Raw genomic sequence first — 57,671 nt, 5'->3', positions numbered from 1 at the left:
GCGACATCGCCGTCATCGGCGGCATCATGGAGCACATCGAGGAGGCGGGCATCCATTCCGGCGACTCGGCCTGCTCGCTGCCGCCGTACTCCATCTCCCAGGAGATCGTCGAGGAGATCAGGCGCCAGACCAAGGTGATGGCGCTGGAGCTGAACGTGAAGGGGTTGATGAACGTCCAGTACGCCGTCAGGGACAACCAGATCTACATCATCGAGGTGAACCCGCGTGCTTCCCGTACCTCGCCCTTCGTCTCCAAGGCGACGGGGAGGCCGCTGGCGAAGATCGCTGCCCGCGTCATGGCCGGCAAGACCCTCACCGAGCTCGGTGTCACCGAGGAGATCATTCCCGAGCACATCTCGGTCAAGGAATCCGTCTTCCCCTTCGCCAAGTTCCCCGGCGTCGACACCATCCTCGGACCGGAGATGAAGTCGACCGGCGAGGTTATGGGCATCGGCGACACCTTCGCCAAGGCCTACGCCAAGGCCCAGATGGGTGCCAACGTGAAGCTGCCGACCACCGGTAAAGTCTTCATATCAGTGAAAGACTTGGACAAAAAACATATTGTCAGCGCAGCAAAAAGACTGTATGATCAGGGCTTCGAATTGGTCGCCACGCGCGGTACGGCGAGCTACCTGCAGGAAAAGGGGATTCCGGTCCAGGTGGTAAACAAGGTGCTCGAAGGGCGCCCCCACATCGTGGACGCGATCAAGAACAACGAGATCTGCATGGTGATCAACACCACCCACGGTGCCCAGGCCGTCGCGGACTCCTACTCGATCCGCAGGAACACCCTGATCCACAACGTCGCCTACTACACGACGGCGTCGGGGGCGCGGGCCGCGGTCGACGGCATCATCGCCACGGCGCAGTCCAAGCTGGAAGTGAAGTCCATCCAGGAATACCTGAAGTAACCGACCGGGGAGCGCCGTACAAGGCGCTCCCTTTCCAAATCCAGCACATGCAGCACAGCGGGGGGCCTCCAGGCCCCCCTATAAGTTCATCAAGGAGCAAAATACGATGTCTCAGACAGTTCCATTGACCAAGGAGAGTTACGAGGCCCTCCAAGAGGACCTCAAACGCCTGATTAAGGAAGAACGCCCCAAGGTAATCCAGGATATCGCAGAAGCCAGGGCACACGGCGATCTCTCTGAAAATGCGGAGTACGATGCGGCCAAGAACCGTCAGGGTTTCATCGAAGGGCGCATATTGGAGCTGCAGGACAAACTGGCGCGGGCCTACGTGGTCGACCTCTCCAACCTGAAGCCGGACAAGGTGGTCTTCGGCGCCACGGTCACCGTGTACGACACCGCGACCGAGGAAGAGATCACCTACAAGATCGTCGGCGAGGACGAGGCAGACATCAAGCTGGGCAAGATCTCCTGCACCTCGCCGGTGGGCAAGGCGCTGATCGGTCACAAGCTGGACGACACCGTCCGCGTCAGTGTTCCTTCGGGGATGAAGGAATACGAGATCATCGAGATCCGCTACGAATAGAAACAGCACTCACCCCGTATCGCACCAACAACCAACATGCGCGCCAGCGCGTGACCAGGAGGATTTACATGGCTCAGGTAACCAAGGACATGACTTTTGCCGCAGTGATGAGGATGCACCCGGACGTCGTCAAGGTGCTCGCTAAATACAACCTCGGCTGCATCGGCTGCATGGGCGCTCAGAACGAGTCCCTGGAGCAGGGCTGCTCCGCCCACGGGATCAGCGTGGACGACATCCTCGCCGACCTCAACAAGATCTTCGAATAACCACGACCGGCGCCCGGAGCCTGCTCCGGGCGCCTTTCTTTTTCTCCCATGCCAATCATAACGCTCGCGCCAGACGGGTCGCTCAAGCTTCCGGAACAGCTCATGGATTCCCTGAAGCTCGCTCCTGGCGATCAGGTCAGCGTCGAGATCGTCGACGGCGCCCTCCAGGTTGCCAGGTACGTCCCGGCCGAGACCGCCAAACCCGTTAAGCCCGCCAAGTCCGTACCAGCCACCGTAGTTTTAGTCCCCGAAGAACTGAAAATCCCGATGACCGCCATCAAGGGGGTGGGGCCCAAGCTCGCCGATATCCTGGCGAAAAAGGGGATCACTACGGTCGAGGACGCCCTGTACCTGCTGCCCAACCGCTACGAGGACCGGCGCCAGTTGAAGCGGATCGCGGAACTGCGCCCTGGCAACTCCGAGGCCTTCTTCGCCACCGTGGTCTCCGCCGAGGCGCAGGTCACCAAGGGGGGGAGGCGCTACTTCGAGGCGATCGTCAAGGACGAGACCGGCAGCCTGCCGCTCAAGTGGTTCAACTTTCATCCCCAGTTCCTGAAGAAGCAGTTCACCCCCGGCAGGCGCGGCATCTTCATCGGGGACGTGGCCCAGTTCGGTTTCCAGCGCGAGATGCACCACCCCGAGGTGGAGTGGGCCGGCGAGGGAGAGGACATCGAGCAGGTCATGGCGCGCGATCCCGAGAACTTTGGCAGGATCCTCCCGGTGTACCCGCTTACCGAGGGGGTGAGCCAGAAGGTGATGCGCCGTATCATGCGCGACACCGCTCTTCGCTACAGCCGCTACGTAAAGGAGGCTCTCCCGGAGGAGCTTTTGCGCCGGCACCGCCTCCTGAGCCTCCCGGTGGCACTCAGGGAAGCGCACCAGCCCGATCCCGCCGGCTCGCTGGCAGATCTCAACAACGGACGCTCAGAGGCGCACCGCTCGCTTGCCTTCGACGAGCTGTTCTTCCTGCAGCTTGGGCTCGCCATGAAGAAGCGCGGCATCGCGCTCGAGGACGGCATCAGCTTCCAGGTCAGCCACCGCTACACCAAGGAACTTCTCAAGCTGCTCCCCTTCAGCCTGACCGGCGCGCAGAAGCGGGTCCTCTCCGAGATCAAGGAGGACATGATCGCGCCGCACCCGATGCACCGACTGGTGCAGGGGGACGTCGGCTGCGGCAAGACGCTCGTTGCCCTCATGGCCGCACTCATCTGCGTGGAGAACGACTACCAGGTCGCCATCATGGCCCCGACGGAGCTTTTGGCCGAGCAGCACTACCTCAACATCCACGGCTACTGCGAAAAGCTCGGCATCTCGGTCGCGCTTCTGACTGCCAGCATCAAGGGGAAAAGCGACACCCTGGAGAAAATAGCGTCCGGAGAGACCCTCATCGTGGTGGGGACCCACGCAGTTATTCAGGAGAAGGTCGAGTTCCACCGGTTGGGGCTGGGCATCATCGACGAGCAGCACCGCTTCGGCGTGGTGCAGCGCGCCCTCCTGAAGAAGAAGGGAGCCAACCCCGATATCCTGGTGATGACCGCGACACCGATCCCTCGCACCCTTTCCATGACCGTTTTCGGCGACCTATCCCTCTCCGTGATCGACGAGTTGCCGCCGGGGCGGACGCCCATCGAGACCCGCATGATGCGCGAGTCACGCCGCCGCGAGGTCTACTCCCTGGTGCGCGAGGAGGCGGGGAAGGGGAGGCAGGCTTACGTGATCTATCCCCTCGTCGAGGAGTCCGAGAAGATCGACCTGAAGGCGGCCGTGCAGATGGCCGAGCATCTCGCCCAGGACGTGTTCCCGGACCTGCGGGTAGGGGTGCTGCACGGCAGGATGAGCGCCGCGGAGAAGGAAGCGGTGATGAAGGGATTCAAGGCGGGCAACACCGACATCCTCGTATCCACCACCGTCATCGAGGTGGGCATCGACGTTCCCAACGCGACGGTCATGGTGATCGAGCACGCCGAGCGCTTCGGGCTCTCGCAGCTGCACCAGCTGCGCGGCAGGGTGGGGCGGGGCAGCGAACGCTCGCGCTGCATCCTCCTGGCGGGGGACAGGCTCTCCGAGGATGGCCAGAAGCGGCTGGAAGTGATGGTGAAAAGCTCGGACGGCTTCGTCATCGCCGAAGCGGACCTGCAGATCCGCGGCCCGGGCGACTTCCTCGGCACACGGCAGGCGGGGCTGCCGGACTTGCGCGTGGCCGACATACTTCGAGACGGCGGGGTCCTGGAACAGGCCAGAAAAGATGCCTTCGCGCTGGTCGAGCGTGACCCGGAGCTGGTAAAGCCCGGCAACGAGGGACTGCGCGGGGAGTTGATGCTGCGCTGGGGCAAACGTCTCGAGCTGGCGTCCATTGGTTAGAGGTCTTTCCTGTCGGACCGGCAATTAAAGAAAAAGCCACGGCATGTAGCGCCGTGGCTTTCTTGTTAGCACTTGCGCCTCCCATTCCCTTGACGGGCCTGCGCGCCGTGGCGTTCCAGTCCTCGAAGGCGGGAGGTGGGGCGGGGCAGTTTGACGGGATTTGAGAGACGTTTCCGTTAGCTACTCGTAGCGCATTGTCGGGGCGGCAGCCGCCGTGCCTTTGGCTGGCTGGCGCGGGGTACCGCTGAAGGTGTGCGACCTGATGTAGTAGTTGTCGATGGACTTGCCGGTGTTGGGCATGTACTTCTCGGCGGTGTACGAGGCGTCGTGGCACTTGTGGCAGGCATCCCGCGCCACCTTCCTCAGCCTCCCTTTTCCGGCGTGCGGTGCGTGACAGGTGATGCAGGAGAGCATGCCGCTTTTGTAGTGGTTCGACTGCAGAAAGCCCTGGTACTCTGCGTGGTACATCGCCTCCTCGTAAATGCCGTTCGCTTTGGCAAAGTCGTCGTTGTTGAAGAGCCCCTTTAGGTCTCCGCCGTACTCCTTGTTGAAAGGCTGGTCGGGCTGCACACCAGGGATTACGACCTTGTCGGGGTACCAGTTGGTCCAGTCGTCGCTGGCGGTGAAGTTGTCGCCTAAGTTGGGTGCGGGGAGGTCCTCCCGGTTGGTGCCCTGGGACGTCTTGTAGAGCTGGTTTTCCAACCTCACATGACAGTAGCCGCAGACCCTCGATTGCTCTTTCACGGTGAAGTTCGCCGGATTGAAGATGGTACTCTTCTTGTCCCGTTTTACCGCCTTCAGGTGCTTCATGCCGGGACCATGGCACGATTCACAGCCGACGCCCAACTCGATGAACTCCGACTTCAGGGTCTTGCCGGTGGCTTCGTCCACGTCGAGGATGCGGTACCCGGTAGTGTGACAGGTGACGCAGTTAGTGTCCCAGTCGTTCTTGTTGCCGTAATTCTCCCACTGTCCCGTGAGCCTGTTGAACTGTTTGTTCAGGAACTGGAGATTCCCGGTCTGCTCGTTTTTTACCAGGAAGCGCTGCTTCCAGCGCGACCCGACCACGTACTGCACGTCATCCATTTTGGCAGGGTTTCCGGTTGCATTGCTGACGCTGGGGCCCGCATTCTTGCCGTCCGTGCGCCATTTGGCCACCGCGTCTTTCAGGATTCCGGCACGCTTGGTCTGCACGATTTTGCTGTGGAAGGTTTCCTTCCAGCTGTTGTATTCTTCGGTGTGGCACTTTTTGCAGGCTTCAGAGCCAGCAAATTCGTGCTTGCTGTCCAGCGCCATGGCCGGTGCCGCTGACAGCACTATGCCACAGGCTAACCAACCGGCGAAGAACTTCACTTTCAGCATGGAACCTCCGTGTGCCCTGCGCGAGTGATGTGAAGCACTAATTGTATCGGCACCGAGCCTGATTACATTAGCAGCGGCACCGTCCGACTGTCACAGTACCCAGGCCTGCATAAGGAGTAATCCTGTTGGATACGTCTAAGTCAGAAATAGTCCGCTTGGAAAGAGTTTCTTTCTCCGGGCGAAACGCCCAAGGGGGGAGTGTTCTGCTGCTGGCCGACGTGTCCCTTTCGGCGAAGTCGGGAGAGCTCAGCGCCATCATAGGGCCGTCCGGCGGCGGCAAGAGCACGCTGATCCGCCTGATCAACCGGCTTGCCGACCCGAGCGAAGGACGGATCGAGGTCGGTGGTACCGACATCGCCGCCATGGACCCGCTTCAGTTGCGCCGCCTTGTGGCCCTTGTGCCGCAGAAACCGTTCATGTTCGAGGGAACGGTCCTCGACAACCTGCAGATGCCCTTTCGTTACCGACACGAGGCTCCGCCTGCGGCGCAAAGCGCAGAGATCGCCGAGGTGTTCGCGCTGGCGCGGCTTGATCGTGAACTGCTTGAACGGGACGCGCGATCTCTGTCGCTGGGACAGCAGCAGCGTGTGGGAGTGGCCCGGGCCCTGATCACCAAGCCCCAGGTGCTCCTGTTAGACGAACCCACGAGCGCGCTGGATCGCAGGACTTCCGACGCGCTTGCCGCCACCTTGCGGGAGATCTGTCGCGGCAGAAGCCTCGCCATGATCATGGTGACTCATGACCTGCGTCTGACTGAAAAAGTGGCGGATTATTGTTTCTACCTGGAAGCCGGCAGGATCATCGAGCAGGGAAGGGCTGTCGAGTTGCTGGCACACCCGGCGAGCATGGAGCTGAAGAGGTTCCTGTCGGAGCCTTCGGATCAGGGAGGGGTAGATGGATAATCAAGGCTTAGTTAATCTGGGAATCCTCGACCTCGTTGTCGCCTACAGCCTGGTGCTGCTCGCGATCGGGCTCGCGAAACTGAAGCGGATCGGCCAGGAAGGGCAGATGCTCTGGGCTTCGCTGCGGATGGTGTTCCAACTGCTTGCGGTGGGCTACTTGCTTCATTTCATCTTCGCCGTGCAGCACCCGTTGCCGGTACTGGCTATCCTGCTCGTCATGGGCGGTTTCTCGATGCAGGTGATCGGCGCGCGTATCAAGCGGAAGATGCCGCGTTTCTACCAGGTGGTGGGGACGGCACTCTTGATCGGCTGCGGGGGCGTCACCTTCGTCTTCTGCTCCCTGGTGGTGCACTATTCCCCCTGGTACGACCCGCGTTACCTGATCCCGCTGGCGGGGATGATCATCGGCAATTCCATGAACGGCGCGAGCCTCGCTGCCGAGCGCCTGGGGGCGGAGATGCGGGAGCGACGCGAGGAGATAGAGACCGCGCTCTGACTGGGGGCGAGCGCGCGACAGGCTGCGAGACCTGCGCTACGAAACGCCTTCCGCGCCGCCATCATGCCGACGGCCAACACCATGGCCGCCATGGGGATCGTCTCCCTGCCGGGGATGATGACCGGCCAGATCCTCTCGGGGACCGAGCCGATGGTCGCTGTTCGTTACCAGGTCGCGATCATGTGTGCCATCACGGGTGCCGTTGCCATAACCGCGTATCTTATCGTGTTGCAGGGGTACCGGAGCTATTTCACCAAGGCTCAGCAGTTGGAGATGCAGTAGGGAAAAACGAAAAACAGTATCAGGAATTTTCTGATGCAATAAAGAAAGGGACGCCGAACCAGCTCGGCGTCCCTTTCTGTTTGCACGTGGTAAAGCACCTTCCAACCAAATTTACGTAGAGATGGTCCCGCGCTGGTCCCCTCTCCCTCCGGGAGAGGGTGCCCGAAGGGCGGGTGAGGGAGGTTTAGAGTGGCAATCCCCTCACCCTAGCCCTCTCCCAGAGGGAGAGGGGAGTGTAGACGCCTGTGGTGGAAGATCAGGGCTGATCAGCTGGTCCGATAGGCTAAACGCACGCCTTGATGTCGGCCACCAAGTTGGCGACCTCGTCCACCTTGGTGTCCCAGGAGCACATGAAACGTGCGCCGCCGGAGCCTATGAAGGTGTAAAAGTGCCAGCCGCGGGCACGAAGGGCTTCCAGCGCTTCCGGCGCCATCTCAAGGAACACGGAGTTGGCCTGGCTCTCGAACATGATGCGAACCTGCGGGATCTTCTTGATTTCGTTGGCGAGCAACCGTGCGCAGTTGTTGGCGTGCGCCGCGTTTCGCAGCCAGGCGCCGCTCTCCAGCATGCCGATCCAAGGGGCGGTGAGGAAACGCATCTTCGAGGCGAGCTGGCCGGCCTGCTTGCAACGGTAGTCGAACTCGTAGGCGAGTTCTTTGTTGAAGAACACGACCGCCTCTCCGATGGCGAAACCGTTCTTGGTCCCTCCGAAGGTGAGGACGTCGACCCCCGCCTGCCAGCTGATCTCCTTGGGGGACACGTTCAGGGAAGCCACCGCGTTGGCGAATCGGGCTCCATCCATGTGCACCCGCAGGTCGAACCGCTTCGCCAGCTCCCCGATCGCCTGCAGCTCGTTGACGGAATACACCGTGCCCAGTTCCGTTGCCTGGGTGATGCTCAGTGCCCGCGCCTTGGGGTAGTGGATGTCGCTGCGCTTGGTGATGGTGTGCTCGACGGCGTCGAGGTTTATCTTGCCGTTTTCTCCCGGCACCAGAAGCACCTTGGTGCCGTTGGAGAAAAACTCCGAGGCGCCGCACTCATCGGTCTCGATGTGGGCCATCTCGTGGCAGACGATGGAATGGTAGGACTGGCAAAGCGATGCCAGAGCCAGCGAGTTCGCCGCGGTGCCGTTGAAGACGAAGAACACCTCGCAATCCTTCTCGAAGAGCTCCCTGATCTTCTCGCAGGCCTGCGCGGTCCAGCGGTCGTCACCGTAGGAGCTGGCCAGCCCGCTGTTGGCTTCCGCCATCGCCTGCCACGCCTCGCCGCAGATCCCTGCGTAGTTGTCGCTGGCGAAATGGTGCTTGAGCTCGCTGTGGTCTCCCGTGTTAATCATCGCTTCCCCTTTTAGCGAGGCCGGTGCCCCGCTTGTGCATGTATGACCGGTATGGCCAGACCGAAAAAATTATTATAAGCAGAAACCGGTGTCAACCGATAACTTAACGGCGGTCATACTTCGGCGGCGACGGTTACGCTGTCCGCGCTCTCCGCTCCATCGGGGAGCAGTTCAGAAACGATCATCCCCGCGAGGATCAGTGCGGCACCCAGGAATCCGAGGAGACCGAGCCTCTCGCCGGCGGCGTAGTAGGCATAGCCGGCAGCGAAGACAGGCTCGGTGCAGAAGATGAGCGCGGTATGGGCCGGGCTGATCCATTTCTGCATGGTAGTCTGTACCAGGAACGCGAAGATGGTGGCTATCAGCACGCAGACCACCAGGGTCCAGAGGAGTTCCGGGTGCCAGACGAAGACCTGCTGGCCCCGCAGCAACGCCGAGGCGAGGCTCAGCACGCCGACGACGGAGAGCTGCAACGTGGTGAGAAGGTAAACATCGCTGTCGGCGTGACGGGCGAAGTGGCTGGTGTAGAGGAGGTGCAGGGCGACGCAGGCCCCGCAGATGGCGCCGAGCACGTCACCTACGTTGAAACTGAGGCTGCCATCGGTGCAAAGCAGGAACAAACCCGGGGTGGCGAGCCCAACACCCCACCTGATGCCGGGACCGACGGCATGTCGGAAAATGGCGGCACCGAAAAGCGGCACCAAAAGGACACTCAGGCCGGTCAAAAAGCCGGTGTTCGAGGCGCTCGTGTACTTCAGTGCTACGGTCTGGAAGGCGTAGGATGCAAATAAGAGAACTCCAAGGATGGACCCGTGTGTGAGTAGCTTAATTTTTACTCTATTAGTGCGCGCTAAAGCAAACGGAAGCATGATTGCAGCGGCGATTAAAAATCTTTGTGACAGGAAAACGAAAACGTCCACCTTGCTGATTGCGTCCTTCACAACAGTGAAAGTTACGCCCCAGAAGAACGTTGTTATCAAAAGAAGTATACCCGCACGAAATTTTTTGACAGATCCCAAAGTAATTTTGACCTCATAAAACCTTGAATTCACTTAATTGTGGTAAGACAAGTTAACATGAGCTTAAAACGAGCGCAACGCCAAATTAATAAGTGGTTGACAAGAGGGGTGGAATAGCTTTAAAAGTATGCGGCGGTAAGCTAAATGGTGTATGCCGTTTAATATTAAAGAGAATTTATGGAGGAAGCATGAAAGCACTTCGTATGATGACTGCAGTTTTGGCTTTGGGACTCTGTTTTGTGTCTGCAGCTTTCGCCGCACCGAAGGCGATCACCGTTGCGTCCGACGCAACCTGGCCGCCGATGGAGTTCGTTGACGCCAACAAGAAAATCGTGGGCTTCGACATCGATTTCATGACTGCCGTCGCCAAAGAAGCCGGCCTGCAGGTCACCTTCAAGAACACCGCTTGGGACGGCATCTTCGCCGGCGTTGAGGCGGGTCAGTACGATGCCATCATCTCCTCGGTCACCATCACCCCGGAGCGCCAGGCCAAGTACGACTTCACCACCCCCTATGTCCAGATCGGCCAGATCCTGGTCGTGCCCAAGGCTGAGAAGGGGACCAAGATCGCGGACCTGAAAGGCAAGAAGATCGGCGCACAGATCGGCACCACCGGTGCCATGGAAGTCAAGAAGGTTGCCGGCGTCGAACTGAAGACCTATGACGAAGTCGGCCTCGCCTTCGAGGACATGGCTGCCGGCCGTATCGCCGGCGTCGTCTGCGACGAGCCGACCGCCATCACCTACGCTCTCCAGAAGAAGGAGTACAGCTCCAAGTTCAAGATCGTCGGCAAGTCCTTCACCAAGGAGGCTTACGGCATCGTGGTCAAGAAGGGGAACAAGGAGCTGGTGGCCCAGCTGAACAAGGGTATCGCAGCGGTTCAGAAAAAGAAGATCGACCTTCAGCTGAAGAAGAAGTGGCAGCTTAAGTAAACACCCTCAAAGCTCCTGCAGAACGGATCACTACCCGACAGTAGTAACCGCCTCTGCAGGAGCTTTCTTTAAAGAGAACGGCACCACGGTAGCGCATCAACACCGCCGGCAAACACCGGCCCAGGACGGTCACAAGAAAGCATGGGTACTGAAGCAAAAAAGCAGATTATCGACGTAGGGGACGGCGCAGCCATCCCCCGTAAAAGCGACCGCGGCCTGTTCACCGCCTGGCGCATAGCGTTCTTTGGCGCCATCGGCACCATTGGCTACCTGGTCTGGAGCAAACCGGACCCGTACCTCAACATTATCAAGTTCGTTCCCGACGGCATCGCGGTGACCTTCCAGGTGACCCTCGGGGCGATACTGCTGGCCATCGTCATCGGCCTCGTAACCGGGTTGGGCCGGATTTCCAAGAACCGCTTCTTCAACGGCGTCGCATCCCTTTACGTGGAAGTCATCCGCGGCATCCCGCTGCTGGTGCAGATCTTCTACATCTACTACGCCCTCGGCACCATCGTGAAGGTCCCCGCCATCCTTTCCGCCATCATCGCCATGGCCGTCTGCTACGGAGCCTACATGGGCGAGGTGGTGCGCGCCGGGATCGAGTCGATCGCCAAGGGGCAGCGCGAGGCGGCCCTCTCGCTGGGTATGAACGGCCGTCAGACCATGATCCACGTCATCCTCCCCCAGGCGGTCAAGGTGATCCTCCCGCCGGTGGGCAACGAGTTCATCGCCCTTTTGAAGGATTCCTCGCTGGTCTCCATCATCGCCGTAGCCGACCTTTTGCGCCGCGGCCGCGAGTACGCCTCCGAGTCCTTCACCTATTTTGAGACCTACACGGTCATCGCCCTGATCTACCTGATCATCACCTTGTTCTTCTCGAAGATCATCGGCGTAATGGAGGAGCGTGTCAGTGTCAACAAATAGCCGCAGGAAAATGGTAGAGGCGAAAGAGATCATCAAGGTCTACGGCTCCTTCCGCGCCCTGGACCGGGTTTCCCTGGATATCTACGACGGCGAGAAGGTGGTCATCATCGGTCCTTCCGGTTCCGGAAAGTCGACGCTGCTCCGCTCCATCAACCGTCTCGAGGAGATCGACCGCGGCACCATCGTCGTGGACGGCATGGACCTCTACGATCCGAAGACCGATATCACCAAGGTGCGCGAGGAGGTGGGGATGGTGTTCCAGTCCTTCAACCTGTTCCCGCACAAGACCGTGCTGGAAAACCTCACGCTCGCCCAGACCGTGGTGCGCAAACGCTCGAAGCAGGAGGCCGAGGAGAAGGCCATGATGCTTCTTGAGCGCGTCGGGCTCGCCGCCAAGGCGAAGTCGTATCCCGGCAAGCTCTCCGGCGGCCAGCAGCAGCGCGTGGCCATCGCCCGCTCGCTCGCCATGGACCCGAAGCTCATGCTGTTCGACGAGCCGACCTCCGCCCTCGATCCGGAGATGATCGGGGAGGTGCTCGACGTCATGAAGGATCTCGCCAAGGAAGGGATGACCATGGCCGTAGTCACGCACGAGATGGGTTTCGCGCGCGAGGTGGCCGACCGCGTCATTTTCATGGACGCGGGGCGCATCGTGGAGGAGGGCACTCCAGAGCACTTCTTCACCGCGCCCACGCACGAGCGCGCCAAGTTGTTTTTGAGCCAGATATTGTAATTTATCGCTGGCCCCTGCGTCAGCAGGGGCCAGTTCTGTATCTGCGTTTTTTTCATTCAGTACCACGAAAGGGGGGATACGGTTCTTCTCAGTTTAACCGGGCAACACAGTCTCAAAAACGCTGTAATGCAATTACTACACACGAGGAGGAAGTACATGAAAAAAAGCAACAAGAAGCTGTTAGTAGTAGCCATCGCAACCGCACTGACCGCAGCATCCGCAGGCTCCGCTCTCGCTCTCGAGAACCAGTTCAATGGCGCATTCACCGCATTCTTCGACAACGGCAACTTCGCGGGTACCAACATCATCGCGAAGGATGCTCCGACCGCAAACTACTTCGTGCAGCGTCTCCGCCTCGGCTACACCGCCAAGGCTGACGACCATGTCAAACTGGTCACCAAGTTCGAGTTCGACTACAACTTCTGGGGCAACAGCTCCTACGAGAATGCCCGTGGGGGCGGCGGTGCTCTCGGCGCCGACACCGTCAACATGGAGACCAAGCACATCTATCTCGACCTGAACTACCCGCAGGTCAACGCCAAGATCGGTATGCAGCCGTACAACGACTCCTTCAAAGGGATCCTGTTCGACGCCGACATGGCCGGTGTGCTTCTCTCCCACGACTACTCCAACGCCAGCATTGCAGCCGGTTACTTCCGTTTCCATGACTCCGCCGATGGCGGCAAGGCAGGCCAGGACGTGCTCGGCAAGAACACCTTCGACATGTACTCCCTCGACGGTAAGTACAACATCAGCAAGGATCTCTCCGTTGGTGCTGCCTACTACTTCATTCGCGACCAGCACACCCCCGGTCTGTACACCGTGTTCCCTGACGCGAAGGTTCACACCTTCGGCGTGAACGCTGCCGGCAACTTCGGTCCGGTGTCCGTGAACGCCTTCGTCGCCAAGCAGGCAGGCGAGATCACCACCGATGTAGATGCCAAAGGTTACGCTTTTAACGTCGGCGCCAAGATGCCGCTGGCAGGCGGCACCGCCCGTACCGAGTTCATCTACGTTTCCGGCGGCAAGAACGCCTGGTACGTACCCGCCTCCGACAGGGGCTTCACCGAAGGCGGCCAGTTCTACGATTCCGAGATGATCATGCTGGGCCGCGACAAGTACGCGACCACCATCGACAACGCCATCATCTATGACGTTAACAACAACAACGAAGGCGTCATCATGGGCACCTTGGGTTACGACTACACCTTCAACGACAAGGTATCCGCCAGCGCCAACGCAGGCTTCGCTGCCGTTGCCAAGGACCTCCAGGCTCGCAGCGCCAACGGCGACAGCAAGTACCTCGGCACCGAGATCAACGCCGAAGCTTACTACAAGCTGACCGCAAACGTGACCCTCGGCGCCCGCGCCGGCTACCTCTTCCTCGGCGACCACTTCAAAGGCATCAGCGCTGGCGAAGATGCTGACAACCTTTGGGATGCAAAGCTCATTGCCAAGTACAACTTCTAAGACAGATACATTTTCCTCTCCGGCTTGAACTGAGCCGGAGAGGGGAATTTCAGTGCCACTGTCTTGACAATCGAGTAGTGACAATTAGAATCTGTTGACGTGTAGAAGCTGGACCTAACAATGTGATCAATCAAACCCAAGGAGGTAGTCTGCATGAGCTTTAAGAAGATCAGCGCATTGCTGCTCGTAGCGATGCTCGCAGTCGGTGCATTCGGCTGCAAGAAGAAAGAAGAGGCCAAAGAGGGCGCTGCTCCGGCCGCCGCTCCGGCCGGCAACACCATCAAGATCGGCTTCCTCGGCGCCCTCACCGGCGACGTCGCCATGTTCGGCAAGCCGACCCTGGAAGGCATGAAGATGGCTGCCGACGAGATCAACGCTGCCGGCGGCATCCAGGGCAAGAAGATCGAGATCGTCGAAGCCGATAACCGTGGCGACAAGCAGGAAGGCGCTTCTGTCACCCAGAAGTTCATCTCCCGCGACAACGTCACCGCCATCGTTGGCGACCCGACCACCGGCATCACCAAGGTTGCCGCTCCGATCGCGCAGAAAGCAGGCGTCGTGCTCCTCTCCGCAGGCGCAACCGGCCCGGGCGTCGTCGAAGTGGGCGACTTCATCTTCCGCGACACCCTGCTCGACTCCATCGCCATTCCGGCGTGCATCGAGTACTTCGCGAAAGACCTCGGCTTCAAGAAGGTAGCTATCGTCACCTCCGACAACAACGACTACTCCGTCGGTCTGTCCCAGACCTTCCGCGACGCAGCCGCCAAGGTTCCGTCCATCAAGATCGTTGCCGACGAGAAGGTTAAAGACGGCGACAAGGACTTCTCCGCCCAGATCACCAACATCAAGGGCAAGAAGCCGGACGTCATCCTGTTCTCCGGTTACTACACCGAAGGCGCCCTCATCATGAAAGAGGCCCGCAAGCAGGGTCTGAAGGCTCCGATGTTCGGCGGCGACGGCCTGTTCTCCCCGAAATTCATCGAGCTGGGTGGCCCGGCTGTCGAAGGCTCCATGTCCGCTCTCGGCTTCTCCACCGAGCAGGCAGCTCCGGCTACCGCCAAGTTCATCGAGGTGTTCAAAGGCAAGCACAACGGCGAGCTCCCGGGCCTGTTCGACGCCCAGGGCTACGACGCTGTAATGCTGCTGGCCGACGCCATGAAGCGCGCGAACAGCGTTGACCCGAAAGTCTTCAAGGGCGCCCTGGCTCAGACCAAGAAGTTCGAAGGCGTTTCCGGCACCATCAGCATGCAGGCTAACCGCGAGCCGATCAAGAGCCCGCTGTCCCTCCTGTATGTCAAGGACGGCAAGTTCGTCCTCAAGGCAAAAGTACCCGTCAAGATGGACTAATGCCTGACTCTGCAGCACCGACGGCCCCTGTTTCGACAGGGGCCGTTTTTTTTTTAGCCAAGAGGCTTCAACGCAAAGGCGCAAAGCCGCCAAGACGCAAAGCCAGAATCGGGTTACAATCAAAAGCCTTTTTCTTTGCGTCTTTGCGGCGCCGCGTCTTTGCGTTGAGTCTTGTGCCTTTGCCTTGGGCGTTCTGGGTTTGCGATTGCCCTTGACAACTGGCATAGGAAAAATTATATTTCGAGTCGTTAAAGGGGAGTAGTTATCGGCCGGAGAAAAGGCCGACCCGGACTTCGTCAATACGGTCGCAAGACCCGGAGTCGGGGCAGTTAAACTGTCAACAAGACCTTTATCCTGGTAACTACGCCGAGGGTAAAGGTCTTTTTATTTACCTTCGGCCGAACCAAGTCCTTCGGGACATAACACTCGTAGAGGTAAATGTTATGCAAAGACTGAAAACGACATTTCTGCTAGCTCTTCTCACCGTGCTCATGGTGACCATGGGACAGGCTCTCGGGGGCAGGTCCGGCATGATGATGGCCTTCGTCCTCGCCCTCGGGATGAACTTCTTCTCCTACTGGTTCTCGGACAAGATCGTGCTGAGCATGTACGGCGCGCAGGAGATCGGCGAGCACGATCACCCCATGTTTTACAACCTGGTGCGTAACCTCGCCATGCGCGCAGGGCTTCCCATGCCCAAGGTCTACATCATTCCGTCCGACAGCCCCAACGCCTTCGCCACCGGGCGTAACCCGGACCACGCAGCGGTTGCCGCGACGGAAGGGATCCTGCGCATCCTCTCCCCCGAGGAACTGGAAGGGGTCATGGCGCACGAACTGGCGCACGTGCAGAACCGCGACATCCTGGTGGGCACCATCGCTGCCACCTTCGCTGGCGCCATCTCGATGATCGGCAACATGCTGCAGTGGGGCGCCATGTTCGGGGGGGGGCGCGACGACGAGGAAGGGGGCGGCATCGGCGGTCTGGTCGGTTCGCTGGCCATGGCCATCATCGCACCCATCGCCGCGATGCTGATCCAGATGGCGGTTTCCCGCTCCCGCGAGTACCTGGCCGACGCCACCGGCGCCGAGATCTGCGGCCGCCCGCTGGCGCTCGCCTCGGCGCTCAGGAAGCTGCACATGGCCTCGCAGGCGCTCCCCATGCAGGAGGCGCGCCCTGCTACGGCGCACATGTTCATCGTGAACCCGCTTACCGGCGGGGGGCTGATGGAACTCTTCTCCACCCATCCGCCGATGGAAGAGCGCATCGCACGGCTGGAGCAGATGGCGGTACGGCGGTAACATTGGCCACTCTCCCTCGCCCAGGGGGCGAGGGTATCTGTAGGGGCAAATAATCATTTGCCCAGCCGCCGGTGCCCTGACCGGTACCGTGGCGAGAGAGGTCATGACCCGATAAAGGGGGGCGAATGATTATTCGCCCCTACAGTTTCCCCGTGTGACGGGCACCTACCATAGGAGACACAATGGATTGGCTTACCGACCCGCAGGTCTGGATGGCCCTGGTTACCCTGAGCGCGCTGGAGATCGTGCTCGGCATCGACAACATCATCTTCATCTCCATCCAGGCCAGCAAGCTCCCCGCGGCCCAGCAGGAGAGGGCGAGGCTCACTGGCCTCGTTCTCGCGATGTTCATCCGCGTGGCGCTCCTCTTCTCCCTTAGCTGGCTCATGGGGCTCACCACCCCGCTTTTCAGCCTCTTCGGCAACGAGATCTCCGGTCGCGACCTGATCCTCCTCTCGGGCGGTCTCTTCCTGATCTGGAAGAGCACCATGGAGATCCACGAGAAGCTGGAAGGGGAAGAGGTGGTGCACGCGGCGAAGGTCGGCGCCACCTTCGGCGCCGTCATCGTGCAGATCCTGCTCCTCGACATCGTCTTCTCGCTCGACTCCATCATCACCGCGATCGGCATGGCCAGCCAGCTCTTCATCATGGTTGCCGCCGTGGTCATCTCCGTCGGCTTCATGATGCTCTTCTCCGGCAAGATCAGCGCCTTCGTGGAAAGACACCCGACCATCAAAATGCTGGCCCTGAGCTTTTTGCTTTTGATCGGCGTCTCCCTGATCGGAGAGGGCTTCGGGATGCACATCCCCAAGGGGTACATCTACTTCGCCATGGCTTTCTCGGTCATGGTGGAGATGCTGAACCTGAGGATGAGGCGCGGCAAGCCGGTCAAGCTGCATGAGCCGCACCTTGACACTGAGACCAGGGGCGAATAGTATTCGCCCCCTTTTATCTTGACACTTTCCGTACTCATTCGTTATCTTCGCCGGTGCATGCGAAAGTTCTTCCCCGTCAAATTTTTCTCCTCTCTGCTTCTCGCGGTGGTCTTCTGCACCAGTCTGAGTGGCGCCTGTGACACTGCGCACGCCCTGGAGCGCTGCGGGACGGTCGCCGACTGCGTGCAGGCCGATTCCCATGTTGCCGGGGACTGCGACACCCCCGACTGCCCCTTGCAGGGGGAGGCCGGCCATGACGACTGCGACTTCTGCTGTGACTGCGCCTGCCATGTCTCTTTGAGCGTTTCTCCTTTTTCTCTCGACTACAATCCCGTTTTCGCCGCACTCCAGAGTTTCGACCGCTTCACCTTCATACCCGAAGTTTTCCTTTCCAAGTTCGTTCCCCCGCAGTTGCGCGCCTAACACCCCTTTCACGGCCGTAGTACGTCCTTTGCCGGAGACCATTCTCCAGGCGTAGTCGTGCCGTGGTCTGCCCTGCTTTTCACCTTTCCCAAATAGCATTCAGGAGGTTTTTCTTGGCAACAGACGCCTTCAGGGGCACGCGCCTAGTCGTGGCCGTCGCCTTGTCTCTATTGGCAGCCGTACCCGTACTTGCGGAGCCGCACCCCCTTTCGCTGCACCAGGCAGTGGAAGCGGCGCTTAACAATAACCCCGATCTCGTCTCCCTGCGCAAAGAGGCCGGTATCCTTGACGCCGCTTCTGTGCGTGCGGGGGTGCTTCCCAACCCCACGCTGGAAGTGGAAGCCGCCACCGGTGCGCTGACCGGCAGCAGCGACGACAGCAACCTCTCCCTCGGCATCTCGCAAGAGTTCCTGTTGGGGGACAAGCGCCCCAAGCGCCGCGCCGTTGTGGAGCGTGACCTTGCCGCCTACCGCTGGCAGGTAGCCGACCGCGAGCGCGCTCTCAAGGAGCAGGTGCAGGGGGCTTTCTGCGACGTGCTGCTCGCCCAGGAGCGCCTGGGGCTGGCGCGGCGTTCCATCGACCTGAACAGGCAGTTGCTCCAGGTGGCCGAGGACCGTCTGGCGGCAGGGGACATCCCGGAACTGGAGATGTACCTGGTGAAGGTCGAGCTGACCCGCAGCGAGGGGAGCCTGATCGAACTGCAGCGCGGTCTCCTCGACAGCAAGTCGAAGCTCTTCTCTTTCCTCGCACTCGGCCCCGGTCTGTCTCCCGCCTTGAGCGGGACGCTGGACGGCAAGGAGGTGCAGGCGAGGGGGGTGGCCGAGCTGAAGCAGTTCGCCCTGCAGAGCCGGCCAGACCTGAAGGCGCTGCAGGCGGCGCTGGGCAAAACCGATGCGGAGATCGCGCTCGCCGAGGCGGAGGGGATCCCCAACCTCACCGCCGGGATCGCTGTCAGCCGCGACACCTCGTCTATGGAGATCGGCGGGGTCGAGGGGAAGGAAACCTCCTACACCATCGGCGTCAAGCTCTCGATGCCGATACCGCTCTTCGACCGGAACCAGGCCGGGCGGCAGGAGGCTCGGGCCAGGCGCAGCAGCGCCGAGATCCGGCTCCAGGGTGCCGCCGCAAGCGCGGAGCGCGAGGTGGAGAGCGCCCACGCGAGCCTGGTCAACGCCGAAAAAGTGCTCTCTTTGTACCGCTCCGACATCCTGCGCCAGCTCGATGAAAACCTGAAGCTGACGCAGGAAGCCTACCGGCTCGGGGAGGTCGGCATCCTGGCGGTGATCGAGGAGCAGAAGAAATACTTCGAGGTGAGCGACAGCTATCTGGCCGCCTTGCATGCCAGGCAGGTAGCTCTCAACAGACTGGAATCGGCGGTTGCCGCTGACATCAACGGAGGTACGCAGTGAACAAGAAGGGAATCATCATCGGACTCATCCTTACCACCGCCCTCTGCGGCGGTGTCGCCTACCGGCTCGTCAACTCCGCCGCGACGGGCGAGCACGCCGAACACGCGGAACACGCCGACGAGAAGCACGGCGAAGAAAAGGGGGGACACGGGGCAGGGAAGGAGGAACAGGGGCACGAAGGTCACGACGACCACGGAGCCAAGCTGGTCAAGATGACAGCCGAGGTGCAAAAGCAAAGCGGGGTGGTCGTGGCTGCCGCGAAGAAGCTGCAGATCGCCGGCGTGATCAGCGCGACCGGCAAGGTCGAGGCCAACGCCGACCGCATCGCCCATGTCTCGCCGCGCATCTCCGGCAAGATCGTCGCCGTCCGTGCGTCCCTTGGAGACAGCGTGGGGAGCGGGCAGGTGCTGGCGACACTTGACAGCGTGGAACTCGGTGAGGCCCTGAGCCGCTACCACCAGTCCAAGACGAGGCTCTCCCTGGCCCAGTCCAACATGGAGCGCGTGAAGACTCTGGTGGACAAGAAGATCGCTGCGCGCAAAGAGATCCTCCAGGCCGAGACCGACTACAAGACGGCCCAGACCGAGCTGCACACCGACCAGGAGCGCCTCTCCCTGTACGGCGTCTCCGCCGGGGATCTGAAGGCGGACAGAAAGCCCCTTTTGCCGGTGCGCTCTCCCATCGCCGGCGTCATCACCGAAAAACATGCCATCGTCGGAGAGCTTGCCGATCCCGCCAAGAGCCTTTACACGGTTGCCGACCTCTCCTCGGTCTGGGTGCTGGTGGACATACACGAAAAGGACCTGGCCAAGGTGCATCGCGGCCAGGCGGCGACGGTCGTGGTCAACGCCTTTCCGGAAGCCAAGTTCCGCGGCCGGATCACCTACCTTGCCGACGTCGTCGACGGGACGACCCGCACCATCAAGGCCCGGGTGGAGGTGGCGAACCCCGGGCGGAAACTCAAACCCGAGATGTTCGCCACGGTCGAGCTCGCCACAGCGGCAGACGCCCCGGCGGTGGTGGCCGTCCCTGAGGAGGCGGTCCAGGAACTGGAAGGGCAGAAGCTCGTCTTCGTCTCTGAAGGTGAGGGCGTTTTCGAGCCGCGCCGGGTCGAGCTGGGCCGGGCTTCCGGCGGCATGGTAGAGGTACTTGCCGGCGTGAAGGAAGGAGAGCGGCTGGCGGTCAAGGGAGGGTTCGTCCTCAAGTCGGAGTTGCAGAAGGGCGAAATCGAGGGGCACGACCACTAAGGAGACCGGCACCGATGCTTGAAAAAACAGTCGCATTCATGCTGAAGCAGAAGGGTATGGTCATCTTCCTCGCGCTGGTGATCGTCGTCTTCGGCTTCTATTCCTATTTGAAACTCCCCATCGACGCCTTCCCGGACGTCACCAACATCCAGGTGGAGGTGGTGAGCCATGCCGACGGGCTCTCCGCAGTCGAGATCGAGCGCAACGTCACCTATCCCATCGAGATGGCGATGCGCGGACTTCCCGACATCGAGCAGCTCCGCTCGGTCACCAAGTTCGGCCTCTCCATCGTCACCGTGGTCTTCAAGGACAACGTGGACATCTACTTCGCCCGACAGCTCGTCTTCGAGCGGCTGGCCGAGGCGCGGGAGAAGGTCCCCAAGGGGGTCGAGGTCACCATGGGGCCGATTGGCACCGCCATGGGGGAGATCTACCAGTACACCCTCGAGGGGAAGACGCCCCAAAACCCGGAGGAGCAGCGCGCCTACCTTACCAACCTGCGCACCCTCCAGGAATGGGTCATCACCCCGCAGTTGAAGAGCGTGGCCGGCGTCAACGAGATCAACTCGTTCGGCGGCTACTTCAAGCAGTACCAGGTGGTGGTCTCTCCCGAGAAGCTGCTGAAGTACAGCGTGACCGTGGACGACGTCTACGGCGCCATCGGCAACAACAACAGCAACGTCGGCGGCAACGTGCTCGAGCGCGGCACCGACCAGTACATCGTGCGCGGCGTAGGGCTCATCCAGACCACCGGCGACATCGAGAACATCGTCCTGAAATCCCAGGGGGGGACGCCTGTCTACCTGCGCGACGTGGCCCAGGTGAGGGTAGGCGAGGCCGTGCGCATGGGCGCCGCGGTTAAGGACGCGAAGGGAGAGGCGGTGGGGGGCATCGTGATGATGCTCCGGGGCGAGAACAGCCGCGATGTCGTGGCGCGGGTCGCCGCGAAGGTGAAGGAGATCAACGAGAGCAACATGCTTCCCGACGGCATCAAGATGGCGCCGTACTACGACCGCAGCGACATCGTAAAGGCGAGCGTCGGCACGGTGAACAAGGCTCTCGTCGAGGGGGCCATACTGGTTCTCGTGATCCTGTATCTCCTGTTAAACAGCATCCGCGGCAGCATCGTGGTGCTCCTGGCGCTTCCCCTGTCGCTTCTGGCCACCTTCATCGTCATGAAGCTGACCGGGATCACCGCGAACCTGATGTCCCTGGGCGGGCTAGCCATCTCAATCGGCATGATCATCGACACCACCATCATCCAGGTCGAAAACGTTCAGCGCCACCTGAGCGAGGAGGGGGAGCGGCAGCCCAAGCTGCAGACCGTCCTCAAGGCGGTGATGGAGGTCCGAAAGCCCAGTATCTTCGGGGAGTTGATCATCGCGCTCACCTTCATTCCCATCCTCACCCTGGAGGGGATCGAAGGGAAGATGTTCGGCCCGCTGGCCATCACGGTCGCCATAGCGCTGCTGTCCTCGCTGCTCCTCTCGATCTTCATCATCCCGGTGCTCTGCGGCGTCTTTTTGAAGCCGCAACCGGAAAAGGAGAGCCGGATCATGGTCTGCGCCAAGGAGCAGTACCTGCCGCTTCTGGAGTACGCGATGAACCGCAAAAAGGTTGTGCTTGGCGTCGCGGGGGGGCTGCTGGTCTTCTCACTCTTCCTGGTGACGAAGCTTGGGACCGAGTTCATGCCCATCATGGATGAGGGCTCCTTCGACATGGACATCGCCATGCTCCCCGGCGTTTCGCTTGGAAAGGCGCTCGAGGTGAACCAGCAGGCCACCGCGAAACTGAAGAAGTTCGACGAGCTCGACGTGGTGGTGGGGCGGATCGGGCAGACCGGCGTCGCCCTCGATACACGCGGCCCCGACAAGACCGGCTACGTCGGCGTGTTCAAGCCCAAGGAGCAGTGGAAGCGCGACATCTCGAAGGAGGAGCTGACCAACGAGATGAGAAAGGCCCTCGAAACGATCCCCGGCATAAGCTTCGGCTTCAGCCAACCCATCCAGTGCCGCATCGACGAGCTGGTGGCGGGGACCAGGGCGCAGCTCATCGTGAAGCTTTTCGGCGACGACCTGGACGTGCTGCGTGACAAGTCCGCAGAAATCGCCAAGGTGCTCTCCACCGTGAGAGGAGGGGCCGACCTGAACACCGAAAAGGTTTCCGGGCAGCCTTACCTCACCGTCACCATCGACCGCACCAAGATCGCCCGTTACGGGCTCAACATAAGCGACGTGCAGCAGGTCATCGAGATCGCCGTGGCAGGCAAGTCGGCCTCCACCTTCTACGAGTCCAACCGCAGCTTCGACATCACGGTCCGGCTCCCCGAGGAGAAAAGGAACTCGCTCGAGGCGATCCGCAACCTCCTCATCTCCACCGAGTCCGGGATGAACATTCCGCTCGAGCAGCTTGCCGAGGTGAAGATGGTGGAGGGGCCGGTGCAGATCAGCCGACAAGACGGGGTGAGGCGGATCGGCATCGAGATGAACGTAAGCGGCAGGGATATCGGGAGCTTCGTTGCCGAGGCAAAGCAGAAGATCAGAAACCAGGTCACGCTCCCTCCGGGGTACTACCTCACCTGGGGCGGACAGTTCGAGAACCAGCAGCGGGCCATGAACAAGCTGATGATCATCGGCCCGGTGGCCGTCGCGCTGATACTGCTGTTGCTCTACGTCACCTTCCGGTCGATACGCCTGGCCTTGCTGGTGATCTCGAACCTCCCCTTTGCCCTTATCGGCGGGATCTTCTCGCTGTTCCTGTCGGGACAGTACCTTTCCGTCCCCGCATCGGTCGGCTTCATCGTCCTCTTCGGCGTGGCCGTGCTGAACGGCCTGGTGCTTGTGTCGAGGATCGCGCAGTTGCGGGAAGAGGGGCTTTCGGTAGAGGAGGCGGTGCGCAAGGGGGCCATGGACCGGTTGCGGCCGGTTTTGATGACCGCGTCCATAGCGGTCTTCAGTCTGATGCCGATGCTCTTTGCCGGCGGCACGGGCGCCGAGATCCAGAAACCGCTGGCCACGGTCGTGGTGGGGGGCTTGATTACCTCGACGCTCCTCACCCTGCTGGTAATCCCGGCCGTGTACGGCTGGTTCGAGAAGAGGGCGGCGGAACCGGATATTTAGCCGGCACCGGAGATAAGTTGGAGGAATTCAGGAGTATGTTATGTTATTGTGCCGTGGCCGCTTCCTCCTCCGGCCACGGTACCTTTTTTCGTTTTCCCGAAAAAACGGCAACGGGCGGACGCGTGATCGATGTCTCGCCGTAAACGCTGTCGAGGCCGTGGATTCAGCCACTGTTTTAAAATTCGAAGCGGTATATATATGAGAACGGCCCCGCGCATTGCGGGGCCGTTTTTTGTAGTAATCAAAAGTTTAACGTTGCGAAACAGATCAAGCTGTTGTAAAGTGTCGCGCGGTCGAGGGTCAGGCCACTCATTAGAGGGCCTGTTGTTGTTTTATTTTCCACTTCGGCTCCGTCTTACGACTAGTATCGCGTTTACCAATAGCTTGCTTATTTCCAAACGCTTATGGTATACATCGGTAGCTATTCCCTTGTTCTATTTTGAGAAAGTTTTAACTTTGAGCCCTGTCCCGGAAACGGATGCGGGCTTTTGGTCAGACAAATCCAGTCGGAAGGAAGTCGACATGTTCTTACAACAGTTAGTAAACGGCGTGGCCCTGGGGAGCGTCTACGCGCTCATCGCCCTCGGCTACACCATGGTGTACGGGATCATCACCCTGATCAACTTCGCCCACGGCGAGATCTTCATGGTCGGCGCCTTCATCGGACTGCTGCTGGTCTCCTACTTCAAGGTCAACGTCTTCGTCGCCATCATCGGTGCCATGATCTTCTGCATGATCATGGGTGTCCTCATCGAACTGATCGCGTACCGCGCCCTGAGGAAGTCGTCCCGCCTTTCAGCACTGATCTCCGCGATTGGCGTTTCCATCTTCCTCTCGTCGCTGGCGCTGATGGTATTCGGTGCAGACGCCAAGGGCTTCCCGGACGGCGCCTTCCCGGTGCGGCAGATCCATGTCGGGAGCGCCGACATCTCCACCCTGCAGATCCTCATTATCGGCGTTTCGGCGGTCCTCATGATGGGCCTCGAGTTCATCGTCCAGAAGACCAAGATCGGCAAGGCGATGCGTGCGACCTCCGAGGACTACAACACCTCGGCGCTGATGGGGATCAACGTGAACCGCGTCATCTCCTTCACCTTCGCCCTCGGCTCTGCGCTCGCCGCCGCCGGCGGCGTGCTGGTCGGGGTCCTCTTCAACGCGGTCTCCTTCAACATGGGGCTCATGGCCGGCCTGAAGGCCTTCGCCGCCGCGGTCCTTGGCGGGATCGGGTCCATTCCGGGCGCGATGCTGGGCGGCCTGCTGCTCGGCGTCTCCGAGGTCTTCGGCGTCGCCATCGGCTACTCGTCTTACCGTGACGCCATCGCCTTCACCATCCTGGTGCTGGTCCTCCTCGTCAAGCCGACCGGCCTCCTCGGCCAAAAAATTACAAAGAAGGTATAGATTCGATGGCAGACTTCCTGAACAGCTTGGTCGGCTCAGTCGACCCGTACATGTTGCAGATCCTCGTCAACGTCGGCATAGCTATCGTGCTGGCGCTGGGGCTTAACGTCATCACCGGTCTCACCGGGCAGCTCTCCCTGGGGCACGCCGCGTTCATGAGCATCGGCGCCTTTACCAGCGCCATGGTGACCATCAAGACCGGTCTTCCCTTCGCGGCCAACCTGGCCGTTACCGGTGTGGTGACCGCCATCGTGGCAGCGGCGATCGGCTTCCCGATCCTGAGGCTTACCGGCGACTACCTGGCCATCTGCACCCTGGGCTTTGCCGAGATCGTCAAGGTCTTCTTCCTGAACTTCGAACCGACCAACAAGGCACTCGGCCTCACCGTTCCGCCGGCCAAGACCTCCATCCCGATGCCGATTTACGTCTGGGTGGTCGCCATCCTGGCCATCATCCTGGTCACCTTCGTGCAGAACTCCCGTTTCGGGCGCGCGCTGAAGGCGATCCGCGAGGACGAGATTGCGGCCGACGCCATGGGGATCAACACCGCTCGCTACAAGATTCAGGCCTTTGCGCTGGGCTCCTTCATGGCCGGCATCGGTGGCGGTCTCTACGCCCACTTCCTGAGCTACATCAACCCCTCCGACTTCGGCTTCCTGAAATCTGTCGATATCCTGGCCATGGTGGTTCTGGGCGGCCTGGGCAGTGTCCCGGGTGCGGTCATCGGTTCCTCCGTACTCGCCTCGGCGCCGGAGTTCCTGCGCTTCATGTCGCAGTACCGCATGCTGGTTTACGGTGCGCTGCTGGTGTTCCTGATGGTGTTCCGTCCCAACGGGCTCCTCGGCGGCGTCAACGTCACCGAACTGCTGCTGCGCGCGGTGGGCAGGAAACCGGCCGGGAAGTAATTTACGAAAATAACTCACGAAACGAGAGTAACGCATGGCTATTCTTAAACTCGATAACGTCACCATCCGCTTCGGCGGCCTGGTCGCCGTAGACAAGGTAAATCTCGAGGTCGAGAAGGGGAACATCATGGCCCTGATCGGGCCCAACGGCGCCGGCAAGAGCACCATGTTCAACCTGATCACCGGCATCTACACCCCGACCGAGGGTCAGATCTCCTTCATGGGCGAGAGCATCTCCGGCAAGCCCGCCTTCAAGATCGCCGCGTCCGGCATCGGCAGGACCTTCCAGAACATCAGGCTCTTCACCCAGCTGACCGTCCTCGAAAACGTCCTGATCGGCGCCCACACCCAGGGGAGCTTCGACCTGACCGGCGCAGCGCTGAAGTTCCTCCCTTGGGTACGCCGCGAGGAGAACGAGCTCAAGGAATTGGCCATGTCCTGCCTGAAGCAGGTGGACCTGACCCACAAGGCGTACGAGCTGGCGGGGAACCTCCCGTACGGCGAGCAGCGCCGCCTCGAAATCGCTCGCGCCCTGGCCATCAAGCCGCAGATCATCCTCCTGGACGAGCCGGCCGCCGGCATGAACCCGCAGGAAAAGCAGGTCCTGGCCGAGATGGTGAAAGCCATCAGCAATACCGGCGTCACGGTCTTCCTGGTCGAGCACGACATGAAGTTCGTCATGGGCATCTCGCACCGCATCGCCGTTCTCGACTACGGGGTCAAGATCGCCGAGGGCACTCCCGAGGAGATCAGGAAGAACCCGAAGGTCATCGAGGCGTATCTCGGCAAAGGAGCAGCGGATGCTTAAGGTAGAGAATATCAGCGTGAATTACGGCGCCATCAAGGCGCTGCAAAACGTTTCCTTCCAGATCAACCAGGGTGAGATCGTGGCGCTCATCGGCGCCAACGGCGCGGGCAAGACCACCATCCTGAACACCATCTCCAACATCGTCCCGTCGGTTGCCGGCAAGATCACCTACCTCGACAAGGAGATCACCAAGCTTCCTCCGCACGAGATCGTCAAGCTGGGCATCTCCCAGGTCCCCGAGGGGCGCCGCGTCTTCGCCAAGATGAGCGTGCTCGAGAACCTCGAGATGGGTGCCTTCACGAGAAGCGACAACGAGATCGCCTCCGACATGGAGAAGATCTTCCAGCGCTTCCCGCGCCTGAACGAGCGCAAGAAGCAGCCGGCCAAGACCCTTTCCGGCGGCGAGCAGCAGATGCTGGCCATGGGTCGGGCCCTCATGTCCCGCCCGAAACTCCTCCTCCTGGACGAGCCCTCCATGGGCCTTGCCCCGATGCTGGTCGAGCAGATCTTCCAGATCATCCAGGAGATCAACGCCAGCGGCACCACCATCCTCCTGGTCGAGCAGAATGCCAACATGGCGCTCTCCATCGCCCACCGTGCCTACGTCCTCGAGACCGGCGAGGTGGTGCTGCAGGGCGACGCCAAGGAACTCGCCTCCAACCCCGAAGTGAGAAAGGCATACCTGGGAGAGTAGGGTGTCTGACACCACAAGCAAACCTTGGATCAACCCCTACCTGGCCATCCTGGTAGGGGTTTTTGCTGTCTCCTTCTCCTCCATACTGGTGAGGGTCTGCACGGCTCCCCCCCTGGTGATAGCTGCCTACCGGCTCATCTTCACCTTCTGCTTCCTGGCGCCCTTCACCCTCTGGGGCGGCGCCCCGGCCCTGCGCGGCATGACCGCGCGCCAGGTCGGCCTCTCAGCCGCCAGCGGCGTTTTCCTAGCGTTGCACTTCGTCACCTGGTTCATCTCCCTCAAGTACACCTCCATCGCCAGTTCCGTGGTGCTCGTCACCACCCAGCCGCTCTTCGTCGTGCTGGGCTCCTGGATCTTCTTCAAGGAGCGCGTGCCGCGCAAGGCGCTCTATGGATGTTTCCTTGCCTTTGTGGGGAGTGTCGTTATCGGCGCGACCGACTTCCAGGTCGGACGGCAGGCCTTCATCGGCGACCTGCTGGCGCTCTTCGCCGCGGTCATGGTGTCCGGGTACCTGTTGATCGGCAGGAGGCTGCGCCACGGGGTGCCGCTGACCGGTTACACCTTCGTGACCTACGGCGCGAGCTCACTGACCCTGACCGCCGCGGCAGCTATAGGCGGCGTCCCCTTTTATCCCTATCCGGCGCAGGACTGGCTTATCTTCGTGGCGCTGGCGCTGGTCTGCACCATCCTGGGGCACACCGTGTTCAACTGGGTGCTGCGCTACGTGCAGGCTTCCGTCGTTTCGGTGAGCATTCTGGGTGAGCCGCTGGGGGCGATCCTGTGGGCCGCCGTGTTCCTCGGCGAGAACCCGACCCCGCGCCAGGCTCTGGGAGGAGCGATCATCTTTGCCGGGCTGTTTCTCTTCACGAGGGTGACGGCCAAAAGCGACAAACCTGCCGAGTCATCCCCTCGCCCTTCGGGAGAGGGGCAGGGGTGAGGGCGTAGCAACCAAGCGGCAGTGGTGTCCCGAGCACCGCCCTCACCTCATCCCTCACCCAGAGGGAGAAGGGGGGATTGGAACTGGGAACGTTCAATCAACTGACAGCACGGGAGGAACGAACGCATGGATAGTAACTTGAGCGCAAGCGCGAAACGGGTACAGGATGCACTGAACGGCTTCGGCATCGACTGCCGGGTCAAGGAATTCGGCGAGAGCACCCGCACCGCCCTGGATGCGGCCAACGCCGTGGGGTGTGAAGTGGGGCAGATCGTCAAGTCGCTGGTGTTCCGCGGTAAGGAGAGCGGCAAGGCCGTCTTCGTGGTGGCAAGCGGCGCCAACATGGTGAACGAGAAGGCGCTGGCAGCCCTGGTGGGGGAGAAGATCGAGCGGGCGACGCCCGACTTCGTTAGGGAGCAGACCGGCTACGCCATCGGCGGGGTTTCGCCGGTCGGCCACCCCGCTTCGCTCACCACCTTCATCGACGAAGACCTCCTCGGTTACCAGGAGCTGTGGGCCGCCGCCGGGACCCCCAACGCCGTTTTCGCGCTGACCCCGGAGCAGCTCTGCCACATCACGGCGGGGCAGGTCGCCGCCATCAAAAAATAGGCGTCGCCCGCGTTGCAGCGGATCCACTGTAGGGGCGAATTATCATTCGCCCCCCCCCAATCGCGCACGGTTGTCTCACTTGCCGTCTGCACGAATGGGGCACCATCGCTGGGCAAATGATTATTTGCCCCTACAGAAGAATCTCATTCGGTCCCTCTCTGGGGGCGATGAAGAGATGGTAGGAGATGGTTTCGTTGTAGGGGCGAATAATTATTCGCCCAGGCGGCATTGCCGCCGTCACAGAGAAAGCAGTCGCGGCAATGCTGCCGCTAATATACCCAGAAGCAGAGCAAAGGACACAGGCACCAACATGCAAAACGTAACAGTAACCAAGGCACGGGACAGTTTCACCACGGGTTTAGGAGTCATCGCCGCAACGCTTGGTTCGGCGGTAGGGTTGGGCAACATCTGGAAATTTCCCGCGTTGACCGGCCTGAACGGCGGGGCCGCCTTCATCATCGTCTACCTGCTCTCGACGCTGATGGCGGGCCTCGTGGTCATGGTCGCCGAGCTCATGCTGGGGCGCCGTTCCAAGTCCGACGCTCTCACCACCTTCAAGGTGCTGCACCCCAAGAACGCATCCTGGGCGCTCATCGGCGCGGCCGGCGTACTCTCGGCCTTCCTGATCCTCGCCTTCTACACCGAGGTCGCAGGCTGGGTCTTCGCCTACATCTTCAAGGCAGCCTCCGGCGCGGTGCTCTCCTCCGATCCCAAGGTCACCTCGGCCGGCTTTGAAAAGCTGATCACCGACCCGGTGCAGTCCGTGTTCTGGCAGTGCCTGGTGCTGGTTTTCGTCGGCGCCATCATAGTCGCCGGCGTCTCCAAGGGGATCGAGAAGACCACCAAGCGCTTGATGCCGGTGCTGTTTCTGATCCTGGTCATGATCGGGGTCAGGAGCCTCACGCTCCCCGGTGCCGCTGCCGGCCTCGAGTTCCTGTTCCGCCCCGACTTCTCCAAGGTGACCGGCGGCGTGGTGCTGACGGCCATGGGCCTGGCCTTCTTCAAGCTCTCGGTGGGGATGGGGACCATGATCACCTACGGTAGTTACTTCCGCGACGACCAGAACATCCCCATGACCGCGCTGCGCGTCATGCTTGCCGACCTGACCGTTTCCATCCTGGCGGGCATCGCCATATTCCCGGCCGTGTTCACCTACGGCTTCAAGCCCGAGGCAGGGCCGTCGCTGCTGTTCATCACCATCCCGGCGGTGTTCTCCCAGATGCCGTTCGGAAACGTCTTCGTGGTGCTCTTCTTCGTGCTCGGTGCGATCGCCGCCACCGGCGCGATGCTCTCCATCCTCGAGGTCCCGGTGGCCTACCTGCACCAGCGCTTCGGCATGTCCCGCTTCAAATCCACCGCGCTGACCGTGATCCTCCTGGCCCTGATCGGCTCGACCGCCGCGCTTTCCAACAGCCTCCTGGCGAACTTCAAGCTGTTCGGCATGACCATGTTCGACTTCTACGACTTCCTGACCTCCAACCTGCTGATGCCGGTGGGCGGCCTGTTCATCTGCCTGTTCGTGGGCTGGGTATGGGGCGAGGAGAAGGTGAGGGCGGCTCTCTCCAATGACGGCCAGTTGAAAAACGGCGCCATCATCAGCATCTTCCTGTTCCTCGTGAAGTACGTGGCACCCCTCACCATCACCGTCATCCTGCTGCGCGGACTTAAGATCATCTAGTCCTGGTCCCCCTCCCCCTGGAGGGGAGGGGCCCGGGTGCGGGAAGGGGATCGCTTTTTCGCCTAAGGCGTTCCCCCCTCCCGACCTCTCCCCTCCCGGGGACGAGAAATGGGCCTGTCAAATGAGCAATACCACTGATAATACCGAGCTCACCGCTGCACAAAAAAGCCGCCAGGGCGTAATCTACGGCCTGGCGGCTTACCTTTGCTGGGGCTTTTTCCCGGTCTACTTCAAGTCGGTGAAGATCGTCCCCCCCCTGGAGATGGTCTCGCACCGGGTCGTCTGGTCCCTCGCCTTTTTACTCCTGCTGATCACCTGGAAGGGCGCCTGGCCCGGGACGATCGCGGTCCTGAAGCGCCCCAAGTCGCTGGCCATCCTGTTTGTCACCACGATCCTGATCGCCACCAACTGGCTGGTTTTCATTTATGCCATCAGCGTGGGCGAGGTATTGCAGTCGAGCCTTGGCTACTTCATCAACCCGCTGGTGAACGTGCTCCTCGGCTTCTTGTTCCTGCGGGAGCGGCTTGAGCGTCCGCAATGGATCAGTTTGGCTCTGGCCGCCACCGGTGTGCTGTACCTTGCCATCCAGTACGGCAGCGTGCCGTGGATCTCGCTGCTCCTCGCGCTCTCCTTCGGGCTCTACGGGTTGATCCGGAAGGTGCTGCACGTCGAGCCGCTGGTCGGGCTTACCGTGGAGACCCTGCTCCTGATGCCGTTTGCGCTCTTCTACCTGGTGCAACTGAACCAGAAGGGAACCGGCATATTCCTCACCCACGGCCTCACCCTCGATGTGCTGATACCGATGTCCGGCATCATTACCGCGATTCCTCTGCTGCTCTTTGCCGCGGCCGGGAAGAAGCTTCGTCTGGCCACCATCGGCTTTTTGCAGTACATCACCCCCACCATGCACTTCCTGCTCGCCATAACGATCTTCGGAGAGACCTTCACCCACACCCACCTGATCAGTTTCCTGTTCATCTGGGCCGGCCTGGTACTCTACTCCCTGCACGCCTACCGCAGTGTCAGGGGCTGATTCAGTCATCTGATATTCCCTGTTGCATATCTAATGCGTTTATGCATAATGGTTGCCGGCGCAACTTTTGCCGGAGGTTTGTATGACTGAAGCACTCACTGGATCGATCTTGGGACACGACCTGGAGGAGATGGCGCGGCAGATGCGCGCTTTCCAGGATCTGACGCGGGAGCTCGATGCCATTATCGACTCGTCTTCCGACGGGCTCTGGATCTGCGACGCCAATGCCGTCGTCATCCGCATCAACCCGGCCTCTGAGCGGATCAACAACATCACGGCTCCCGAGGTGGTGGGGAAGAACATGCACGAGCTCCTGGACCAGGGGTTCATCGACCGTTCGGCTGCGCTCGAGGCGCTTACCACAGGGAAGGTGGTCAGCCAGTTGCAAAACCGCCAGGGGCGCAAGCTGATCTCCACCGGCACCCCGGTCCTGGACGCCAACGGCGAGGTGATCCGGGTCGTGGTGAGCGAGCGGGACGTCACCGAGATCGATAACCTGCAGCGAGAACTGGAGGAACAGGAGGCGCTCAGAGACCAGTTCAGAAGCCACATGCTCGAGATGCAGCAGGCCGACCTCGCCTCCCGCAGCGTCATCGCCCGCAGCCCCCTCATGGTCAATGCCCTGAAACAGGCCCAGAAGGTGAGCGCGGTGAACTCGACAGTGCTGATTTTGGGCGAGTCGGGTGTCGGCAAGGGGCTCATCGCGGAGCTGATTCACAAGAACTCCAGCCGCGCGGACAAGCCGCTTATCGAGATCAACTGCGGCGCCATTCCCGAGTCCCTCATCGAATCCGAACTGTTCGGCTATGAGAAAGGCGCCTTCACCGGTGCCCAGGTGAGCGGAAAGCCGGGATACCTTGAGCTGGCCGACGGCGGGATCCTCTTCCTCGACGAGATAGCGGAACTACCGCAGGCGGCCCAGGTCAAACTGCTCCGCTTCCTGGAAAACGGCCGCGTGGTCCGCCTGGGAGGGACCAAGGCGCGGACGCTGGATGTCAGGATCCTGGCCGCAACCCATCGCAATCTCGAGCAGATGGTAAAGGACGGCACCTTCCGGCTCGATCTTTATTACCGTCTGAACGTGATCCCGATCCACGTGCCGGCGCTTCGGGAGCGCAGGGACTGCATCCTGCCGCTGGTCCGGCACTACGTCGATTTCTTCGGCGCGCGTGACTCGATCCGCAAGCGGCTGACCCGGGCCGCCTCCGACGCCCTGCTGGCCTACGACTACCCCGGCAACGTGAGGCAGTTGATGAACATCTGCGAGAGGCTCGTCGTCATGACGGAAACCGACCTTATCGATGTCAAGGATTTGCCGGCCGAGATCGCTTCCGGCGGCGTAGCGCCGACCGGGGCAGGGGGCGTGTGGCACGACGAGGTGACCCTGCAGGAGACCCTGGACAAGGTGGAGAAGGCGGTTCTGGAGAAGGCCCTTGCCACGCACGGCAACCAGGTGCGCATGGCCGAGGCGCTGGGGGTGAACCAGTCGACCATCGCCAGGAAGTTGAAGAAGCACGGGATCGCGTAGGGCGACCGGGCAACCTTTTGCTACGGGTGGCATGATCCTGTAGGGGCGAATAATTATTCGCCCAGCGCTGGTGCCGCTACGATTGCCCATGCCATGGGCGGCGCTGGTGCGGCACGGGGGGCGAATGATTATTCGCCCCTACAGTGGACCTGGCAATCCCAGTGACTGAATGGCTATGCAATGCTGCATATTCTGATCGGCCTCCTGCTTCTATTCCCTCCATTGTGAATTGTCTCTCCCCGTATTCCGTTCTCTATAATTCCTCCGCCTCGGATTACCTTTTCCTCCAGCAATGCTATAATACTTCCGGCCGTTTAGCTGGATGAAACGTCTTTTCCCGACTGCTCTTTCATCCCGCTTACCCCCTCCGTGTCTCCACCAGGAACGAAATCGTATACTGATGGCACAGCTTGTGCTCTGGCTTTACACGTTTATGATTTCCTCTTGGAACAACCTGTAATAAAGGAGCCTTTGGATGAACAACACCGAACTGAACAACAGAGTCATTGCACGGGGCAAGGAGTTCTTCTCCACCATCTCCGGCGAGAAGCCGTCCCTCTTCAACAAGGGCGCCTGGATGGGCAAGGTGATGGACTGGAGCATGAAGAACGAAACCTTCAAGATCCAGATGTTCCGCTTTGTCGACGTCTTCCCGTCCCTCACCACCGGTAAGCTCCTCACCGACCACATCCGCGAGTACTTCGGCGAGGAGAAGGACATGCCGCCGGTCCTTTCCACCGGCGCCAAGGTGGCGGGCATGCTCGGCTCCTTCGGCGGGGCCGTGCTGAACAAGTTCCTCACCACCAACATCCAGGAGATGGCCCGCCAGTTCATCGTGGGCGAGAACACCAAGGAAGCCATCAAGAACATGGAGCGTCTGAGAAAGGACGGCTTCGCGTTCGTGGTGGACGTGCTGGGTGAGGCGACGCTTTCCGAGAAGGAAGCGGACATCTACATGAACACCTACTTAGAGCTCCTCGACTCGCTCAAGAAGGAATACAAGGAGTGGAAGCCGCTGCCGGGCAAGGGGGGGGACGCCAACCTCGACTGGGGACATGCGCCGAAGGTCAACGTGGCCGTCAAGCCGACCGCGCTCTTCTGCCTCGCCAACCCGCAGGACTTCGAGGGGTCGGTGGTCGCCATCCTGGACCGCGTCCGCAAGATCGCCAAGAAGGTCATGGAACTGGACGGCTTCCTCTGCATCGACATGGAGTCCTACCGCCACAAGGACATCATCATCGAGGTGTACAAGCGCCTTAAGCTGGAGTTCCCCAACTACGACCAGTTCGGCATCGTGCTCCAGGCTTACCTCGTGGATACCGACAAGGACCTTCCGGAGCTGCTGACCTGGGCACGCCAGAACAAGGTCAAGATCTCCGTCCGCCTGGTGAAGGGCGCCTACTGGGACATGGAGACCGTCAAGGCCAAGCAGAACGACTGGGCGATTCCGGTCTGGACCATCAAGGCGGAGTCCGACGCTGCCTACGAGCGCCAGGCCAAGATGATCCTGGAGAACTCGGACATCTGCCACTTCGCCTGTGCCTCCCACAACATCAGGACCATTTCCGCCGTGATGGAGATGGCGAAGGACCTGAACGTTCCCGAAGAACGCTACGAGTTCCAGGTGCTCTACGGCATGGCCGAGCCGGTCAGAAGGGGCATCCTGAAGGTTGCCGGCCGCATCCGTCTCTACTGCCCGTACGGCGACATGGTGCCGGGCATGGGGTACCTGGTGCGCCGCCTGCTGGAGAACACGGCGAACGAGTCCTTCCTGCGCCAGAGCTTCGCGGAGGATGCACAGATCGAGCGCCTGCTCGAGGACCCGGAGGTCACGGCCCAGCGCGAGCGCGCGGCACGCGCCGCCAACAAGAAGCCGGAAGCCAAGGGGCCCGCAGGCCTGAAGCCGTTCTACAACGAGGCCATGGTCGACTTCACCCGCGCCGATCACCGCGCCGCGTTCCCGAAGGAGATCGCCGAAGTTCGTAAGCAGCTCGGCAGGACCTACCCGCTCTTTATAAACGGCAAGGAAGTGAAGACCGCCGACACCATCCCGTCGGTGAACCCGAACAAGCCGTCCGAGACCATCGGCGTGATCTGCCAGGCCGGGACCAAGGAAGTGGGCGACGCCATCACCGCCGCCAAGAAGGCCTTCCCGGCTTGGCGCGACACCGATCCCAAGGACCGTGCCCAGTACCTGATCAAGGCCGCCGCCGTGGCGCGCCGCCGCATCTTCGAGCTCTCCGCGTGGCAGGTGCTGGAAGTCGGCAAGCAGTGGGACCAGGCCTACGCCGACGTCTGCGAGGCGATCGACTTCCTGGAGTACTACGCCCGCGAGATGATCACCCTTGGTACCCCCAAGCGCGTGGGGAACGCGCCGGGCGAGCTGAACCACTACTTCTACGAGCCCAAAGGGGTCGCCGCGGTGATCGCGCCGTGGAACTTCCCGCTCGCCATCAGCCTCGGCATGACCAGCGCCGCCATCGTGGCCGGTAACTGCGTGGTGTTCAAGCCCTCCGGCCTCACCTCGGTGATCGGCTACCACATCGTGGAACTGTTCCGCGAGGCGGGGCTCCCGGAAGGGGTATTCAACTACACCCCGGGACGCGGCTCGGTCATGGGCGACTACCTGGTGGACAGCCCGGACGTCTCCCTGATCGCCTTCACCGGTTCCATGGAGGTCGGCCTCAGGATCATCGAGCGCGCCGCCAAGGTCCACCCGGGGCAGGAGAACGTCAAGAAGATCGTCTGCGAGATGGGGGGCAAGAACGCCATCATCATCGACGACGACGCCGACCTGGACGAGGCGGTGCCGCATGTGCTCTACTCCGCCTTCGGTTTCCAGGGGCAGAAGTGCTCGGCCTGCTCCCGCGTCATCGTGCTCGACGCGGTGTACGACAAGTTCGTCGAGCGTCTGGTCTCCATGGCCCATGCGACCCTGGTCGGCCCCTCCGAGGACCCGGCCAACTACATGGGCGCTGTCGCCGATGACAAGGCGATGAAGACCATCAAGGAATACGCCGAGATCGGCAAGAAGGAAGGGCATGTGCTCTACGAGAGCAAGGTCCCCAGCGACGGCGGCTACTATGTGCCGATGACCATCGTCGGCGGCATCAAGCCGGAGCACAGGATCGCCCAGGAGGAGATCTTCGGACCGGTCCTCGCCGTGATGCGCGCGAAGGACTTCGACCAGGCCATCGAGTGGGCCAACTCCACCAAGTTCGCCCTGACCGGCGGCGTCTTCTCCAGGAGCCCCGAGCACCTGGCCCAGGCCCGCCGCCAGTTCCGGGTCGGCAACCTCTACCTGAACCGCAACAACACCGGCGCCCTGGTCGGCCGCCAACCCTTCGGCGGCTCCAAGATGTCTGGCGTCGGCACCAAGGCGGGCGGTCACGACTACCTGCTGCACTTCATGGATCCGAGGGTGGTCACCGAGAACACCATGCGCCGCGGTTTCGCACCGGTCGAGGAGGACGACGACTGGGTCGCGTAGTGGAAATGCGGGCGAATGATTATTCGCCCCTACAGAAGCAACCGTGGTAACGAAGGCGCCTGCACTTTTCACAGTGCAGGCGCTTTTTCTATGACATTGTAACCTGCTGTTGCCACACTCCCCCCCGACGGGAGAGGGCGGGGTGAGGGCGCCGCTGACGGCGCCGAAGCACCCCCTTCGGCGTCTCCCTCGCCCGCCCTGCGGGCACCCTCTCCCGGAGGGAGAGGGGATGGGGGAACTCCTAACCTATTGCTCTCACAATATGGCCAATTTTGTTTACCAAATCCGTTGCCGCAGGGCGCCTCTTTACGCCCTTTTTTGCTTGCTTTGTGGCCTTTTTTGACTTAATCTACCGGGTCGTAAAATAATTTTAATTTAATCTAGGAGGGACCTATGCCTGCTGCACCGGGAACGTCGAAATTCCAGATTGAGCTGCGCCGTCACCTGCGCGGCCAGAACATCAGCGACAACCTCGTCCACCTCATCTGTGAGATTGCCGAGGCAAGCAAATACGTGATCAACGCGGTGCGCACCGGTGACCTGGGCGTCGCCGGTACCTCGAACCTCTACGGCGAGGAGCAACTCGCCCTCGACGTGCTCTCCGACCGCATCATGCGCAAGCGTCTCATCCACTCCGGCGTGGTCTGCAACATCGCCTCCGAGGAGATGGACGAGATCTACCAGGCCCAGGCTAGCGCCGACGGGCTCTACTCGGTCGCCTATGATCCCCTCGACGGTTCTTCGCTGGTGGACGTAAACCTGGCCGTCGGCACCATCGTCTCCATCTACGAAGGATGCGATCTGCTCCAGCCCGGCCGCAACCAGGTCGCGGCGATGTACATCCTGTACGGACCGAGGGTCTCCCTGGTCTACACCGTGGGCGACGGCGTGCACGAGTTCACCATGAACAACCTGATGGAGTTCACCCTGACCCGCGAGAACATCAGGATGCAGGAGGAGGGGAACATCTACGCTCCCGGCGGGCTGCGCAACAAGTACAACGACGGCGACGAGAAGTTCATCCGCCACCTGGAGGCCAAGGGGTGCAAGCTGCGCTATTCCGGCGGCTTCGTTCCGGACATCAACCAGGTGCTGATGAAAGGGAAGGGGATCTTCATGTACCCGGCCCTGAAGGGCTCGCCAAACGGCAAGCTGCGCGTGCTGTTCGAACTGAACCCGATGGCGTTCATCATCGAGCACGCCGGCGGCGCCGCCAGCAACGGCACTATCCCCATCCTCGACATCGTCCCCGAGTCGCTGGACCAGAGGGCGCCGATCTACATCGGCTGCAAGTCCGACGTGAAGGCGGCCACCGATTTCCTCCTCGACCAGGAAGGTGTGCCGGCCGCTGCGGCATCGTTTGTCAACGGCTAGCGTTTTGTTGTACTATTGGTCGTCCTGCGACGTTTTTTAGCTAAAGTTGTCAAGCAGTATGGCGATAATTGTATTAATCAGCAATTCCTGAGGTAAGAAATGACTACTAGTACCAAAAGGTTGTGCAGCGAAATCCAGCTGTTTGACCTCTGCGACCTTGATACCTGCACCTGCAAGGACGGGCGCTTCTGCACCAATCCCGCGATCCTGGCCCGCTTCGAGGCTATCAAGGAGGAGGACGACCGTCCGCAGTACCTGGCCGACGAATTCGACGAGGACCAGGAGGAGGACGCTGACGACCTTGATGCCTTCGGTGACGACGATTACGAAGATGACGAACAGTAACAGCTTCGTTCCTTAGATGTAAAACCGGGAGAACCGCTTTATTCAGGCGGTTCTTTTGGTATCACCGGTAGGACTCATTCAGCCTCGCTACGCCCGGTCTTGGCAAAAGACCGGGGCGGATTATAATAGCCCATCGGGGGGACCGGCCATGACTGCTAAACTGCTCATTTTGGATGACGATCACGACATCCTGCTCATGCTGAAGACCATCTTCACGGGCGAGGAATACGAACTGCTGCTGGAAAGCGACAGCGAAGGAGCATTGAAGCGCATCATCGCCGATCGTCCCAACGTGGCCATCATGGACATCAGCCTTCCTCAGAAGTCCGGCATCGAGGTCCTCAAGGAGGCGAAGAAGATCGACCCCGGTCTGGCCGTGATCATGGCCACCGGCTACAAGACCACCCAGAACGCGATCGAGGCCATGAAGCACGGCGCCTTCGACTACGTCACCAAGCCCTTTGACATGAGCAAGCTGAAGGGTGCGGTCAAGAAGGCGCTGGAGTGCAACCTGTTGAGCCGCAAGGTACGCTACACCAGGGAGCGACCCCAGGCCGAGGAAGACCTCAGCGAAGACCTGATGATCGGCTCCTCTCCGGAGATGATCGAGATCTGGAAGATGGTCGGCAGCGTCGCCGATTCCGACGCCACCGTCCTCATCCAGGGGGAATCGGGCACCGGCAAGGAGCTTTTGGCCCGCGCCATCTACAACAACTCCCGCCGCAAGAACCGTCCCTTCCTGGCCGTCAACTGTGCTGCGCTCCCCGAGGCTCTGCTCGAATCCGAGCTGTTCGGCCACGAGAAGGGCGCCTTCACGGATGCCCATTCCCGCCGCATCGGCAAGTTCGAGCAATGCAACGGCGGCACCATCTTCCTGGACGAGATCGGGGAGATGAGCCTCGCCAACCAGGGCAAGTTCCTGCGCGTCCTGGAGAACCAGGAGTTCGAGCGGGTAGGCGGGAACGAGACCATCAAGGTTGACGTCCGCGTCATCGCCGCCACCAACAAAAGCCTGCTTGCCTCCGTCAAGGAGAAGTCCTTCAGGATGGACCTCTTCTACCGCCTGCGCGTGGTGAACTTCTTCCTGCCGCCTTTGCGAGACCGTACCGAGGACATCCCGCTGCTTGTCGACCTCTTCGTGAAGAAATTTGCCAAGAAGTACGGCAAGAACGTGAAGGGGGTCGCTCCCGAGACCATGTCGCTTTTGATGAACCACCAGTTCGAGGGGAACATCAGGGAGCTTAAGAACGTGATCAACTCCGCGGTAGTATTCTGCCGCGGCGACATCCTCGTTCCCGGCGATTTCGAGTCTTTCCTGACCGCCAAGGCCGGCTTTAAGGAAGTCGACCTCGAGGTGGTGGGCGGCGACTATTACGAGGTGTTCTGGAGCATGCTGGAGCCCGTTTTCGACGGCATCTGCGCGAAGAACAAGGGGGCCATCTACGAGAGCGTCAACATGGGGCTTGAGAAGGCGCTCATCCACATGGCCATGGAGAAGAGCAACAACAACCAGGTCTTCGCCGCGAAGCTTTTGGGCATCAGCCGCAACACCCTGCGCGACCGCCTCGAGCGCTACCGGATCGGGTTGGGCGAGCAGTCCTAGCGATAAGGTGGGCAGAGAAGAAGAGAGCCGGCGGACCAGATGGTCCGCCGGCTCTTTTTTTGGGGTGTTCCTGTAGGGGCGAATAATCATTCGCCCTTGTTGTTTGTCTTGCCTGTTCTTTGTCCTGCCTGTTCTTTGTCTGCCAGGGCAATCCTGTGTGCACCAGGGCTGGGCGAATAATTATTCGCCCCTACAGGGTGGCGTTTGCGGTTACAGGGGAGGCGAAAAAACATTCGCCCAGTGACCTGTTCCCGGTTACAGGGTCTTCCCCGCCGCCTTTTCCCACTCCTCCTTGGGGATGGAGAGGAACACGTCCACCAGCTTCGGGTCGAACTGCTGACCCGAGCAGCGCACAACCTCGTCCAGCACCGCCTGGAAGCTCAGGGCCTTGCGGTAGGGGCGGTCCGAGGTCATGGCGTCCAGCGTGTCCACCAGCGAGAAGATGCGCGCGCTGATGGGGATGGTCTCGCCGGCCACGCGGTGGGGGTAGCCGGCGCCGTCGTAGCGCTCGTGGTGGAACAGAACCAGTTCAGCGGCGTCGGTGAAGTACTTGATCCCCGCCAGGATGTCGTAGCCGATCTTCGGGTGCTGGCGCATGACCTTCCACTCCTCGTCGTCCAGTTTTCCCGGCTTCAACAGGATGTTGTCGGACACGCCGATCTTGCCGATGTCGTGCAAAAGGGCCCCCTTGCCCATGATGATCCGCTCTTCCGGCCCGATCCCCGCCTTTTCCGCCAGCAGGCAGGTGTAGGCCATGACCCGCTCGGAGTGCGACCCGACCTCCTTTTCCCTCGCGTCCAGCGCCCGAATCAGCGCCGCCAGGGTGTGCTCGTAGGCGAGGTTGATCTCGCCCATGACGCTCCTGATCACCTCGGTCTGCTCGCGTACCTTGAGCTCGAGGTTGGCCTGGTACTCCTTGTTCTCCATGACCAGGCGCCGCTTCTCCAGGGTGTTCTTCACGGTCAGAAGCACTCGGTCCAGGTTGAAGGGCTTGGTGATGTAGTCCTCGGCCCCGTTGTGGATGCAGGAAAGGGCCGTGTCCATGTCGTTCATGGCGGTGATCATCAGCACCGTGGTGTCCGGCGTCACCTGCTTGATGTCCTTGAGCAGGTCGATCCCTGAGCGCCCGGGCATCATGATGTCCAAAAGGGCCAGGTCCAACTGCTGGCTGTTGATTATGTCCAAACCTTCTTCCGCGCTACCGGCCTGGAAGCAGGTGAACCCTTCCTTGGACAGAGTGATGTTGATCAGTTCTCTGATCATGTCCTCGTCGTCGGCTATGAGTATGTTCCCTTTCAATTGCTACCTCCTGGATTCGCCCGGGGCACTTCTTGCGACCCGGTCCCCTGCAGGGTGTCCCTCACCTTTCTGATCAGGGCGTCACTTGCAAAGGGTTTGGGCAGGAACTGCATCCCTCTCTCCAGCTTCTTCTCGAAGCTGGTCCTGTTGTCTGTGTGTCCAGACATGAAAAGCACTTTGAGCGTCGGTTTCCTGGCCAGCAGGTGCTCGGCCAGGGTAGGGCCGCTCATGAACGGCATGACCACGTCGGTCAGGAGCATGTCGATCTCCTCGGCGTGCTGCTCGAACAGGACGATCCCCTGTTCGGGGTCCGTCGTCTCCAGTACCCTGAATCCGCGCATCCTCAGGGTGTGCACCACCAGGTTCAGCACCCCGGGCTCGTCCTCTACTACCAGGATGGTGTGGTCGGTGTCGATGTCCTCGTCGAGCTGCCGCTTGCCCAGGGACTCCTCCTCCTGGAAGGTGCGCGGCAGGTAGATGTCGAAGCGCGCCCCTTGCCCCGGCTCGCTGATCACCTCGATGTAGCCGCCGCACTGCTTAACGATGCCGTACACGGTGGCCAGTCCGAGCCCGGTGCCGCGCCCCATTTCCTTGGTGGTGAAGAACGGCTCGAAAAGCCGTTGTTTCACTTCTTCGGTCATCCCCTGGCCCCGGTCGGTCACGCTGAGCCTCACGAAACTCCCGACCTGGGAGCCGGGGTGGCGATGCGTGTAGCCGTCGTCCAGATCGCGGTTCGTGGTCTCAACCGTGATCACCCCGCCGGTATCTGAGGCGTCCCGTGCGTTTACCACCAGGTTCATGACGATCTGTTCCAGCTGCCCCGGGTCCATCTTGATCAGTCCGGCATCCGGAGCGAGTGCGGTAACGAGCCGGATGTTCTCACCGATCAGCCGCTCCAGCATCTTCTGGACCGATTTCACCTGGCGGTTGATGTCCAGCACCCGCGGTTCCATGATCTGACGGCGGCTGAAACTGAGGAGCTGCCTGGTGAGGTCCGCGGCGCGCTCGCCGGCACGCAGAATCTGCTCCGCCTCCTTGTGCATGGGCGACTTCTCGTCCAGGGCCCGGAGCAGGAGCGTACTGTAGCCGTTGATCACGGTGAGCAGGTTGTTGAAGTCGTGGGCGATCCCTCCGGCGAGCTGCCCGACCGCTTCCATCTTCTGTACCTGCCGCAACTGGTCCACGACCAGCTTTCTCTCGGTGATGTCTTCCTTCACACCGACGAAGTGGGTGATCTGCCCCTCCGGGTTCTTGACCGCCGAGATGGAGCAGCTCTCCCAGAACAGCTCGCCGTTTTTCTTCCTGTTGTGCAGCTCGCCGTGCCACTCCTTCCCGGAGCAGATGGTCTGCCAAAGATCCCGGTAGAACTCGTCGTTCATGTTGCCGGACTTGAGGATGCTGGTCTTCATGCCGATCAGCTCGGGCTCCGAGTAGCCGCACACCTCGATGAACTTCGGGTTCACGTATTCGATGTGGCCCCGCAGGTCGGTGATCACCACCGAGACCGGGCTTTGTTCCACCGCACGCCATAACTTACTCAGTTCGGCCTCGGCGCGACGCCGCTCGGTGATGTCGAGCAAGGTGCCGATCACCGCGTCCGAGCCGTTGATCAGGGTCCTGGTGCCGTTGACCTCGAGGTCGATGGCCGCGCCGTCCTGCCGCCTGCCGCGGAAGAAGATGTGCAGCGGCTCGCTTCCCTCCTTGAGCGGGCGCAGGAACCGGGTCAGCACCCGGATCTGGTCGTCCGCCGCGACCAGGTCGAGGAGGCTTCTCTTCTCGATCAACTGGTCGGGATCATAGCCGAAGATCGCGCCGAGCTTCGGGTTGGCGTAGATGAAGACGTCTTCCTGAAGCATGAAGATGCCGACCAGAGACTGCTCCACCAGGCTCTGGAAGCGCGCCTCGGTGGCGGATAGGGCCTCTTCCGCCATGCGGCGCTCGCGGCGCACCACCGCTTCCCTCAGCTCCCGCTTGATGGCCGGGATCAGCCGGGAGAGGCGGTCCTTGATCAGGTAGTCGTGCGCGCCGGCGCGCATCGCCTCGACGGCCGCATCCTCTCCCATCTGGCCGGACACCATGATGAAGGGGAGGTCGACGCCGCGCTCGTGCATGAGCTGCAGCGCCCCAAGGCCGCTGAAACGTGGCATGACGTAGTCTGAGACGACCAGGTGCCATCCCCCGCGGTCCAGCGCCTCGTTCATCTCGTCCGGGGTCTCGACCCGTTCATAGATGGGAGAGAACTCCTTCTGCAGGTGCCGAACGATGAGGATGGCGTCCTCGGGAGAGTCGTCTACGATCAGGATGCGCAGTGGATGTTTCATCTGGGTCGGGCCCCTCGCGTCTCTGCATCTGGTTCGAGTCCTACCTGCACCTTCTTATCGGCCGGCTGTTCTGATAGGTTTAGCCGAACGGCAATTTATATAAAAAAAGGAAAGAATATGGATCTGCTTTCTTGGCTACTAATTGGCTGCGGAGTGTGCTATGAATCTTGCAACCCTCCAGGCCGCAAAGGAGAATACAGCGTGCGCACCACCTCTCTTGCCCATCCCTTTCCCCGATTCCTGTTGTTTTTGCTCTTGTTTGCCTTATTCGGCGCAGGCTGCTCCAGCAAGACAGAGAAACCCAAAACGAAAGCTCCCGCGCCGGTTGCCGTGGCCCGGGCCTCCCAAAAAGACGTTCCCATCGAGTTGCGCGCCATCGGCAACGTCGAAGCTTACGCCACCGTGGCGCTCAAGTCCCGCGTCGCCGGCATGATCACCGGGGTGCAGTTCAAGGAAGGGGACGACGTCGCCAAGGGGGCGCTTCTGTTCACCGTGGACCCGCGCCCCTTCCAGGCCTCGCTGGCGCAGGCCCAGGCAAACCTGGCCCGTGATCTTGCCAGCGCCAACAACGCCAGGGAGCAGGCGAAACGGTACGCCGCGCTCTGGCAGGAGGGGATCGTCACCCGCGAGCAGTACGACCAGCTCCAGGCCAACGCCGACTCCCTCGCCGCCTCGGTCGCCTCGCTGCGCGCCGCGGTCGACAACGCCAAGCTCCAGTTGGAGTACTGTTTCATCCGTTCCCCCATGGCCGGGCGCACCGGCGGCCTTACCACCCACCCCGGCAACCTGGTCAAGGAGAACGACACCGCGCTGGTCACTATCAACCAGATCGCGCCGCTCTACGTCACCTTCGCCCTGCCGGAAAAGGATCTGGCCACCATCAAGGGGAGGATCGGCGGCAAACTCCCTGTCCAGGCCCGCGTCGCCGGGAGCGCCGTCGCGGAGCAGGGGACGGTGACCTTCCTGGACAACGGGGTCGATCCCGCCACCGGCACCATCAAGGTGAAGGCCACCTTCGCCAACGCCCGCAAAACGCTCTGGCCAGGGCAGTTCGTCAACGTCGCCATCACCCTCGACACCAGGAAGGGGGCGACCGTCGTCCCCACCCGCGCCGTCCAGACCGGGCAGCAGGGTGAATTCGTCTACCTCGTCAAGCCCGACTCCACGGCGGAGGTGCGGCCGGTCAGCACCGGTCCTTCCCTCGACGGCCTGACCTTGATCGAGAAGGGGCTCGTTCCCGGCGACACGGTGGTGACTGACGGGCAGGTGAAATTGGTACCGGGAGGGAAAGTGGCCGTCAAGGGCGGGGCACCCTCATGAACCTTGCGGAACTCTTCATCCGGCGGCCGGTGATGACCAGCCTGGTCATGCTCGCCATCGTGCTCGCGGGCCTGATCGGCTACCAGATGCTCCCGGTGAACGATCTCCCCAACGTCGATTACCCCACCATCCAGGTCACCGCGAATCTCCCGGGGGCAAGCCCGGAGACCATGGCCAGCGCGGTCGCGACCCCCCTGGAGCGCCAGCTCTCCACTATCGCCGGCATCGACACCATGAACTCCACCAGCGGCCAGGGCGTCACCCGCATCACGCTGCGCTTCGCGCTGGAGCGTGACATCGACGCGGCGGCGCAGGACGTGCAGTCCGCCATCACCAAGGCGAGCCGGCAGCTCCCCCAGGACATGCCGTCCCCCCCCTCCTACCAGAAGGTGAACCCGGCCGACCAGCCGGTGCTCTACCTGGTGCTCAGTTCGAAGACGCTGCCGCTGTCCCGGGTGAACGAGTACGCCGACACCATGATCGCGCAGCGTATCTCCATGGTGAGCGGTGTGGCCCAGGTGCAGATCTACGGTCCTCAGAAGTACGCGGTCCGGGCGCGGCTGAACCCCATGGCGCTTGCTTCCCGGAAGATCGGCATCGACGAGGTGTCGCAGGCGCTCTCCGGCGGCAACGTTAACCTCCCCACGGGCACCCTGCAGGACTCCAGCAAGTCGTTCTCCATACAGTCACAGGGGGAGCTTCTCGACGCCGCCGCGTATCGCCCGCTGATCGTCGCCTACCGCGGCGGCTCCCCTGTGCGGCTGTCCGACCTCGGCAGCGTGATCGACTCGGTTGAGAACGACAAGCTCGCCGCCTGGTTCAACGGCAGCGAGCGTGCCATCATCCTCGCCGTGCAGCGACAGCCGGGCACCAACACCATCGAGGTGGTGGATTCCATCAAGAAACTCCTCCCCGGATTCCGCGACCAACTGCCCGGCGCGGTCACCCTGCACGAGCTCTACGACCGCTCCCAGGCCATCCGGCACTCCGTGGCCGACGTCAAGTTCACCCTGGTGCTCACCATCGCGCTGGTGATCATGGTGATCTTCCTGTTCCTCAGGAACCTCTCCGCCACGGTGATACCGAGCCTAGCGCTCCCCATCTCGCTCATCGGCACCTTCGCCGCGATGTACGCCCTGCATTTCTCGGTGAACAACATCACCCTGATGGCGCTCACCCTCTCGGTCGGGTTCGTGGTGGACGACGCCATCGTCATGCTGGAAAACATCGTGCGCCACATGGAGCAGGGGGAGCGCCCCATGGAGGCCGCCTTGAAGGGGGCCAGGGAGATCGGCTTCACCATCGTCTCCATGACCATCTCGCTTGTGGCCGTGTTCATTCCGGTGCTCTTCATGGGCGGGATGCTGGGGCGGCTTCTGCACGAGTTCGCCGTCACCATAACCTGCGCCATCCTTATCTCCGGCGTGGTCTCCCTGACCCTCACTCCCATGCTCTGCAGCCGGTTTCTGCACCCGCCCGCCGAGGAGCGCCACGGCAGGCTGTACCTCCTCCTGGAGCGCTGCTTCGACGCCATGCTTGCCGCCTACAGCAGGACACTCAGCGCGGTCCTCAAACACCGCCGTGCCACCCTCGCCGTCACGCTGATCATGACCGCGGTCACGGTCTATCTCTTCAAGGTGATGCCGATGGGGCTTCTCCCCAGCGAGGACCTGGACTCCTTCTACTGCACCACCGAGGGGGCGCAGGGGGCCTCCTTCGAGGAGATGGTCACCCACCAGCAGGAACTCGCCAAGAGGATCGCGGCCAACCCCAACATCAAGGGATTCATGTCCACGGTCGGCGCCTCGGGTTCCCGGGTCGGCTCCAATTCCGGCTTCATGTTTGTCACGCTCAAGCCGAGAAGTGAGAGAAAGGAAACGGTCGACCAGGTGATCCAGCAGTTGCGCCCGAAGCTGGCCGAGGTGCCGGGGATCCAGAGCTTCATGCAGAACCCGCCGCCGATCAGGCTTGAGGCACAGCTCTCGAAGAGCCAGTACCAGTTCGTGCTGCAAAGCCCCGAGACCCAGCTCCTCTACGACAGCGCTGCCGCCTTCGAGCAGAAGCTGAAGCAGGTGCCGCAGCTGCTCGACGTGACCAGCGACCTGCAGCTCAAGAACCCGCAGGTCGACCTGAACATCGACCGGGACAAGGCTACGGCGCTCGGGGTCACGGCGCAGCAGATCGAGGACGCGCTTTATTACGCCTACGGCTCCAGGCAGGTCTCCACCATCTTCGCCCCGACCAACCAGTACCAGGTGATCCTGGAACTGGAGCCGCAGTACCGTCTCGACCCGTCGGCCCTGGGGCTGCTCTACGTCAGGTCGTCGTCGGGCGCGCTGGTGCCGCTCTCGACCATGACCACGCTCACCAAGTCGCTGGGGCCTTTGTCGGTGAACCACCTGGGGCAGATCACCAGCGTCACCGTCTCCTTCAACGTGAAGCCGGGGGTTCCCCTGGGGGAGGCGGTGGAGGCGGTCGAGAAGCTGGCGGCGAGCACGCTCCCCCCGGGAATCAACACCGGCTTCCAGGGCGCGGCCCAGGCCTTCCAGTCCTCGACCAAGGGGTTGACGCTCCTTTTGCTGGCGGCCGTTGTGGTGATCTACCTGGTGCTCGGGATCCTGTACGAGAGCTACGTGCACCCGATCACCATCCTGTCCGGGCTCCCTTCGGCCGGGCTCGGCGCGCTGCTGACGCTGATGCTGTTTCACAAGGAGCTGGACCTGTACGCCTTCGTCGGCATCATCATGCTGGTGGGGATCGTGAAGAAGAACGCCATCATGATGATCGACTTCGCGCTCGACGCCCAGAGGCGCGAGGGGAAGAGCCCGATGGAGGCGATCCACCAGGGGTGCCTGGTCCGTTTCCGCCCCATCATGATGACCACTATGGCGGCACTCATGGGGACCCTCCCCATCGCGCTCGCCATCGGGGCGAGCTCGGAAGGGAGAAGGCCGCTCGGCCTTGCGGTGGTGGGGGGGCTCCTGGTGTCGCAGCTTTTGACGCTCTACATAACGCCGGTGGTCTACTACTACCTGGACCGGGCCGTGCAGAGGGGCAGGGCGTTTTTCGGGAGGAAGGCGCCGGCGATGCAGCCCGGGCTGTGATCGTTCCTGGAGTTTAGAACGTAGAACGTAGAGCTGTAGAACGTAGAGCTGTAGAACGTAGAGCTGTTTACGGTCGTTGCTGGGGACGCGGCATGTTGATCAACGACGAAACTCAAAAGCAGGTTCTGACCATCCTGGCCAAGACGGCGGTGACTCCGACCGCCGACGTGCAGGAGCGCGCCAGCTCCCTGTTGCAGCTCAACCCGGGGCAGCAGGTCAAGGCCGAGATCATCGCCAACCTTCCCAACAACTTGTACCTGGCGCGGGTGGCTGGAGAGCTTTATAAGCTGGAGATCCCGCTCAACGTGCAGCCGGGGGAAACCCTGGAGCTGACCTTCGTGACCGCGGATCCCCGCGTGACCTTCCAGATGCTGCGCCCCCAGACCGAGTCGGTGCAGCTGAGCTCCATGGGCAAGTGGCTCGCGGACGTAGTGCAGAACGCGCCCGTGCTGCCGTCTGCGCAGGATCCGCTGGTCGAGCACCCGGAGCAGGTCGCAGCCCAACTTGCCGGAAGGCTGAAGACGAGCCTCACCCAGAACGGCCTCTTCTACGAATCGCACCTGGCCCAGTGGGCTCTCGGGGGGCTACCCCTCAAAGAGCTGCTCAAGGAACCCCAGGGGAAGCTTTCCCGCATGTTGTCGGAAAGGGAAGGGGGCTCGGCCGGAGAGGAGACGGCCGGTGGCGCCATCGCCGACGGCCGCACCCTGCCGCTCATAAAGGAACAGCTCCACCTGCTGAACACCGGCGTGCTGGCTTGGCAGGGGGAGGCCTGGCCCGGACAGGAGATGAGGCTGGTAATAGGGGAAGGGGGCGCCGAGCAGTGGGAGCAGGGGATCGAGGCGAACCTGGCGCTGGAACTGCCGCGCCTTGGGGGGGTAAAGGCGCACCTGCGTTTCACCCCCGAAGGGATCAACGTGGAGCTGGTCTGTGATCGTCCCGGCGCTTCCGAGCTTTTGCGTCAAGGGAGCGGCGAACTGAGAACCTCGCTTGCCTCACAGGGACTGCACCTGAACAAGATGGCGGCCAAGGATGGCTAAGAAGAGCTCGGACATGAAGCGCGCGGTCGCCATGGCCTATAACCCCGACGAGGCGGGTGCCCCCAGGGTCATCGCCAAGGGGGCCGGCATCAGCGCGGAGGCGATCATCTCGCTCGCCAAGGAGCACGGCGTGTACGTGCACCAGTCCCCCGAATTGGTCGCCATGCTGATGCAGATCGATCTCGACGCGGAAATCCCGCCGGAACTGTACCAGGCCGTCGCCGAGTTGCTGGCATGGCTCTACTCGCTGGACCAGCAACTGGAGCAGCAGCTCTGACACGCCACCCGAATTCCCCGCTCAGAACCGCTCCATCAGCAGGTAATCCGCGTCCTCGGGGGTAACGCTCTCCTCGTCCAACGGCGGAACCGGCGGGAGCACAATCCTGTAGTTCAGGTTTCCCCTCAATTCGGCTGGAACCCCGCCGACCCCACGCGCGTGCCCACCCCCAGCGATCACGACCATTACCTTTTTCGGGTGCGCTGCGAGATAGTCGTATATGCGCCTGGCCATCACCAAGTTGCGCAGCATCTGCGCCTCGGCGATGTGCCGGAATGCGTCGCCGCTTCGGCTGTGGCTTGGGAAGGATCCCCGCATGAAGTTTAGGAACTGGTCGGTCACCCTCGCGTCGACATCGGGCGGCAGGTCCGCGAGCTCGGCGGCTTTTAGGGAGCCGAAGCCGCGCTGCGCGACGTTCTGGACGATGCCGCGCGGCGCGTTCAGCGCCACGATGGGGATGTGGTTGTCACGGGCAAAGAAAAAGATGTCGCTGTACATGCCCCAGGGGATGTGGCGCCAACTCCACTGGTACACCTTGCGAAAGGCCTCTTCCGGCACCCTTCCGGCGCTCCACGCATCAAGTGCGGGCTGGCTCACGCTCTCGAACATCTCCATGCCGATGGCAATATCCCTTCCTTGAGCCTGCAAAGCCTTGAGCACCCGCAACTGCAGATCGTGATGTGCAGGCTCGTCGTGCCTTTCGCCTAGAAAGATCACCGGCGCGTCCGAGATATCGGCGATCATGCTGTCTACGTCTACGGTGGTGCGGTCCCGGACCCGCAGGGCCTGGGAGATGGAGCAGCCGCACAAAAGGACGGTGAGCAGGGCGAACAGCAGCAATCTGGCGAGGTGATGAATGGGCATGGGCGTGGTTATAGCAGAAACATCGCTAAGGCGCCACGGGAAAGAGGCACGGGGAGGGCTTGGTGCGGGCAAAGAAAAACCCCCTCGCGCAGGAGGGGGTTCTGATTTTGCTATGTTGTTTCGTGGTCAGGCCGAGACGGTGACCACCCTGCCATCGACCTGCAAAAGCCCTTCTGAGAAGAGGCGGACCGCCTCGGGGTAGATGCGGTGCTCTTCCTTCTGGATGCGGGCACACAGGCTCTCCTCGGTGTCCCCCGCGAGAATCGGCACCGCAGCCTGGATGATGATCGGCCCGGTGTCGGTGCCGCAGTCCACGAAGTGGACGGTGCAACCGGCGACCTTGGCGCCGTATTCCAGGGCTTGGCGTTGGGCGTGCAGCCCGGGGAAGGCGGGGAGCAGCGCCGGATGGATGTTCATGACGCGCATCGGGAAGGCGTCCAAAAGCACCGAGGTGATGATGCGCATGAAGCCCGCCAGCACCACCAGGTCCACGTCGAACTCGCGCAGGGTTGCCACCAGTGCCTCGTCGTACGCTTCGCGGCCGGTGTAGGCGCGGTGGTCCAGGTGCAGAGCCGGGATGCCGGCCTTCCTGGCCCGCTCCAGGCCGAAGGCGTCCGCCTTGTTGCTGATCACGCAGACCACGCGACCGTTGATGGTGCCCTTGGCGCAGGCGTCCATGATCGACTGCAGGTTGCTGCCGCTGCCGGAGATCAGTACCCCTATCTTGAGCTCATTTCCCATAAAGGCTCCGCGCGGATCAGACCAGCTCCACGCACTCCTTGCCGGCGTCGCACTTGACGACATCGCCGATGACGAAAGCGGTCTCGTTGAGCCCGGTGAGCCTGATCATGATGTCGTCGGCCTCGTTCTCAGGGACCACCAGGACCATGCCGATGCCGCAGTTGAAGGTACGGAACATCTCGTTCTCCTCGATGTTGCCGCCTTTCTCGATGATCTTGAAGATCTCGGGGATCTCCCAGCTGTCCTTCTTGATCACGGCCTTGCAGCCGTTGGGAAGGACGCGGGGGACGTTCTCCAGGAGCCCGCCGCCGGTGATGTGGGCGAGGCCGCTGATGTTGAAGTCCCGAAGCAGGTTCAGGACGGAACGGACGTAGATGCGCGTCGGGGTGAGGAGTTCCTCGGCGACGGTCTTGCCCAGGCCGGGAATCTCGTCGTTGATGTTCAGCCCCATGTGCTCCAGGATGACCTTTCTGGCCAGGGAGTAGCCGTTGGAGTGCAGGCCGGAGGAGGTGAGGCCGATCAGCTTGTTGCCCACGGTGATGGAGGAGCCGTCGATGATCTTCTCGCGCTCCACCACGCCGACCGCGAAGCCGGCCATGTCGTACTCGTCGCCGGTGTAGAAGCCGGGCATCTCTGCGGTTTCTCCGCCGATCAGGGCGCAGCCTGCCTGGACGCAACCCTCGGAGACACCCTTGATGATGGAGGCGCCCTTGGCGGGGTCGAGCTTGGCGGTGGCCAGGTAGTCCAGGAAGAAGAGGGGCTCGGCGCCCTGCACGATGATGTCGTTGACGCACATCGCCACCAGGTCGATGCCGATGGTGTCATGACGGTCGGCGAGGAAGGCAAGTTTCAGCTTGGTGCCGACACCGTCGGTGCCGGAGACGAGCACGGGATGTTTGTACTTGCCGGTGTTCAACGAGAAGAGACCGCCAAAACCGCCGATGTCGGCAAGGACTTCCGGACGGGAAGTGGCCTTGACCAACGGCTTGATCATCTTGACGAAAGTGTTGCCAGCGTCTATGTCTACACCGGCGTCTTTATATGTGATTTTCTTCTCTTTCAAGGTGAAACCTCCAATAAATTAAAGGAGAAATTTATCCCATTCCCCAGTAAAAGTCAAAGTGAAAAAATTGTTTACTTCGACTGGTGCTTTGCTTAATATGCCTTGCTGTGTCAGCCCCGGGGAAGAAAATAACACTGCGTCCCATGTGTGACGAGGACTTAGACAGCGTCCTCGAAATCGAGTCCGCCTCGTTCCCCCGCCCCTGGACCCGGCGCCATTTCCTGGACGAGATGGAAAGCCCCGGCAGCCACCCGGTGGTCGCCGTGACCGGCGCAGGGAAGGTCGCCGGCTACCTCTGCCTGAAGCAGGTGCTGGACGAGGCCGAGATCCTCGATGTCGCCGTAGACCCTGGGGCCAGGGGGGGCGGGATCGGACGCGCGCTGGTCGACTGGGCTGTCGCCTTCTGCCGGCAGCGGAAGCTCGCCCTGCTCTGCCTGGAAGTGCGGGTGGGCAACCACGAGGCGATCTCGCTGTACCGGCGTCTGGGCTTTGCCGAGGTGGGGCGCCGCAGGAATTACTACGAAAATGGCGACGACGCCATTCTGATGGACCTATCCATAGCTCAAGTAGAGGAATGCGATGCAGTTTAAATCCATGGTTATCTCCAACGTCGAGGTGTCACCCAACTACTTCAGGATGAGGATGACGGCCCCCCAGGAGCTCGCCTCCGCGGTGCCCGGGCAGTTTGTCATGCTCAAGGTGAACGACGCCATCGACCCCCTGCTCAGGCGCCCCTTCGGGCTCTTCGACGTGGGGAGCTTCGTTCCCGAATACGCCGGCTGCGGCGCGCAGGTCTACTGCGAGATCCTGTACAAGGTGGTGGGAAAGGGGACCAAGCTCCTTTCCGCGCTGCACCACGGCGACCTGGTCGACCTCCTGGTCCCGCTGGGCAAGGGGTTCCAGATGGGACCTGCCGGTGAGGAGAAGGTGCTGGTGGGAGGCGGCGTTGGGCTCGCGCCGCTTTATTACCTCGCCAAGGAGCTGAAGGAGCGCGGCGAAAAGGTGCGCCTGTTCGCCGGGGGACGCAACCGCGACGACGTCCTCTGCATCACCGAATTCGAGAGGCTCGGCGTCGAGACCTACGTGGCGACCGACGACGGCACCCTGGGCGAACGCGGTTTCGTCACCCAGGTGCTGGAACGCCACCTCTCCTCCGACATGCGCATCTTCGCCTGCGGCCCGACGCCGATGCTGAACGCGGTGGCCAAGATGTCCCAGAAGCACGGCGTCCCCTGCCAGGTTTCCATGGAGGCGTACATGGCCTGCGGCGTGGGCGCCTGCCTTGGCTGCGTCATGAAGGGGGCCAATCACACCGACGAGACCCCCGACTACCGCTGCGTCTGCAAGGACGGTCCCGTCTTCGACAGCTTTGAACTGCAATGGAGTTAGCAATGCAACGACCTGACATGTCCGTGGTCCTCGCCGGGATCCCGATGCGCAACCCCGTGATGACCGCTTCCGGCACCTTCGGCTACGGCGCCGAGTTCGCCGACTACCTCGATCTGGAGAGCATCGGCGCCATGGTGACCAAGGGGCTCTCCCTGAAGCCCAAGGCCGGCAACCCGACCCCGCGCATCGTGGAGACGCCGGGAGGGATGCTGAACGCGATCGGCCTGCAGAACGTGGGGATAGACGCCTTCATCGAGCAGAAGCTCCCCTACCTGAAAAACGTGAACACGCCGGTGATAGCCAACCTCTACGGCAATACCCTCGAGGAGTACGGCGAGGTGGCGAGCCGCCTGGACGGCCTGGCCGGCGTGGCCGGCATCGAGGTGAACATCTCCTGCCCCAACGTGAAGCAGGGGGGGATCGTGTTCGGCACTGACCCGGGCGCCGCCCAGGAGGTCGTTTCGCTGGTCAAGAGGAACACCTCCAAGCCGCTCATCGTGAAGCTCTCCCCCAACGTGACCGACGTGGTTGTCATGGCCAAGGCGTGCGCCGATGCCGGCGCCGACGCGCTATCGCTCATCAACACCCTGACCGGCATGGCCATCGACCTGGAGCGCCGCCGCCCGGTACTGGCCAACGTCACCGGCGGCCTCTCCGGTCCCGCCATAAAACCGGTGGCGCTCAGGATGGTCTGGCAGGTGGCCAAAGCGGTCAGGCTGCCCCTCATCGGCATCGGCGGCATCATGAACGGCAGGGATGCCCTCGAGTTCATGCTGGCCGGCGCCACCGCCATCCAGGTGGGTACCGCGAGCTTTCTCGATCCTTCCGCCGCGCAGAGGATCGCGCAGGAGATGGAACAGTACCTGGTCGAGCACGGCATCGAAAGCGTCCGCTCGCTGATCGGGGCCCTCGAGGTCTGATGGAAGCCTGGGAACACAGCCTCAAGAGATGCATCACCAGCCCGGAGGAGCTTGCCGGGCTTTTTCATGTGCAGGGGGCGGATCTCGCCGAGGTGGTGCGGCGCTACCCGATGCGGATCACCCCGTACTACCTCGGACTGATCCGCGAGCCGGGAGACCCCATCTGGCGCCAGTGCGTCCCGGACCCGGCCGAAATGCACGACCTGAGCCAGTCCCCCGATCCCCTGGACGAGGAACGTCTCTCGCCGGTGCCCGGCCTGATCCACCGCTACCCCGACCGGGTGGTGTTCCTGGTCTCCACTGCCTGCGCCGTCTACTGCCGCTTCTGCATGAGAAAGCGGGGGGTGGGGTGCCAGGGGATGAGCCCGGCGCCGGTGGACGAGGCGGTGGCCTATATCGCCTCGCAACCGCAGATCCGGGACGTGATTCTCTCCGGCGGCGATCCGCTGCTCCTCTCCGACGACCGTCTGGAGCAGATACTGACCGCCTTGCGCCGCATCCCCCACGTCGAGATCATCAGGATCGGCACCCGCGTGCCGGTTACCCTCCCGGAGCGGATCACGGCGCGGCTCGCACGCATGCTGAAGCGCCACCAGCCGCTCTACATCAACACCCACTTCAACCACCCTCGCGAGATCACCGAGCAGTCGGCCAGGGCCTGTGCGCGGCTTGCCGACGCCGGCATCCAGCTTGGCAACCAGAGCGTGCTCCTCAAGGGTGTGAACGACGAGCCCCAGGTGATGCGCGAGCTGATGCAGCGCCTCCTGGCCATCCGGGTGCGTCCTTACTACATCCACCAGATGGACCTGGTCCGGGGCACCGCCCATTTCCGGACCCGGGTCGCGGACGGCATCGCGGTAATGGCGGCCCTGCGCGGCCATACCTCGGGCCTCGCCGTCCCGCATTACGTCATCGATCTGCCAGGCGGGAAAGGCAAGGTGGAGGTCTCATCGGCCCGGTTCAGCGCGGACGGCAGCCGCCTTTTCGTGCGCAACTACCTGGGTGAGGAGATCGAGTACCAGGAGATCTGACACTCCCTTCCTCCCCGTACGCCTGCCAACGGAGCCGGATGCAGCCCTGCATCCGGCTTTTTCATGCCTTCATGGTTTCCGCTTAAGCTGTGTGGCAATTCCGTCGATAACTTGAGCGGTTTCGTCGGCGGCGGCTGTTTTTTTTGAAAGGAACCTTGCCTTGCCGGCGTGCGGCGTGTTATAAGCGTACTGCTAAATCAAGATTATTATATATAGGCCAATTTGAATGCAAACAGAGTATCTGAAAACGCTGGTGGTGTTAGGGCAGGTGGGAAGCTTTTCCAAGGCTGCGAACGATCTCTCGATTACGCAGTCCGCGGTCTCGCAGCGCATCAAGTACCTTGAGGACCACTACGGCTGCCAGTTGGTGGACCGGTCCGGGAAGCTGTTGTTGTTGACGGATGCAGGGAGGCTCGTGGTGCAACGAGCCGAGCAGATACTGCTTCTGGAGGCGCAGCTCGCCAACGACCTGAAGCTTAGGGGGGAGAAAACCCGCCTCTCCATCTGTTGTACGCCTACCTTCGGGGTCGGTTTCCTGCCTCAGGTGATGGAGAAGTTCATGTCCCGCAAGGCCGACAACGTCGACCTTCGTTTCATGTTCCACTCGCTGGACCGCGCCGTGAAGGAACTTCAGGAAAACGAATTCGACCTGGCGGTGATTGAACATTGTGAGGCGATGGAGGTTTCCGGCTTCGATATCGTGGAACTGCCGAGCGACCAGCTGGTTTTCGTCAGCGCGCCATCCCTTGGACTCCCCCCGGGTGAGGTGGACCTCGAACGGCTTTTCCAGTTCTGCCTGATTGCCCGCAAACCCGACTGCACCTCACGCAGGCTGTTGGACCTTAAACTCTCCCGCTGCGGCCGTACCGTAGAGGATTTCAAAGCCGTGGTCGTGGTTGACGACCTCCGTCTGGCGCTTGAGACGGTGCTTGCCGGAGGTGGTATCTCGTTCGTCTCCCGCAGCATAGCGGCGAGGGAGCTGGATGCCGGACAGCTGCTCGAACATGTCGTTCCGGGATTCGAGCAGTCGCGTCGTCGCTCCGTCGTGGTGAAGAGCGAGCGCAGGCAGGACCCGGCGGTGGTTGAATTTTTGGACTGCATCGACGCAGGCTTCCCCTTGGGAGGGGCCTGCTGAGCCATCCCCACGACGAACGGTGCGCGGTAAAAACGGATCGGGCTTGATTACTCCACGAGATTAATGTGGAGGGTCAAGCCCGTTTGCGTTTTTAAGGTATACTTTTGGCTGTTTTCGTGGCAGTTCCGCCAAAGGAGGCCATATGCGAAGGGTAAGTGAGGAAGAGGACATTCTGAAGGACAGGCCGGTCGTCGGCACAGAGGAGACGGAAATCTGCGCGCTTTGCGGCTCACAACTCCAGCGCGACAAGGAGAGTGGTGAGCTCTTTTGTCCGCTCTGCGACGTCGAGGACGTTCCCTGATGCGGTGATTACCCCTCATGGGGCAAAGGGCCGGTTGGCCTGGGCGGGCGCCGGTTGTAGGAGGACGAGATGCCGGAAAAACTGGAAGGCGATCAGCTTGAATTCAGAAACCTGCTCGTGGAGTACAAGCGCCGGCTTTGGGCCGAGCTGCGCGAAGATGTATTTTCACAGACCGGAGAGAATCTGGCGGCCCAGTATGACGTGCCCCAGGACCCCGGCGAGAAGAGCATGCTGGACGTGTTGTCCGACGCCGGACTTGCCGTGGCCGATATCAGGCGACAGCAGCTCACCGCGTTGGAGGAAGCGCAAAGGCGGGTAGAGACAGGAACCTATGGCAAGTGCGAAGGATGTGGCCAGCAGATCGGTTTGCAGCGGCTGAAGCTGATGCCCTTCGCCGCGTACTGCGTGGAGTGCCAGAGGGAGCAGGAGATCCCTTCAAAACCGCCGGGGACCAAGATCTAAAGGCAGGGAGTAGGGAGCAGGGGCTGGGGGCTGGGGACTGGGGACTGATTTAACAATCCCCTCAGCCCCTGGCCCCTGTTTTTGTTTTTACAGCAGCGCGTCGATCGCCTGGAAGTCCACATCCCTTTCGGCGTTGGCCATGATCCAGTTCAGCTTCTCCTGGTCTTCATAGGTGATCTTGGCGACGTCATCCGAAAGCGCGGTGAAGACCTCGGCGGTGGTTTCCTCGACGCGAATGTACGGGATGTGCGAGTCGTGCAGGATCTGCTGACTCACCTCGGAAACCGGCACATGTCCCGATATCACCAATCCCGCGATCTTCTCCTTGTACGCGGGGATGTGGTACAGCGAGGAGAGGGTCACGATCAGCTCGTCACGGGAACTGGTCACGATCATAAGGGTAGAATCGAGCAACCCATCGATCACCCGCTGCGAGGAGGCGGCTCCGAGCTGGATGTTGTGGATGATCCTGCTTTTCTCGTTGATCTCCCCCTGCAAAGGCAGGTCGAAGAGCTTCGAGATGTGACTGAGGGTCGGGTTGGCGAGGATGGGCGAGTAGTTGAACCCGTCGATCACCTTGATCTGCGGCTCGAAGGCGCGCTTTAGGTACTTCGTGGTGATCTCCTTCTTGCTGGGCATCATCT

Annotated in this window: 49 protein-coding genes and 1 pseudogene (2 of these 50 only partly in view); 41 read left to right on the top strand and 9 right to left on the bottom strand. The window is 61.5% G+C overall.

The genetic code is table 11. The features are described 5' to 3' along the window. The 4 genes from carB to recG form a co-directional block, all read left to right on the top strand. On the top strand, positions 1-911 hold the final stretch of the coding sequence (gene carB / locus KOM00_RS11470) for a carbamoyl-phosphate synthase large subunit (protein WP_216499046.1). It extends 2,338 nt beyond the left edge of the window; 911 of the gene's 3,249 nt are visible here — the last part of the coding sequence; its start codon lies off the left edge, out of view; the stop codon is at positions 909-911. Between the two features lie 106 nt (positions 912-1,017). Beyond that, positions 1,018-1,494, top strand: a complete 477-nt coding sequence (gene greA / locus KOM00_RS11465; RefSeq protein ID WP_216499045.1) for a transcription elongation factor GreA — start codon at positions 1,018-1,020, stop codon at positions 1,492-1,494. 68 nt (positions 1,495-1,562) lie between these two features. Then, on the top strand, positions 1,563-1,760 hold the full coding sequence (locus KOM00_RS11460) for a DUF1858 domain-containing protein (protein ID WP_216499044.1): 198 nt from the start codon (positions 1,563-1,565) through the stop codon (positions 1,758-1,760). Between the two features lie 48 nt (positions 1,761-1,808). Further along, a complete protein-coding gene (recG, locus tag KOM00_RS11455; protein ID WP_216499043.1) occupies positions 1,809-4,121 on the top strand; it encodes an ATP-dependent DNA helicase RecG in 2,313 nt (770 codons plus the stop codon). Positions 4,122-4,301: 180 nt separating this feature from the next. Here the strand turns inward: recG and KOM00_RS11450 are convergent, their stop codons facing one another. Then, positions 4,302-5,483: a multiheme c-type cytochrome gene (locus tag KOM00_RS11450; RefSeq protein ID WP_216499042.1), complete on the bottom strand. Its 1,182-nt coding sequence runs from the start codon at positions 5,481-5,483 to the stop codon at positions 4,302-4,304. A 155-nt stretch (positions 5,484-5,638) separates the two neighbouring features. Between KOM00_RS11450 and KOM00_RS11445 the strand changes: the two genes are divergently transcribed. Both KOM00_RS11445 and KOM00_RS11440 read left to right on the top strand, forming a co-directional pair. Beyond that, a complete protein-coding gene (locus tag KOM00_RS11445; protein WP_236026892.1) occupies positions 5,639-6,385 on the top strand; it encodes an ABC transporter ATP-binding protein in 747 nt (248 codons plus the stop codon). Further along, positions 6,378-7,163 (top strand): annotated as a pseudogene (locus KOM00_RS11440) (ABC transporter permease). Before KOM00_RS11445 ends, KOM00_RS11440 begins: the two are co-directional and overlap by 8 nt. A gap of 283 nt (positions 7,164-7,446) precedes the next feature. On the opposite strand, the gene KOM00_RS11435 reads toward KOM00_RS11440, so the two are convergent. Beyond that, the gene (locus KOM00_RS11435) at positions 7,447-8,499 is read right to left on the bottom strand and encodes a threonine aldolase family protein (protein WP_216499040.1); all 1,053 of its coding nucleotides are present in this window, start codon (positions 8,497-8,499) and stop codon (positions 7,447-7,449) included. A gap of 113 nt (positions 8,500-8,612) precedes the next feature. After that, positions 8,613-9,551: a DMT family transporter gene (locus KOM00_RS11430; RefSeq protein WP_275423290.1), complete on the bottom strand. Its 939-nt coding sequence runs from the start codon at positions 9,549-9,551 to the stop codon at positions 8,613-8,615. Positions 9,552-9,706: 155 nt separating this feature from the next. Between KOM00_RS11430 and KOM00_RS11425 the strand changes: the two genes are divergently transcribed. The 24 genes from KOM00_RS11425 (at position 9,707) to KOM00_RS11310 (ending at position 39,763) form a co-directional block, all read left to right on the top strand. Further along, the gene (locus KOM00_RS11425) at positions 9,707-10,450 is read left to right on the top strand and encodes a basic amino acid ABC transporter substrate-binding protein (protein WP_216499038.1); all 744 of its coding nucleotides are present in this window, start codon (positions 9,707-9,709) and stop codon (positions 10,448-10,450) included. Positions 10,451-10,591: 141 nt separating this feature from the next. After that, positions 10,592-11,377 (top strand): amino acid ABC transporter permease, encoded by a 786-nt coding sequence (locus KOM00_RS11420; RefSeq protein WP_216499037.1) that lies wholly within the window; start codon positions 10,592-10,594, stop codon positions 11,375-11,377. After that, complete coding sequence (locus KOM00_RS11415) at positions 11,364-12,110, top strand: amino acid ABC transporter ATP-binding protein (protein WP_302467775.1); 747 nt, start codon at positions 11,364-11,366, stop codon at positions 12,108-12,110. Before KOM00_RS11420 ends, KOM00_RS11415 begins: the two co-directional genes overlap by 14 nt. Before the next feature lie 156 nt (positions 12,111-12,266). Next, positions 12,267-13,580 carry an alginate export family protein gene (locus KOM00_RS11410; protein WP_216499036.1) on the top strand — a complete coding sequence of 438 codons (1,314 nt, stop codon included), beginning with the start codon at positions 12,267-12,269 and terminating at the stop codon, positions 13,578-13,580. Positions 13,581-13,733: 153 nt separating this feature from the next. Next, the gene (locus KOM00_RS11405; protein ID WP_216499035.1) at positions 13,734-14,927 is read left to right on the top strand and encodes an ABC transporter substrate-binding protein; all 1,194 of its coding nucleotides are present in this window, start codon (positions 13,734-13,736) and stop codon (positions 14,925-14,927) included. 443 nt (positions 14,928-15,370) lie between these two features. Next, on the top strand, positions 15,371-16,228 hold the full coding sequence (gene htpX, locus KOM00_RS11400; protein ID WP_216499034.1) for a zinc metalloprotease HtpX: 858 nt from the start codon (positions 15,371-15,373) through the stop codon (positions 16,226-16,228). Positions 16,229-16,410: 182 nt separating this feature from the next. After that, positions 16,411-17,163, top strand: a complete 753-nt coding sequence (locus tag KOM00_RS11395; protein ID WP_216499033.1) for a TerC family protein — start codon at positions 16,411-16,413, stop codon at positions 17,161-17,163. A 57-nt stretch (positions 17,164-17,220) separates the two neighbouring features. Continuing rightward, positions 17,221-17,586 carry a hypothetical protein gene (locus tag KOM00_RS11390; protein ID WP_216499032.1) on the top strand — a complete coding sequence of 122 codons (366 nt, stop codon included), beginning with the start codon at positions 17,221-17,223 and terminating at the stop codon, positions 17,584-17,586. Between the two features lie 113 nt (positions 17,587-17,699). Further along, positions 17,700-18,995, top strand: coding sequence for a TolC family protein (locus KOM00_RS11385; protein ID WP_216499031.1), 1,296 nt, complete (start codon positions 17,700-17,702; stop codon positions 18,993-18,995). Beyond that, positions 18,992-20,242, top strand: coding sequence for an efflux RND transporter periplasmic adaptor subunit (locus tag KOM00_RS11380; protein ID WP_216499030.1), 1,251 nt, complete (start codon positions 18,992-18,994; stop codon positions 20,240-20,242). Before KOM00_RS11385 ends, KOM00_RS11380 begins: the two co-directional genes overlap by 4 nt. Before the next feature lie 14 nt (positions 20,243-20,256). Further along, positions 20,257-23,361 carry an efflux RND transporter permease subunit gene (locus KOM00_RS11375; RefSeq protein ID WP_216499029.1) on the top strand — a complete coding sequence of 1,035 codons (3,105 nt, stop codon included), beginning with the start codon at positions 20,257-20,259 and terminating at the stop codon, positions 23,359-23,361. 522 nt (positions 23,362-23,883) lie between these two features. Continuing rightward, positions 23,884-24,759 (top strand): branched-chain amino acid ABC transporter permease, encoded by an 876-nt coding sequence (locus KOM00_RS11370; RefSeq protein WP_216499028.1) that lies wholly within the window; start codon positions 23,884-23,886, stop codon positions 24,757-24,759. A 5-nt stretch (positions 24,760-24,764) separates the two neighbouring features. Next, positions 24,765-25,664: a branched-chain amino acid ABC transporter permease gene (locus tag KOM00_RS11365; RefSeq protein ID WP_216499027.1), complete on the top strand. Its 900-nt coding sequence runs from the start codon at positions 24,765-24,767 to the stop codon at positions 25,662-25,664. 34 nt (positions 25,665-25,698) lie between these two features. Next, positions 25,699-26,472 (top strand): ABC transporter ATP-binding protein, encoded by a 774-nt coding sequence (locus KOM00_RS11360; RefSeq protein ID WP_216499026.1) that lies wholly within the window; start codon positions 25,699-25,701, stop codon positions 26,470-26,472. Beyond that, positions 26,465-27,166, top strand: coding sequence for an ABC transporter ATP-binding protein (locus KOM00_RS11355; RefSeq protein WP_216499025.1), 702 nt, complete (start codon positions 26,465-26,467; stop codon positions 27,164-27,166). Before KOM00_RS11360 ends, KOM00_RS11355 begins: the two co-directional genes overlap by 8 nt. Position 27,167: 1 nt before the next feature. Continuing rightward, the gene (locus KOM00_RS11350; RefSeq protein WP_216499024.1) at positions 27,168-28,103 is read left to right on the top strand and encodes a DMT family transporter; all 936 of its coding nucleotides are present in this window, start codon (positions 27,168-27,170) and stop codon (positions 28,101-28,103) included. A 126-nt stretch (positions 28,104-28,229) separates the two neighbouring features. After that, a complete protein-coding gene (locus KOM00_RS11345) occupies positions 28,230-28,712 on the top strand; it encodes a YbaK/EbsC family protein (RefSeq protein ID WP_216499023.1) in 483 nt (160 codons plus the stop codon). A 310-nt stretch (positions 28,713-29,022) separates the two neighbouring features. Beyond that, positions 29,023-30,390: a sodium-dependent transporter gene (locus KOM00_RS11340; RefSeq protein WP_216499022.1), complete on the top strand. Its 1,368-nt coding sequence runs from the start codon at positions 29,023-29,025 to the stop codon at positions 30,388-30,390. Between the two features lie 121 nt (positions 30,391-30,511). Then, a complete protein-coding gene (rarD, locus tag KOM00_RS11335) occupies positions 30,512-31,423 on the top strand; it encodes an EamA family transporter RarD (protein ID WP_216499021.1) in 912 nt (303 codons plus the stop codon). A gap of 82 nt (positions 31,424-31,505) precedes the next feature. After that, positions 31,506-32,951, top strand: coding sequence for a sigma-54 interaction domain-containing protein (locus tag KOM00_RS11330; RefSeq protein WP_216499020.1), 1,446 nt, complete (start codon positions 31,506-31,508; stop codon positions 32,949-32,951). Between the two features lie 475 nt (positions 32,952-33,426). Further along, positions 33,427-36,441: an L-glutamate gamma-semialdehyde dehydrogenase gene (gene pruA / locus KOM00_RS11325; protein ID WP_216499019.1), complete on the top strand. Its 3,015-nt coding sequence runs from the start codon at positions 33,427-33,429 to the stop codon at positions 36,439-36,441. Between the two features lie 393 nt (positions 36,442-36,834). Then, positions 36,835-37,815, top strand: coding sequence for a class 1 fructose-bisphosphatase (locus KOM00_RS11320; protein ID WP_216499018.1), 981 nt, complete (start codon positions 36,835-36,837; stop codon positions 37,813-37,815). Positions 37,816-37,914: 99 nt separating this feature from the next. After that, positions 37,915-38,160 (top strand): hypothetical protein, encoded by a 246-nt coding sequence (locus KOM00_RS11315; protein ID WP_216499017.1) that lies wholly within the window; start codon positions 37,915-37,917, stop codon positions 38,158-38,160. Positions 38,161-38,308: 148 nt separating this feature from the next. Beyond that, a complete protein-coding gene (locus KOM00_RS11310) occupies positions 38,309-39,763 on the top strand; it encodes a sigma-54-dependent transcriptional regulator (RefSeq protein WP_216499016.1) in 1,455 nt (484 codons plus the stop codon). A 255-nt stretch (positions 39,764-40,018) separates the two neighbouring features. Here the strand turns inward: KOM00_RS11310 and KOM00_RS11305 are convergent, their stop codons facing one another. Both KOM00_RS11305 and KOM00_RS11300 read right to left on the bottom strand, forming a co-directional pair. Continuing rightward, on the bottom strand, positions 40,019-41,062 hold the full coding sequence (locus KOM00_RS11305; RefSeq protein ID WP_216499015.1) for a response regulator: 1,044 nt from the start codon (positions 41,060-41,062) through the stop codon (positions 40,019-40,021). Next, positions 41,059-43,383: a PAS domain S-box protein gene (locus KOM00_RS11300; protein ID WP_216499014.1), complete on the bottom strand. Its 2,325-nt coding sequence runs from the start codon at positions 43,381-43,383 to the stop codon at positions 41,059-41,061. The genes KOM00_RS11305 and KOM00_RS11300 overlap by 4 nt, the downstream gene beginning before the upstream one ends. A 201-nt stretch (positions 43,384-43,584) precedes the next feature. On the opposite strand from KOM00_RS11300, the gene KOM00_RS11295 reads away from it, so the two are divergent. The 4 genes from KOM00_RS11295 (at position 43,585) to KOM00_RS11280 (ending at position 49,121) form a co-directional block, all read left to right on the top strand. Continuing rightward, the gene (locus KOM00_RS11295; RefSeq protein ID WP_328758380.1) at positions 43,585-44,703 is read left to right on the top strand and encodes an efflux RND transporter periplasmic adaptor subunit; all 1,119 of its coding nucleotides are present in this window, start codon (positions 43,585-43,587) and stop codon (positions 44,701-44,703) included. Further along, on the top strand, positions 44,700-47,807 hold the full coding sequence (locus tag KOM00_RS11290) for an efflux RND transporter permease subunit (RefSeq protein ID WP_216499012.1): 3,108 nt from the start codon (positions 44,700-44,702) through the stop codon (positions 47,805-47,807). Before KOM00_RS11295 ends, KOM00_RS11290 begins: the two co-directional genes overlap by 4 nt. Before the next feature lie 92 nt (positions 47,808-47,899). Further along, positions 47,900-48,844: a flagellar hook-length control protein FliK gene (gene fliK / locus KOM00_RS11285; protein WP_216499011.1), complete on the top strand. Its 945-nt coding sequence runs from the start codon at positions 47,900-47,902 to the stop codon at positions 48,842-48,844. Next, positions 48,837-49,121, top strand: a complete 285-nt coding sequence (locus KOM00_RS11280) for an EscU/YscU/HrcU family type III secretion system export apparatus switch protein (RefSeq protein ID WP_216499010.1) — start codon at positions 48,837-48,839, stop codon at positions 49,119-49,121. The genes fliK and KOM00_RS11280 overlap by 8 nt, the downstream gene beginning before the upstream one ends. Positions 49,122-49,142: 21 nt before the next feature. Here KOM00_RS11280 and KOM00_RS11275 read toward each other — a convergent pair whose 3' ends face one another. From KOM00_RS11275 to purM, 3 genes are all read right to left on the bottom strand, one after another. Then, on the bottom strand, positions 49,143-49,985 hold the full coding sequence (locus KOM00_RS11275; RefSeq protein WP_216499009.1) for a ChaN family lipoprotein: 843 nt from the start codon (positions 49,983-49,985) through the stop codon (positions 49,143-49,145). Positions 49,986-50,111: 126 nt separating this feature from the next. Then, entirely contained in the window at positions 50,112-50,726 is a 615-nt protein-coding gene (purN, locus tag KOM00_RS11270) for a phosphoribosylglycinamide formyltransferase (protein ID WP_216499008.1), read from the bottom strand. A 16-nt stretch (positions 50,727-50,742) separates the two neighbouring features. Then, positions 50,743-51,789 carry a phosphoribosylformylglycinamidine cyclo-ligase gene (gene purM, locus KOM00_RS11265; RefSeq protein WP_216499007.1) on the bottom strand — a complete coding sequence of 349 codons (1,047 nt, stop codon included), beginning with the start codon at positions 51,787-51,789 and terminating at the stop codon, positions 50,743-50,745. 143 nt (positions 51,790-51,932) lie between these two features. Here purM and rimI point away from each other — a divergent pair, with 143 nt between their 5' ends. The 7 genes from rimI (at position 51,933) to KOM00_RS11230 (ending at position 57,027) form a co-directional block, all read left to right on the top strand. Then, the gene (gene rimI / locus KOM00_RS11260; protein WP_216499006.1) at positions 51,933-52,379 is read left to right on the top strand and encodes a ribosomal protein S18-alanine N-acetyltransferase; all 447 of its coding nucleotides are present in this window, start codon (positions 51,933-51,935) and stop codon (positions 52,377-52,379) included. Next, entirely contained in the window at positions 52,369-53,178 is an 810-nt protein-coding gene (locus tag KOM00_RS11255; protein WP_216499005.1) for a dihydroorotate dehydrogenase electron transfer subunit, read from the top strand. The genes rimI and KOM00_RS11255 overlap by 11 nt, the downstream gene beginning before the upstream one ends. A gap of 2 nt (positions 53,179-53,180) precedes the next feature. Beyond that, entirely contained in the window at positions 53,181-54,098 is a 918-nt protein-coding gene (locus KOM00_RS11250; RefSeq protein WP_216499004.1) for a dihydroorotate dehydrogenase, read from the top strand. Continuing rightward, entirely contained in the window at positions 54,098-55,129 is a 1,032-nt protein-coding gene (locus KOM00_RS11245; RefSeq protein ID WP_216499003.1) for a KamA family radical SAM protein, read from the top strand. Before KOM00_RS11250 ends, KOM00_RS11245 begins: the two co-directional genes overlap by 1 nt. 226 nt (positions 55,130-55,355) lie before the next feature. After that, positions 55,356-56,264 carry a LysR family transcriptional regulator gene (locus KOM00_RS11240; protein WP_216499002.1) on the top strand — a complete coding sequence of 303 codons (909 nt, stop codon included), beginning with the start codon at positions 55,356-55,358 and terminating at the stop codon, positions 56,262-56,264. Between the two features lie 142 nt (positions 56,265-56,406). Beyond that, complete coding sequence (locus KOM00_RS11235; RefSeq protein WP_216499001.1) at positions 56,407-56,565, top strand: hypothetical protein; 159 nt, start codon at positions 56,407-56,409, stop codon at positions 56,563-56,565. Between the two features lie 69 nt (positions 56,566-56,634). Continuing rightward, positions 56,635-57,027, top strand: coding sequence for a TraR/DksA family transcriptional regulator (locus KOM00_RS11230; protein WP_216499000.1), 393 nt, complete (start codon positions 56,635-56,637; stop codon positions 57,025-57,027). An 87-nt stretch (positions 57,028-57,114) separates the two neighbouring features. Here KOM00_RS11230 and KOM00_RS11225 read toward each other — a convergent pair whose 3' ends face one another. Then, positions 57,115-57,671: the 3' portion of a dethiobiotin synthase gene (locus KOM00_RS11225; protein WP_216498999.1), read on the bottom strand. Its footprint extends 532 nt past the window's final position; only the last 557 of its 1,089 coding nucleotides appear in the window; its start codon lies beyond the right edge, outside the window; its stop codon occupies positions 57,115-57,117.

The organism is Geomonas diazotrophica (genome assembly GCF_018919385.1).
Taxonomy (GTDB): Bacteria; Desulfobacterota; Desulfuromonadia; order Geobacterales; family Geobacteraceae; genus Geomonas; species Geomonas diazotrophica.
Note: the sequence above shows the minus strand (reverse complement) of the source record. Positions and strands in the feature narration are given on the sequence as shown.

Bases quoted from the DNA above. Each gene is read 5' to 3' on its own strand.
- greA (WP_216499045.1), top strand. From the start codon at position 1,018: ATGTCTCAGACAGTTCCATTGACCAAGGAGAGTTACGAGGCCCTCCAA.
- KOM00_RS11460 (WP_216499044.1), top strand. From the start codon at position 1,563: ATGGCTCAGGTAACCAAGGACATGACTTTTGCCGCAGTGATGAGGATG.
- recG (WP_216499043.1), top strand. From the start codon at position 1,809: ATGCCAATCATAACGCTCGCGCCAGACGGGTCGCTCAAGCTTCCGGAA.
- KOM00_RS11450 (WP_216499042.1), bottom strand. From the start codon at position 5,483: ATGCTGAAAGTGAAGTTCTTCGCCGGTTGGTTAGCCTGTGGCATAGTG.
- KOM00_RS11435 (WP_216499040.1), bottom strand. From the start codon at position 8,499: ATGATTAACACGGGAGACCACAGCGAGCTCAAGCACCATTTCGCCAGC.
- KOM00_RS11425 (WP_216499038.1), top strand. From the start codon at position 9,707: ATGAAAGCACTTCGTATGATGACTGCAGTTTTGGCTTTGGGACTCTGT.
- KOM00_RS11420 (WP_216499037.1), top strand. From the start codon at position 10,592: ATGGGTACTGAAGCAAAAAAGCAGATTATCGACGTAGGGGACGGCGCA.
- KOM00_RS11410 (WP_216499036.1), top strand. From the start codon at position 12,267: ATGAAAAAAAGCAACAAGAAGCTGTTAGTAGTAGCCATCGCAACCGCA.
- KOM00_RS11405 (WP_216499035.1), top strand. From the start codon at position 13,734: ATGAGCTTTAAGAAGATCAGCGCATTGCTGCTCGTAGCGATGCTCGCA.
- htpX (WP_216499034.1), top strand. From the start codon at position 15,371: ATGCAAAGACTGAAAACGACATTTCTGCTAGCTCTTCTCACCGTGCTC.
- KOM00_RS11395 (WP_216499033.1), top strand. From the start codon at position 16,411: ATGGATTGGCTTACCGACCCGCAGGTCTGGATGGCCCTGGTTACCCTG.
- KOM00_RS11390 (WP_216499032.1), top strand. From the start codon at position 17,221: ATGCGAAAGTTCTTCCCCGTCAAATTTTTCTCCTCTCTGCTTCTCGCG.
- KOM00_RS11375 (WP_216499029.1), top strand. From the start codon at position 20,257: ATGCTTGAAAAAACAGTCGCATTCATGCTGAAGCAGAAGGGTATGGTC.
- KOM00_RS11370 (WP_216499028.1), top strand. From the start codon at position 23,884: ATGTTCTTACAACAGTTAGTAAACGGCGTGGCCCTGGGGAGCGTCTAC.
- KOM00_RS11365 (WP_216499027.1), top strand. From the start codon at position 24,765: ATGGCAGACTTCCTGAACAGCTTGGTCGGCTCAGTCGACCCGTACATG.
- KOM00_RS11360 (WP_216499026.1), top strand. From the start codon at position 25,699: ATGGCTATTCTTAAACTCGATAACGTCACCATCCGCTTCGGCGGCCTG.
- KOM00_RS11355 (WP_216499025.1), top strand. From the start codon at position 26,465: ATGCTTAAGGTAGAGAATATCAGCGTGAATTACGGCGCCATCAAGGCG.
- KOM00_RS11345 (WP_216499023.1), top strand. From the start codon at position 28,230: ATGGATAGTAACTTGAGCGCAAGCGCGAAACGGGTACAGGATGCACTG.
- KOM00_RS11340 (WP_216499022.1), top strand. From the start codon at position 29,023: ATGCAAAACGTAACAGTAACCAAGGCACGGGACAGTTTCACCACGGGT.
- rarD (WP_216499021.1), top strand. From the start codon at position 30,512: ATGAGCAATACCACTGATAATACCGAGCTCACCGCTGCACAAAAAAGC.
- KOM00_RS11330 (WP_216499020.1), top strand. From the start codon at position 31,506: ATGACTGAAGCACTCACTGGATCGATCTTGGGACACGACCTGGAGGAG.
- pruA (WP_216499019.1), top strand. From the start codon at position 33,427: ATGAACAACACCGAACTGAACAACAGAGTCATTGCACGGGGCAAGGAG.
- KOM00_RS11320 (WP_216499018.1), top strand. From the start codon at position 36,835: ATGCCTGCTGCACCGGGAACGTCGAAATTCCAGATTGAGCTGCGCCGT.
- KOM00_RS11315 (WP_216499017.1), top strand. From the start codon at position 37,915: ATGACTACTAGTACCAAAAGGTTGTGCAGCGAAATCCAGCTGTTTGAC.
- KOM00_RS11310 (WP_216499016.1), top strand. From the start codon at position 38,309: ATGACTGCTAAACTGCTCATTTTGGATGACGATCACGACATCCTGCTC.
- KOM00_RS11300 (WP_216499014.1), bottom strand. From the start codon at position 43,383: ATGAAACATCCACTGCGCATCCTGATCGTAGACGACTCTCCCGAGGAC.
- KOM00_RS11290 (WP_216499012.1), top strand. From the start codon at position 44,700: ATGAACCTTGCGGAACTCTTCATCCGGCGGCCGGTGATGACCAGCCTG.
- fliK (WP_216499011.1), top strand. From the start codon at position 47,900: ATGTTGATCAACGACGAAACTCAAAAGCAGGTTCTGACCATCCTGGCC.
- KOM00_RS11280 (WP_216499010.1), top strand. From the start codon at position 48,837: ATGGCTAAGAAGAGCTCGGACATGAAGCGCGCGGTCGCCATGGCCTAT.
- KOM00_RS11275 (WP_216499009.1), bottom strand. From the start codon at position 49,985: ATGCCCATTCATCACCTCGCCAGATTGCTGCTGTTCGCCCTGCTCACC.
- purN (WP_216499008.1), bottom strand. From the start codon at position 50,726: ATGGGAAATGAGCTCAAGATAGGGGTACTGATCTCCGGCAGCGGCAGC.
- rimI (WP_216499006.1), top strand. From the start codon at position 51,933: ATGTGTGACGAGGACTTAGACAGCGTCCTCGAAATCGAGTCCGCCTCG.
- KOM00_RS11255 (WP_216499005.1), top strand. From the start codon at position 52,369: ATGCAGTTTAAATCCATGGTTATCTCCAACGTCGAGGTGTCACCCAAC.
- KOM00_RS11250 (WP_216499004.1), top strand. From the start codon at position 53,181: ATGCAACGACCTGACATGTCCGTGGTCCTCGCCGGGATCCCGATGCGC.
- KOM00_RS11245 (WP_216499003.1), top strand. From the start codon at position 54,098: ATGGAAGCCTGGGAACACAGCCTCAAGAGATGCATCACCAGCCCGGAG.
- KOM00_RS11240 (WP_216499002.1), top strand. From the start codon at position 55,356: ATGCAAACAGAGTATCTGAAAACGCTGGTGGTGTTAGGGCAGGTGGGA.
- KOM00_RS11235 (WP_216499001.1), top strand. From the start codon at position 56,407: ATGCGAAGGGTAAGTGAGGAAGAGGACATTCTGAAGGACAGGCCGGTC.
- KOM00_RS11230 (WP_216499000.1), top strand. From the start codon at position 56,635: ATGCCGGAAAAACTGGAAGGCGATCAGCTTGAATTCAGAAACCTGCTC.